This window comes from Pacificoceanicola niger (assembly GCF_048553275.1).
Lineage (GTDB): Bacteria > Pseudomonadota > Alphaproteobacteria > Rhodobacterales > Rhodobacteraceae > Pacificoceanicola.
Genome location: NZ_JBLZMW010000014.1, coordinates 1 through 56190, shown reverse-complemented (window position 1 = coordinate 56190; position 56190 = coordinate 1). Strand labels below are relative to the sequence as shown.

General features: G+C 64.1%; 48 protein-coding genes, 1 tRNA gene and 1 pseudogene (1 of these 50 only partly in view). 28 read left to right on the top strand and 22 right to left on the bottom strand.

Annotated elements, in window-relative coordinates; genetic code table 11:
* Nucleotides 1–1532, top strand: partial view of an aspartate--tRNA ligase gene (gene aspS / locus ACN2XU_RS16840; protein WP_419411619.1) — the 3' portion only. Its footprint begins 250 nt before the window's first position; only the last 1532 of its 1782 coding nucleotides appear in the window; the start codon falls outside the window, past its left edge; its stop codon occupies nt 1530–1532.
* Between the two features lie 88 nt (nt 1533–1620).
* Here aspS and ACN2XU_RS16835 read toward each other — a convergent pair whose 3' ends face one another.
* Nucleotides 1621–1854: a hypothetical protein gene (locus ACN2XU_RS16835; RefSeq protein WP_419411618.1), complete on the bottom strand. Its 234-nt coding sequence runs from the start codon at nt 1852–1854 to the stop codon at nt 1621–1623.
* Between the two features lie 245 nt (nt 1855–2099).
* Entirely contained in the window at nt 2100–2819 is a 720-nt protein-coding gene (locus ACN2XU_RS16830; protein ID WP_419411617.1) for a response regulator, read from the bottom strand.
* 148 nt (nt 2820–2967) lie between these two features.
* Between ACN2XU_RS16830 and mce the strand changes: the two genes are divergently transcribed.
* Both mce and ACN2XU_RS16820 read left to right on the top strand, forming a co-directional pair.
* Nucleotides 2968–3372 carry a methylmalonyl-CoA epimerase gene (gene mce / locus ACN2XU_RS16825; RefSeq protein WP_419411616.1) on the top strand — a complete coding sequence of 135 codons (405 nt, stop codon included), beginning with the start codon at nt 2968–2970 and terminating at the stop codon, nt 3370–3372.
* Nucleotides 3372–3665: a DUF1467 family protein gene (locus ACN2XU_RS16820; RefSeq protein WP_419411615.1), complete on the top strand. Its 294-nt coding sequence runs from the start codon at nt 3372–3374 to the stop codon at nt 3663–3665. Before mce ends, ACN2XU_RS16820 begins: the two co-directional genes overlap by 1 nt.
* Before the next feature lie 176 nt (nt 3666–3841).
* On the opposite strand, the gene ACN2XU_RS16815 is transcribed toward ACN2XU_RS16820, so the two are convergent.
* Together ACN2XU_RS16815 and ACN2XU_RS16810 are read right to left on the bottom strand one after the other, a co-directional pair.
* On the bottom strand, nt 3842–4528 hold the full coding sequence (locus tag ACN2XU_RS16815) for an EI24 domain-containing protein (RefSeq protein WP_419411614.1): 687 nt from the start codon (nt 4526–4528) through the stop codon (nt 3842–3844).
* Nucleotides 4525–5103 carry a nitroreductase family protein gene (locus ACN2XU_RS16810; RefSeq protein WP_419411613.1) on the bottom strand — a complete coding sequence of 193 codons (579 nt, stop codon included), beginning with the start codon at nt 5101–5103 and terminating at the stop codon, nt 4525–4527. The genes ACN2XU_RS16815 and ACN2XU_RS16810 overlap by 4 nt, the downstream gene beginning before the upstream one ends.
* Before the next feature lie 98 nt (nt 5104–5201).
* On the opposite strand from ACN2XU_RS16810, the gene ACN2XU_RS16805 reads away from it, so the two are divergent.
* Nucleotides 5202–5459, top strand: coding sequence for a DUF167 domain-containing protein (locus ACN2XU_RS16805; RefSeq protein ID WP_419411612.1), 258 nt, complete (start codon nt 5202–5204; stop codon nt 5457–5459).
* Here ACN2XU_RS16805 and ACN2XU_RS16800 read toward each other — a convergent pair.
* A complete protein-coding gene (locus tag ACN2XU_RS16800) occupies nt 5456–5698 on the bottom strand; it encodes a DUF8831 family protein (protein ID WP_419411611.1) in 243 nt (80 codons plus the stop codon). The two genes, ACN2XU_RS16805 and ACN2XU_RS16800, sit on opposite strands and share 4 nt — an antisense overlap.
* A 171-nt stretch (nt 5699–5869) precedes the next feature.
* On the opposite strand from ACN2XU_RS16800, the gene ACN2XU_RS16795 reads away from it, so the two are divergent.
* The 4 genes from ACN2XU_RS16795 (at nt 5870) to ACN2XU_RS16780 (ending at nt 7562) form a co-directional block, all read left to right on the top strand.
* Complete coding sequence (locus ACN2XU_RS16795; protein WP_419411610.1) at nt 5870–6610, top strand: M48 family metallopeptidase; 741 nt, start codon at nt 5870–5872, stop codon at nt 6608–6610.
* Between the two features lie 121 nt (nt 6611–6731).
* Entirely contained in the window at nt 6732–6995 is a 264-nt protein-coding gene (locus tag ACN2XU_RS16790) for a DUF6455 family protein (RefSeq protein WP_419411609.1), read from the top strand.
* Entirely contained in the window at nt 6992–7294 is a 303-nt protein-coding gene (locus tag ACN2XU_RS16785) for a DUF6455 family protein (RefSeq protein WP_419411608.1), read from the top strand. The genes ACN2XU_RS16790 and ACN2XU_RS16785 overlap by 4 nt, the downstream gene beginning before the upstream one ends.
* A gap of 10 nt (nt 7295–7304) precedes the next feature.
* Entirely contained in the window at nt 7305–7562 is a 258-nt protein-coding gene (locus ACN2XU_RS16780) for a DUF6455 family protein (RefSeq protein ID WP_419411706.1), read from the top strand.
* A 59-nt stretch (nt 7563–7621) separates the two neighbouring features.
* On the opposite strand, the gene ACN2XU_RS16775 is transcribed toward ACN2XU_RS16780, so the two are convergent.
* Complete coding sequence (locus ACN2XU_RS16775; protein WP_419411607.1) at nt 7622–8602, bottom strand: complex I NDUFA9 subunit family protein; 981 nt, start codon at nt 8600–8602, stop codon at nt 7622–7624.
* A gap of 148 nt (nt 8603–8750) precedes the next feature.
* On the opposite strand from ACN2XU_RS16775, the gene ACN2XU_RS16770 reads away from it, so the two are divergent.
* Nucleotides 8751–8837: transfer RNA gene (locus tag ACN2XU_RS16770), tRNA-Leu, on the top strand.
* A 277-nt stretch (nt 8838–9114) separates the two neighbouring features.
* Here the strand turns inward: ACN2XU_RS16770 and rtcR are convergent.
* Complete coding sequence (rtcR, locus tag ACN2XU_RS16765; RefSeq protein WP_419411606.1) at nt 9115–10677, bottom strand: RNA repair transcriptional activator RtcR; 1563 nt, start codon at nt 10675–10677, stop codon at nt 9115–9117.
* A 175-nt stretch (nt 10678–10852) separates the two neighbouring features.
* Here rtcR and ACN2XU_RS16760 point away from each other — a divergent pair, with 175 nt between their 5' ends.
* Both ACN2XU_RS16760 and ACN2XU_RS16755 read left to right on the top strand, forming a co-directional pair.
* Nucleotides 10853–12406: a vWA domain-containing protein gene (locus tag ACN2XU_RS16760; protein ID WP_419411605.1), complete on the top strand. Its 1554-nt coding sequence runs from the start codon at nt 10853–10855 to the stop codon at nt 12404–12406.
* 598 nt (nt 12407–13004) lie between these two features.
* A complete protein-coding gene (locus ACN2XU_RS16755) occupies nt 13005–14417 on the top strand; it encodes an RtcB family protein (protein ID WP_419411604.1) in 1413 nt (470 codons plus the stop codon).
* 72 nt (nt 14418–14489) lie between these two features.
* On the opposite strand, the gene ACN2XU_RS16750 is transcribed toward ACN2XU_RS16755, so the two are convergent.
* Both ACN2XU_RS16750 and ACN2XU_RS16745 read right to left on the bottom strand, forming a co-directional pair.
* Complete coding sequence (locus ACN2XU_RS16750; protein ID WP_419411603.1) at nt 14490–15575, bottom strand: FAD-binding oxidoreductase; 1086 nt, start codon at nt 15573–15575, stop codon at nt 14490–14492.
* 5 nt (nt 15576–15580) lie between these two features.
* On the bottom strand, nt 15581–16819 hold the full coding sequence (locus tag ACN2XU_RS16745) for an aromatic ring-hydroxylating oxygenase subunit alpha (RefSeq protein ID WP_419411602.1): 1239 nt from the start codon (nt 16817–16819) through the stop codon (nt 15581–15583).
* A 212-nt stretch (nt 16820–17031) separates the two neighbouring features.
* On the opposite strand from ACN2XU_RS16745, the gene ACN2XU_RS16740 reads away from it, so the two are divergent.
* The 11 genes from ACN2XU_RS16740 (at nt 17032) to ACN2XU_RS16690 (ending at nt 30022) form a co-directional block, all read left to right on the top strand.
* Nucleotides 17032–17322 carry a hypothetical protein gene (locus ACN2XU_RS16740; RefSeq protein ID WP_419411601.1) on the top strand — a complete coding sequence of 97 codons (291 nt, stop codon included), beginning with the start codon at nt 17032–17034 and terminating at the stop codon, nt 17320–17322.
* A 48-nt stretch (nt 17323–17370) separates the two neighbouring features.
* On the top strand, nt 17371–17826 hold the full coding sequence (locus ACN2XU_RS16735) for an RrF2 family transcriptional regulator (protein ID WP_419411600.1): 456 nt from the start codon (nt 17371–17373) through the stop codon (nt 17824–17826).
* A gap of 656 nt (nt 17827–18482) precedes the next feature.
* Complete coding sequence (locus tag ACN2XU_RS16730; protein ID WP_419411599.1) at nt 18483–19334, top strand: formate/nitrite transporter family protein; 852 nt, start codon at nt 18483–18485, stop codon at nt 19332–19334.
* Nucleotides 19335–19396: 62 nt separating this feature from the next.
* The gene (locus ACN2XU_RS16725; protein ID WP_419411598.1) at nt 19397–21121 is read left to right on the top strand and encodes a bifunctional protein-serine/threonine kinase/phosphatase; all 1725 of its coding nucleotides are present in this window, start codon (nt 19397–19399) and stop codon (nt 21119–21121) included.
* A 26-nt stretch (nt 21122–21147) separates the two neighbouring features.
* Nucleotides 21148–21615, top strand: a complete 468-nt coding sequence (cynS, locus tag ACN2XU_RS16720) for a cyanase (protein WP_419411597.1) — start codon at nt 21148–21150, stop codon at nt 21613–21615.
* Nucleotides 21616–21756: 141 nt separating this feature from the next.
* Nucleotides 21757–22995: a metallophosphoesterase family protein gene (locus ACN2XU_RS16715; protein WP_419411596.1), complete on the top strand. Its 1239-nt coding sequence runs from the start codon at nt 21757–21759 to the stop codon at nt 22993–22995.
* A complete protein-coding gene (locus ACN2XU_RS16710) occupies nt 22995–26438 on the top strand; it encodes an ATP-binding protein (protein ID WP_419411705.1) in 3444 nt (1147 codons plus the stop codon). Before ACN2XU_RS16715 ends, ACN2XU_RS16710 begins: the two co-directional genes overlap by 1 nt.
* An 18-nt stretch (nt 26439–26456) precedes the next feature.
* Nucleotides 26457–27188 carry a phosphatidylserine decarboxylase gene (locus tag ACN2XU_RS16705; RefSeq protein ID WP_419411704.1) on the top strand — a complete coding sequence of 244 codons (732 nt, stop codon included), beginning with the start codon at nt 26457–26459 and terminating at the stop codon, nt 27186–27188.
* A 3-nt stretch (nt 27189–27191) separates the two neighbouring features.
* Nucleotides 27192–27944 carry a CDP-diacylglycerol--serine O-phosphatidyltransferase gene (gene pssA / locus ACN2XU_RS16700; protein ID WP_419411595.1) on the top strand — a complete coding sequence of 251 codons (753 nt, stop codon included), beginning with the start codon at nt 27192–27194 and terminating at the stop codon, nt 27942–27944.
* A 100-nt stretch (nt 27945–28044) separates the two neighbouring features.
* Nucleotides 28045–29277, top strand: coding sequence for a lytic murein transglycosylase (locus ACN2XU_RS16695; protein WP_419411594.1), 1233 nt, complete (start codon nt 28045–28047; stop codon nt 29275–29277).
* A 58-nt stretch (nt 29278–29335) separates the two neighbouring features.
* Nucleotides 29336–30022: a CbiX/SirB N-terminal domain-containing protein gene (locus ACN2XU_RS16690; protein WP_419411593.1), complete on the top strand. Its 687-nt coding sequence runs from the start codon at nt 29336–29338 to the stop codon at nt 30020–30022.
* Between the two features lie 59 nt (nt 30023–30081).
* Here the strand turns inward: ACN2XU_RS16690 and ACN2XU_RS16685 are convergent, their stop codons facing one another.
* Complete coding sequence (locus tag ACN2XU_RS16685; RefSeq protein WP_419411592.1) at nt 30082–31725, bottom strand: thiamine pyrophosphate-dependent enzyme; 1644 nt, start codon at nt 31723–31725, stop codon at nt 30082–30084.
* A 160-nt stretch (nt 31726–31885) separates the two neighbouring features.
* On the opposite strand from ACN2XU_RS16685, the gene ACN2XU_RS16680 reads away from it, so the two are divergent.
* Nucleotides 31886–33934 carry an oxidoreductase gene (locus ACN2XU_RS16680; protein ID WP_419411591.1) on the top strand — a complete coding sequence of 683 codons (2049 nt, stop codon included), beginning with the start codon at nt 31886–31888 and terminating at the stop codon, nt 33932–33934.
* A gap of 355 nt (nt 33935–34289) precedes the next feature.
* Here the strand turns inward: ACN2XU_RS16680 and ACN2XU_RS16675 are convergent, their stop codons facing one another.
* The 6 genes from ACN2XU_RS16675 to ACN2XU_RS16650 form a co-directional block, all read right to left on the bottom strand.
* Nucleotides 34290–35336: an AbrB family transcriptional regulator gene (locus ACN2XU_RS16675; protein ID WP_419411590.1), complete on the bottom strand. Its 1047-nt coding sequence runs from the start codon at nt 35334–35336 to the stop codon at nt 34290–34292.
* Entirely contained in the window at nt 35329–35631 is a 303-nt protein-coding gene (locus ACN2XU_RS16670; protein WP_419411589.1) for a DUF4387 family protein, read from the bottom strand. Before ACN2XU_RS16670 ends, ACN2XU_RS16675 begins: the two co-directional genes overlap by 8 nt.
* A gap of 3 nt (nt 35632–35634) precedes the next feature.
* On the bottom strand, nt 35635–36981 hold the full coding sequence (locus tag ACN2XU_RS16665; RefSeq protein ID WP_419411588.1) for an acyclic terpene utilization AtuA family protein: 1347 nt from the start codon (nt 36979–36981) through the stop codon (nt 35635–35637).
* A 102-nt stretch (nt 36982–37083) separates the two neighbouring features.
* Entirely contained in the window at nt 37084–38589 is a 1506-nt protein-coding gene (locus ACN2XU_RS16660) for a tripartite tricarboxylate transporter permease (RefSeq protein WP_419411587.1), read from the bottom strand.
* A 4-nt stretch (nt 38590–38593) separates the two neighbouring features.
* The gene (locus ACN2XU_RS16655; protein WP_419411586.1) at nt 38594–39034 is read right to left on the bottom strand and encodes a tripartite tricarboxylate transporter TctB family protein; all 441 of its coding nucleotides are present in this window, start codon (nt 39032–39034) and stop codon (nt 38594–38596) included.
* A complete protein-coding gene (locus ACN2XU_RS16650; protein WP_419411585.1) occupies nt 39034–39996 on the bottom strand; it encodes a Bug family tripartite tricarboxylate transporter substrate binding protein in 963 nt (320 codons plus the stop codon). Before ACN2XU_RS16650 ends, ACN2XU_RS16655 begins: the two co-directional genes overlap by 1 nt.
* Nucleotides 39997–40105: 109 nt before the next feature.
* On the opposite strand from ACN2XU_RS16650, the gene ACN2XU_RS16645 reads away from it, so the two are divergent.
* The 3 genes from ACN2XU_RS16645 to ACN2XU_RS16635 are packed head-to-tail and all read left to right on the top strand — an operon-like array spanning nt 40106 to nt 43148.
* A complete protein-coding gene (locus ACN2XU_RS16645; RefSeq protein ID WP_419411584.1) occupies nt 40106–40771 on the top strand; it encodes a response regulator transcription factor in 666 nt (221 codons plus the stop codon).
* Nucleotides 40768–42150 carry a sensor histidine kinase N-terminal domain-containing protein gene (locus ACN2XU_RS16640; RefSeq protein WP_419411583.1) on the top strand — a complete coding sequence of 461 codons (1383 nt, stop codon included), beginning with the start codon at nt 40768–40770 and terminating at the stop codon, nt 42148–42150. The genes ACN2XU_RS16645 and ACN2XU_RS16640 overlap by 4 nt, the downstream gene beginning before the upstream one ends.
* On the top strand, nt 42120–43148 hold the full coding sequence (locus ACN2XU_RS16635; RefSeq protein WP_419411582.1) for an ABC transporter substrate-binding protein: 1029 nt from the start codon (nt 42120–42122) through the stop codon (nt 43146–43148). The genes ACN2XU_RS16640 and ACN2XU_RS16635 overlap by 31 nt, the downstream gene beginning before the upstream one ends.
* Nucleotides 43149–43177: 29 nt before the next feature.
* Here the strand turns inward: ACN2XU_RS16635 and comE are convergent, their stop codons facing one another.
* The 4 genes from comE to ACN2XU_RS16615 all read right to left on the bottom strand — a co-directional run bounded on the left by comE (nt 43178) and on the right by ACN2XU_RS16615 (nt 45837).
* Complete coding sequence (comE, locus tag ACN2XU_RS16630; protein ID WP_419411581.1) at nt 43178–43732, bottom strand: sulfopyruvate decarboxylase subunit beta; 555 nt, start codon at nt 43730–43732, stop codon at nt 43178–43180.
* The gene (locus ACN2XU_RS16625) at nt 43729–44232 is read right to left on the bottom strand and encodes a sulfopyruvate decarboxylase subunit alpha (RefSeq protein ID WP_419411580.1); all 504 of its coding nucleotides are present in this window, start codon (nt 44230–44232) and stop codon (nt 43729–43731) included. The genes comE and ACN2XU_RS16625 overlap by 4 nt, the downstream gene beginning before the upstream one ends.
* A 97-nt stretch (nt 44233–44329) precedes the next feature.
* Nucleotides 44330–44932, bottom strand: coding sequence for a 2-dehydro-3-deoxy-6-phosphogalactonate aldolase (locus ACN2XU_RS16620; RefSeq protein WP_419411579.1), 603 nt, complete (start codon nt 44930–44932; stop codon nt 44330–44332).
* Nucleotides 44929–45837 carry a 2-dehydro-3-deoxygalactonokinase gene (locus ACN2XU_RS16615; RefSeq protein ID WP_419411578.1) on the bottom strand — a complete coding sequence of 303 codons (909 nt, stop codon included), beginning with the start codon at nt 45835–45837 and terminating at the stop codon, nt 44929–44931. The genes ACN2XU_RS16620 and ACN2XU_RS16615 overlap by 4 nt, the downstream gene beginning before the upstream one ends.
* Before the next feature lie 177 nt (nt 45838–46014).
* Here ACN2XU_RS16615 and ACN2XU_RS16610 point away from each other — a divergent pair, with 177 nt between their 5' ends.
* On the top strand, nt 46015–48573 hold the full coding sequence (locus tag ACN2XU_RS16610; RefSeq protein ID WP_419411577.1) for a sensor domain-containing protein: 2559 nt from the start codon (nt 46015–46017) through the stop codon (nt 48571–48573).
* Nucleotides 48574–48592: 19 nt separating this feature from the next.
* Here the strand turns inward: ACN2XU_RS16610 and ACN2XU_RS16605 are convergent, their stop codons facing one another.
* Entirely contained in the window at nt 48593–52996 is a 4404-nt protein-coding gene (locus ACN2XU_RS16605) for a translocation/assembly module TamB domain-containing protein (protein WP_419411576.1), read from the bottom strand.
* Nucleotides 52996–54756: an autotransporter assembly complex protein TamA gene (locus ACN2XU_RS16600; protein WP_419411575.1), complete on the bottom strand. Its 1761-nt coding sequence runs from the start codon at nt 54754–54756 to the stop codon at nt 52996–52998. Before ACN2XU_RS16600 ends, ACN2XU_RS16605 begins: the two co-directional genes overlap by 1 nt.
* Nucleotides 54757–55144: 388 nt before the next feature.
* On the opposite strand from ACN2XU_RS16600, the pseudogene ACN2XU_RS16595 reads away from it, so the two are divergent.
* Nucleotides 55145–55371: pseudogene (locus tag ACN2XU_RS16595) on the top strand (transposase); the annotation flags it as partial.
* Between the last annotated feature and the right edge of the window lie 819 nt (nt 55372–56190).

The following is a 56190-nucleotide window of genomic DNA, read 5'->3' as shown; positions in this document are numbered from 1 at the left end:
TGGTCAATGCCAAGCTGCCGACCGGCGAGGTCGAGGTTTTCGTGCGGGATCTGGAGGTGCTGGGCAGTGCCGACGAGCTGCCGCTGATCGTGTTCGGCGATCAGGAATACCCCGAGGAGACGCGCCTGAAGTATCGCTATCTCGACCTGCGCCGCGACGTCATGCAGAAAAACATGGCGATGCGCTCGGACGTTGTGGCCTCCATGCGCAAGCGGATGTGGGACAAGGGGTTCCGCGAGTATCAGACGCCGATCATCACCGCGTCGTCCCCCGAGGGCGCGCGCGATTTCCTCGTGCCGTCGCGCCTGCACCCCGGCAAGTTCTATGCTCTGCCGCAGGCGCCGCAGCAGTTCAAGCAGCTGATCATGGTGTCGGGCTTTGACAAGTATTTCCAGATCGCGCCCTGTTTCCGCGACGAGGACCCGCGCGCCGACCGCTCGCCCACGGATTTCTATCAGCTCGACATGGAGATGTCCTTTGTCGAGCAGCAGGACGTGTTCGACACGATTTCCCCGGTGATCGCCGGTGTGTTCGAGGAGTTCGGCGGGGGCCGTTCCGTGGATGCGCCTGCCGACTGGCCGCAGATCCCCTACAAGGAAGCGGCGCTGAAGTACGGCACCGACAAGCCCGACCTGCGAAACCCGATCGAGATGCAGGATGTTTCGGAGCATTTCCGCGGCTCCGGCTTTGCGATCTTCGCCAAGCTTCTGGAGCAGGACGGCACACAGATCCGGGCGATTCCCGCGCCGACCGGCGGCTCGCGCAAGTTCTGTGACCGGATGAACGCCTTCGCGCAGAAGGAAGGGCTGCCCGGGATGGGCTATATCTTCTGGCGTGATCAGGGCGAAGGCATGGAGGCGGCCGGTCCGCTGGCCAAGAACATCGGACCGGAGCGCACCGAGGCGATCCGCCAGCAGCTTGGCCTTGGGGTCGGCGATGCGGCCTTCTTCCTTGGCGGCAAGCCGGCGGCGTTCGAGCGGGTCGCGGGCAAGGCGCGCGATGTGATCGGCGCGGAGCTTGGCCTGACGGACGAGAACCGCTTTGCTTTTGCCTGGATCGTCGATTTCCCGATCTACGAGAAGGACGAAGAGACCGGCGCGGTCGATTTCGAGCACAACCCGTTCTCGATGCCGCAGGGCGGGATGGATGCGCTGATGGGCGATCCGCTGGCCGTGAAGGGCTATCAGTATGATCTTGCGTGTAACGGGTACGAGCTGGTGTCCGGCGCGATTCGGAACCACAAGCCGGACGTGATGCTCAAGGCGTTCGAGCTTGCCGGCTATGGTGCCGAGGAGGTGAAATCGCGATTTGGCGCGCTGTTCCAGGCGTTCCACTACGGCGCCCCGCCGCACGGGGGCTGCGCTGCGGGCATCGACCGGATCGTGATGCTGCTCGCCGATCAGCAGAACATCCGCGAGGTCATCATGTTCCCGATGAACCAGCGCGCCGAAGATCTGATGATGAACGCGCCGAGCGATCCGTCGTCCGATCAGCTCATGGAGCTGGGCCTGCGGGTTATTCCGCAGGACTGAGCCCCGGTATTCGCTTGAACCAAAACGCCCCGCGCCGGATCGGTCGCGGGGCGTTCGTTTTTTGCGGGCCGGACGGTGGCCCCTGCGTTCAGGATGACAGTTCGGCTGCCACGACAACCGACCCGTAGACAAAGAAAAGACCAAGCATGGTCAACGCGGCGATCCCGAGGATCGCAAGACGCGCCAGCTCATCTCGCTGTTTGGCGACGTCTTCGCCGGCGATTTCAAGCGTCCGTTGATTGACGCTTCTCTTAACCATTACCAAGGGAAGCAGCAAAGCAAGTGTCACTGCAACCATCACCAGAGCGGCTTGCGTACCCATAGCCATTACCTCCGTTGTTGATTTCAACAATAGATTGCAGAGCGAATGTGGCATGTCTGCGTTGCAGATATGGGGATTTAAAGTTTTATTAACCATTACAGCCCCGAAATCGCCGGATTCCAGGGCCGCACTCTTAACACCGGCGCCTGCGCCGATGTTTTCCTGGTGCCGCGCTGCCGGGCCCGGCTTAGGCAGCTGTCCCTGCGCTGCCCGCCGGGTGCCTGTCCCCCGGGCGGCGCGGCGATTCAGATCGCGACGCGTTCGGACAGCCGGTCCTGGATCAAGGCAGCAACGCGGGCAGTGACCGCCTGCAGAGGTTGACCACGGGTGCGCGCCTCCGCCAGATCGCGGGCGGCGGCTTCGAGCGTATTGTCCCCGGCGCTGTTGGCCACGCCCCGCAGGAATTGCGCGACATAGTCGAGCATACGCCCGTCGCCGCGCTCGTCGAGAACATCGGCGGCATGCGCCATGTCATCGCGATAAGACAGCGGATCGGGACGCACCGGATCGTCACTGACAAGGCGCGGGCCGGTGGGCCGCCGCTCGGGCGGGAGCGCGGAGAGGATCACGCTCTGGAAGGCGACGACGGATTCGATCGGCTTGGCGAGGAACCCGTCCGCCCCGGCGGCCATCGCCGCGTCCTGTGCAAAGCTGTCGCCGCTTGTCCCCAGGATCACATCGATTCGCGGTGTCGTTGCAACCAGATCCGCAATCAGGTCCGCACCGGAGCCATCCGGCAGGCCAAGATCAATCACCGCCACAGAGGGGCGATACACCTGCAGGTGCCTGCGCGCCGATTTGATACAGTCGGCCCGGCGGATGCGCGCGCCGGAGCGCAGGCACAACAAACGCATGGCGTCACAGGCAAATCGGCTGTCTTCAACCACCAGCACGGTCAGCCCCAGCAGCGGGCGCGTCGCAGTCGGGCGGCGGTACAGTTCAAGGTCGTCAGAGTAATCGTCCATGATCCTCTCCAATGGCAGCTATTAACCCATCGTGACCCTGAGTCGGTGAATAAGCGGTTAAAGGACGCACCGGCTTGTCCGACCCCGCCACCCAAGCCATAACCTGTGGCAAACTGGACACCCAAACGCCACCAATGGAGAACTCCGCATGATCGGTCGTCTGAACCATGTCGCCATTGCCGTCCCGGATCTGGACGCCGCCGCCGAACAGTACCGCAGCGCGCTTGGCGCGACAGTCGGCGCACCGCAGGATGAACCGGACCACGGTGTGACCGTGATCTTCATCGAGCTGCCCAACACCAAGATCGAATTGCTCTACCCGCTGGGCGAGGACAGCCCGATCAAGGGTTTCCTTGAAAAAAATCCGTCCGGCGGCATCCATCATGTCTGTTACGAGGTCGATGACATTCTCGCCGCGCGCGATCACCTCAAGCAAACCGGCGCCCGTGTGCTTGGCAGCGGCGAGCCCAGGATCGGCGCCCATGGCAAGCCTGTGCTGTTCCTGCATCCCAAGGACTTCAATGGCTGCCTCGTGGAATTGGAGCAGGTCTGATGGGTATCACTTCCGGCCTCGTGCTTTATGCGGTTCTTTGGTTCCTGACCTTCCTCGTGGTGATTCCGATTCGGCTTCAGACGCAGGGCGATCTGGGCAACGTGGTGCCCGGCACCCACGCCGGCAGCCCGGAAGTTCACAACCTGAAGAAAAAGGCCTGGATCACCACCGGCATTTCCGCCGTGATCTGGGCGATCCTGGCCTGGATCATCCTGAGCGGGGCCATCACCGTGCGTGACATCGATGGTTGGATGGCCAATCGGATGGCCCCGGCTGCGCAGACGCAGGACTAGGCCCCTCCACCGGTCCCGTACGCGGACTGGGGCACCCGGCACGGCCGCCGCGCCGCGCTGGGTGTCTTTGGTCCTGAAATACCTCGGGGGAGGCTCGCAGAGCCGGGGGCGGAGCCCCATTGCGCGCCGAAGGCGCGCCGGTCGCCTCGCGCAAGCGAGGCGAAACCCCGTCACCCTCAGCGATGCAGCCGGTGATAGATATGCGTGAAGGTCGCAGCCCCCAGCACCGGAACCAGAAGATTGACCAGCGGCACGGTCAGCGGCACCGCCATCAGCGCGCCTGCGGCCCAAACGGTCGCAAGGTTGCGACGCCACAGCGCCTTGGCCTCGATGCGCCCGACGCGCCGTGACGCGGCGAGCGTGAAGTACTCCCGCCCCAGCAGGAAGCCGTTCAGCGCCCAGAAGATAAACGGCGCAAAGGGCGGCAACAGCGCATAGAGCACCAGCGCCGCGATGTTGGCCGCAATCAGGATGCCGAGGAAGGACAGCGTATCGCGCAGCCCCTCTGCGAAGCCAAGCGGCTGTGCGGGCGGCAGTTGCGGGTAGTGGCGATCCTCCACCGCGTCGGCGACTTCATCGAGGAACAGCGAGGTGATGGCGGAGGCTACCGGCACCATCAGGAACACCGAGAGCACAAGTGTCAGCGGGATCGCGGCCCAGCTGATCACATCGTCGATCCATGTCACCTCGCCGATCCAGGGAAGCGTCACGCTGTCGCCCACCATCCATCCCACGCCCCATGCAAAGGCGAGATAAAAGCCGAAGAGCAGCAGGATGGTCAGGCCGACACCGCGCAGCAGGACGCTGCGAAAGCGTCTGTCGCCGAGTTGCGCAAGCGCGCTGAGAAAGGCGGAGATGATCATTCCTCGACCCAGGTGGTGATGGCGCCGAGGTCCGGGCGCGGGCGTTCCGGCGGCGTTGCACCTTCCGTGCCGATGTGGATCAGCCCGGCGAGGCTTTCATGCTCTGCCAGTCCCAGCGCCTCTGAGAGAAAATCGCGGTCGTGGCTGGCCCAGCCTGAGAGCCAGTTCGCCCCCCATCCGCTTGCCAGCGCCGCATTGAGCAGGGCGAGGCAGGCCGCACCGGCCGAGTATGTCTGTTCGATCGGGGGGATTTTGTCGCTGGGTTTCTGCACCTCGACGACGGCCACGCAGAGCGGGCTGGTCTCATAGGCCTGTGCGGCCTTCACGATGTCTGCCTCGTCCTTGCCAAGGCGCACCCCTGCGCGGCGGATTTCCTGCGCCATGCGCTGCATCGCCGCCCCTTCGAGCACGATGAACCGCCATGGTTCCAGCTTGCCGTGGTCCGGTGTGCGGGCGGCCGCAGTGAGGATCGGCAACAGCGCAGCGCGGTCCGGTCCCGGTCCCTTGAGCGTCTTGGCCGGGCGCGAGCGGCGGGTTAGAAGAAAGTCGAGGGCGGCTTGGTTCACGTCGGGCATGGCACTTCCAGTTTGTTCCTTGCCTCTATGTCAGCGCTCGGGCCAGGGGATTCAACCGGCAAGTTGCAAGATCCCGGCGGGGGCGCTAGGCCAGAGCCATGAAAACCCCCGATTTATCCGACCTTGCGGTGCCCGGCGCACAGATTGCCGTGCGGGTCACGCCGAAGGCATCGCGCAACCGGATCGAGCGCGCGGACGACGTGCTGCGGGTCTACGTGACAACGGTGCCCGAGGGTGGCAAGGCGACGGTGGCGGTGGTCAAGCTGTTGGCCAAGGCGCTCGGCATCCCGAAGACGCGGCTGGTGCTGGTGCGGGGCGAAACCGCGCGGGACAAGCTGTTCCGAATCGACCCTTAGCCTTTTGGCCCGGCGCGGCGGGTGTAGACCCCTTCGGGCAGCCCCAGCGCGGCAATCAAGTCGTTCAGCTGGGTGATCGAGAGGGTCACCGTGACCGGCGCATCGCGGCGCGGATCGAACTGTTCGATGGTGATGCATTCCTCGAAATTCGAAATAACCACGTCTTCCTGGAGCGGCGTCTGCCCCTCGTCGACGAGTGTGATGACGGTGGCGTCAAAGTCGTGCTCGATGCTGAACATGGGATCAGCCTATGCGCCGGCGTCCGGCTCCGCAAGGGCGGCGCGCATCGGGGAGCGCCCTGCGGTGATGGCAGCGGGAACACGGTTGCGGCATCGCCTCAGATCGGGTCTGGCCCCGCGCCGGAACGCGGCCTATCGTGCTGCGGTACGCGTCCATGATCCGGATTACCCATGAATCGTCTCTTGCCGCTTTTGCTGGTCCTCCTGGCCGCCTGCACGGAAATGCCCGCGCCGCCCTCCTCCGGCCGGTCCCCGGCGGAGGAAACGCAGCGGCAGGACACGCCTGCGGAAGCGGCGGTGCGCAATCGCGCGGGCCGCGCGGCCCAGCAGTTCATCACCGTGGTCGAGACGGTAGAGCCCGTGGCCGAGCAGGTTTGCCGGCAGCAGTCCTTCGGGTTGAACTGCAATTTCCAGATCGTCGTGGACGACCGCCCCGGTCAGCCGCCGAATGCGTTTCAAACCGTCGACGACAACCGGCGGCCAATCATTGCCTTCAATCTTGCCCTGATCGCGTCGGTGAAGAATGCGGACGAGCTGGCCTTCATCATGGGCCATGAGGCGGCGCATCACGTGCTCGATCACATCGGCAAGACCCAGCAGAGCGCCACGGTCGGCGCGGTGATCTTCTCCGGCATTGCCGCGCTTGGCGGCGCGGATGAGGCGGGCATTCGCAGCGCCGAAGAGCTTGGCGCGACGGTGGGGGCGCGGACATATTCCAAGGATTACGAGCTGGAGGCGGACCGGCTTGGCACGATCATCGCCGCGCGGGCGGGATATGATCCGGTGCTGGGCGCGCTGTTCTTCAACCGTATTCCCGATCCCGGCAACCGGTTCCTCGGCTCGCATCCGCCCAACCGGGCACGGATGGACATCGTGCGCCAGACCTATGCCGCGATGCAGCCGGGCAGCTGAGACCGCCGGCGCGTCCGGCCCCTCGCCCTCAAATCGCCCTCGTTGACCTGAGTCAAAGCGCAGTTTTCTGCGTTGCGTAGTCTTGGCGGCACCCGTCCGGACGAGAGAGGGAGTCGGATCAATGCACAACCGAACGACGTTGAAACGCCACGCGTACCTTGTGGACGAGATGGCCAAGGTCCAATCCGTGGATCTCGAAGAGCAGATCCTGCGCGGCGCCCTGAGCGTTTCCGAGCTGGAAGATGCGGTGCTGCGCTGCATCGGCTGCAGCCAGCCCTGCGCCTGCGAAGGATGGCTGGCCACGCAGCAGGCACCCGCGGCGGCCCCGCCGTCCTATTGCCGCAACACGGAGCTGTTCGCGGATCTGAAGAAAGCCGCGCAATGAGACCGCTGCGCGATCAGGCCGACGCGCGCCCGGTCCGCCCACTCGGCGCCACGCGCGCGCACTACTGGATGGTGCAGCGCATGGCCAAGGCCACCGGCGTCGATCTCGTTCAGGCGGCAGAGCGGGCGGCGCTGAGCCAGGACGATTGGGCGCGCATGGTGACCCGCTGTCGCGGCTGTGAATGGGTGCAGGGCTGCAGCCATTGGCTGGAGCAAGGAACCGATGCCCTGCGCCCCTGCCCCGACGGCTGTGCCAACCAGGGCGTATTTGCGCGGCTGGCGTGCGAAGAGGAGGCATAGAACATTGGCAATGATGCTTGGCGATCCGGCCCGACATTTTTTCATGACACGCAGCGTGGCACGGGTCATGGGGCTTAGTCTATATGATGCGGTGCAGAGCGGGGCTCTCAGCGCGGAAGGCTATTCGCGCATGGTGACGCAATGCCGGGGCTGCGCACTTGTCGAATCCTGCGAGGCATGGCTGGCGCGGCAGACGGCGCTGAGCGTCGCTCCGCCGCCGGGGTGTTGCAATGGCGCGGAACTGACGCGGCTGCAAAAAGCGGGCTGAACCCCTTCCAGCGCCTGAAAGACATAAGAACGCGCCCGGATCGGGGCGCGTTGGCCGTTTCAGGCGCGCAGGTTCTTTGCCGATTCCTTGATGGCGTCGTATTGGCCCGAGGGTCGGTACGGCCAGAGATATTCGTCCAGAACCGCCTCCGTCGCCATCGGGCTGATGCCGAGATCAGCAAAGCCTTTTGCCCCGTCGGAGACAACATTGTCCGATTTCAGTGTTTTCACCTGATCGCGGGTGATCTGCGCCGGGATCAGCCCGAAGGTGATGCTGCTGACCAGATCGGAGACAGACCCGATGATCCCGCCCAGCCAGAACGGCATGTTGAGAATCAGACGGCGGCGACGGATGGCGCCAAGCATTTCGCGGATCAGACCGGAGAAGCTGACCACGTCGGGACCGCCAAGCTCGTAGATGCCGCCCTCGGCCTCGCCCAGAACGCCCTTGACCGCGGCCTGCGCCACGTCATCGACGTAGACCGGCTGAAACTTCGTATTGCCACCGACCAGCGGGATCACCGGCGAGACGCGTGTCATCTTGGCGAAGCGGTTGAAGAATTCGTCCTCCGGGCCAAAGATCACCGACGGTCGCAGGATCACGGCGTCCGGCATATGCTCCAGCACGCCAGCCTCGCCCTTGCCCTTGGACGTGGCGTAGAGACTGTCGCTTTCGGCCTCGGCGCCGATGGCGGAGAGGTGGACCATGCGGGCGACGCCCATCTCGGCTGCGATTCGGGCGATGCGCCCGGCGCCCTCATGCTGGACCGCATCGAAGTTGTTCTTGCCACCCTTGTCGAAGGTTCCGACGCAGTTGACCACCGCATCGGCGCCGTTCATCACGGCGCGGACGCTGTCATCGTCGCGGATATTGCAGAAAACCGGCTCCACCTGACCCACCGCACCGTAAGGACGAACGAAGATTGCCTCGTTCGGGCGGCGGACAGCGACTCGGACGCGCCAACCCTCTTTGGCCATGCGACGCGCGATATAGCGTCCGACAAAACCGGACCCCCCATAAATGGTGACGAGCTTGGACATCTTGCGTCTCCTGTCGGTGGTTACCGGCTTTGAAATACCCCTCCGGGGCCGCTGCTGCAAGGCGCCCGAATGCCGCGTGCGCGTCTTTTCAAAAAGATTGTTGACACCCCCCTGTATGACGCTTAAACGCCTGCCTCACCAACCCCGTGCCCAGATGGCGGAATTGGTAGACGCGCTGGTTTCAGGTACCAGTGGCCGAAAGGCCGTGGAGGTTCGAGTCCTCTTCTGGGCACCATGGAAAGCCCCTAAGGTTCTGGCCTTAGGGGCTTTTTTGATTTTGGAGGTCGACCAATCCGATTTGCATCCGCGGTCGCGGCGGATCAGAGGTTGATGCTTGCCCCCCCTGCTCAACCACGCGAGAAAAAATGTCTCTTTCGCGATCGTGCGGTGCATGACCTTGCCGGAGCGTGGATCGCTGTATTGCAGCCCTGACGGCACGAAGGGTCGCGGCGCGCTGGTTCATGGCGCATTCGTCCGCTCCGAAGCGGCGATCAGACCATGGGATCACGCGCCTAGAACGTCCCCCATTCGAGACCGTATTTTGCGAGGTATTTGCGCAGCCGGTCGGCATCGTTGCGGCTTGCCCGCTGGGCGCGGGAGACGGCAAACAGGCGGCGGCCCGCGTCGCTGAGACTGGCCGCGGTGCGGCAGATGCGGATGACTTCGGCCAGCTGCACGCGGTCGAACGGATCGAGCGGCGGCGCATCGGGACCGAGCGCCTCGGCCACAAGGCGGGCATCGGTGTTGGCCTCCGCACTGCTCCAATCGACCTGCAGAGTCTCGATCTCCGTATCGACCATGGACCGGGTGATGCGGCCACGCGGCGCGAGGGTGCACAGGCGGCGAACAGATGCGCCGAAGTCGCGGAAATTGCCGGGCCAGCGGGTGGCCGGATCACGGGCAAAGCGCAGGTAGCGGTCGCGCGCGTCGGTGTTGAAACCGGTCTGCATGCCAAGGCTGCGCTCGGCCCGGGCAAGTTCGAACGCGAGGTTCGCCTCTATATCTTCCGGGCGCTCGCGCAGTGGCGGCAGGACAAAGCGCCACATACTGAGCCGAGCCAGAAGATCGGGGCGAAAGGTGCCATCGGCGGCAAGCCGGCGCAGGTCCCTGCCCGCGCCGGCAATCACGTTAAAGCGGCTGGAAACCTCGTGATCGGAGCCGATGGGATAGAAACGCCCGGTCTCGATCGCATGGAGCAAAACGGATTGCGCATCAGCGCCCAGCGCGTCGATCTCGTCGAGGAACAGCGTGCCGCCATCCGCCTCGCGCAGCAGACCGCTGCGTTCCGTGCCGGGCAGGCCAGTGTGACTGCGCCTTTGGCCAAAGAGCGTCGCCATGGCGTCCGGCCCGTTCAGCGTGGCGCAGTTGACATGGACAAGGCGCCCTTTGACGCGGCGGCGGTCCAGTTTGAGATTGTGGATGCGGTCGGCCAGCTCGGTCTTGCCCGTGCCCGTCTCGCCCAAAAGCAGGATCGGCGCGTCCGATTGGCTTGCCACCAGTTCGATGCGGTCGATCAGGGCGTTGTAGACCGGGTTCTTCGTCGCGATACCGCCCTTGAGTTGGTCGCTGTATTCGCGGGACAGTTCGTCGAAGCGCTGTTGCAGGGCGTTGTAGCGCGACAGGTCGAGGTCAATCACGTCCATCGTGCCGATCGCTGCCTCGCCGCGGGGCGGGCCGGTCTGGATCAGGTGGGCGGGGACGTGGCGGCTTTCGGTCAGCAGGAACCAGCAGATCTGCGCGACGTGGGTGCCGGTGGTGAGATGCACGTGATAGCGCTCGCGGTCTTCATCGAAGCCGTAATCGCGGGCAAAGTCGAAGAGCTTGCCATAGACCTCCTGAAAGTCCCACGGGTTATCGAGATCGAATTGATGCAGCAGGACTTCGGTGTCAGGCGACAGGGCGCGCAACTCCTGCGCCGTGCCATGGGCGAGACGGCTGAATTTGGTGTCATAGAGCAGTTCGAGCCTGTCGACGGCGAAACCGTCTTGCTCGAGCAGGCTGCGAGTCGGCTTCCAGCGACGCTTTTTGCCCGCGTCGAGCTGTGATCCGAGGAAGCCAATGACGACGTTTCTCATACACCCTATCCAGAATGATAAATCTCGATACATTTGGATCGTATAGATTTTGACGTGGCACGGCAAACGCCAAAATACCAAACACTATCAATGCCTTGTGCGCTTCTTCGATTTGTTTCGGACCTGCCCGTTCTTCATGGCAAAACAAGCTCACCAAAGAGAAGGACGAGAGACAATGGCAAACAAATCCGTGTTTGCATCGATGAAAGGCCGGTTCGCCAAGGCAACCGCGAGGAACGCCGAAGGCGCGCCGGCCTACCGCTACACCGATGCGCATGCCTTGGCGCAGGTGGCCGTGACCGGCACCTTTGGGGGCATGTTCTACACCAACCCGGCGGACGAATTGGACTATGTTTTGGATCTGGCCGAAACGGTCGATCCGCTGTTCCTCGGGCAAACGGCGATTTATGCCCGCGAGACGGGGTACATGAAGGACATGCCGGCGGTTCTTCTGGCGGTGCTGGCCCGGCGTGATCCGCCGCTGTTCCGCGCGGTTTTCCCCCGTGTCGTGACCAACGGCAAGATGCTGCGCAATGTGGTGCAGGTCATCCGCTCCGGAACCACGGGGCGCAAGTCGCTTGGCTCGGCGCCGAAGGCGATGGTGCAAAACTGCCTGAACGGGGCGTCCGATCGGGCGCTTCTGAACGCCAACATCGGCAATGACCCGTCGTTGGCGGATGTCATCAGGATGGTGCACCCGAAGCCGGTGTCGAAAGAGCGCGAAGCGCTGTTTGCCTGGATCGTGGGCCGCCCGTGCGAGGCCCGTCTGCTGCCGCAGGCGGTTCAGGACTGGATGGCGTTTTCGAAGGCGGGCGAAGGTCCGGTGCCGGACGTGCCGTTCCAGATGCTGACGCAGCTTCCGCTGTCGCCGCAGCACTGGGCGGGGGTGGCTCGCAAGGGATCGTGGCAGATGGTGCGTCAGGGTCTGAACACCTTCCTGCGTCGCGGCGCCTTCGATGTGCCAGGAACGGTGGAGCATGTGGCCGCTTTGCTGCTCGATCCGGAGGCGATCAGAAAGGCGCGTGCCTTTCCGTACCAGTTGATGGTCGCGGCGCAGCACGTCTCCCCGGAGATGCCGGAGGCCATCGTGGACGCGCTGCATGAGGCGATGGAAATCGCGGTGCAGAACGTGCCGAAGGTCGCGGGTCAGGTTGTTGTCTGTCCGGACGTGTCCGGCTCCATGCTGTGGCCGGTGACAGGCTACCGTTTGGGCGCGACGTCCAGGGTCCGCCATGTGGATGTGGCAGCCTTGGTCGCGGCGGCGTTCCAGCGGGTGAACCGTGGCTGCACGGTGCTGCCGTTCGAGGTGAAGGTTCGGGATCTGCGTCTGCGCAAGCAGGATTCGATCCTGACCAATGCCGAGCGTCTGGCCGCGCTGGCGGGGGGCGGGACAAACTGTTCCGCGCCGCTGAAGTGGCTGAACGATCGTGGGCGCGCCCCGGACCTCGTGGTCTTCGTGTCCGACAACCAATCCTGGGTGGATGCCGGGAACGGGCGTCAGGGCACGGCGATGATGCGCGAATGGGCGCTGATCAAACGGCGCAACCCGAAGGCGCGTTTGGTCTGCATCGATATCGCCCCTTATGGGACGACGCAGGTGCAGACGCGCGACGACGTGCTGAATGTCGGCGGCTTCTCCGATGTGGTCTTTGACCAGATCGCGGCGTTTGCCGAAGGGCGCACCGGCGGCGACCACTGGGTCCGCGAGATCGAAAGGATCGCGGTTTGAGATGAGGCCCCGGATCAGGTCCGGGGCTGCGAAGAGAACGCGTCTGGCGGCGGGAGACTGCCGCCAGACATTGGAAAAATGAACACTTCGGGCGGAATGCCTGCGGGATTACAGCTTCAACCTGTCAAAGATCTCGCAAGACCCTTGTCCGCCTGACCCAAAAACGAAGGAAGAAACTCGGCGAATGCCGGTGGAACTACAGCGCTGTTAACGCCCGGGTTGCGGGTTCGAGTCCCGTCGCGGCCGCCATACCGTTATGGCCGCGTAGCTCAATTGGTAGAGCAGGTTTGTTTCACCAAACACCTTGTCGCCGAGGTTATAGAACACGAAGGACACCTCCCGGCGAATGCCGACGGAACTACATGGCTCCACTTTCCGGACAGGCCGAGCGGGTTCGACTCCCCTCCTTGCCGGCGCCCATATGGCAAACGCATTCGCCCATTTCGGATGCGGGGCGGGCCCCGGATTGTTTCGTCACAGGGCGCGCTGCGCCCGATTTGTCGCCGGGAGCAAAAACGCGGGGCATGTCCGCGGGGCGATCAGAGACGGATTCATTGGCTGTGACGGCCTTGTCCCGGTTTGGATGGAAGGAAAGAGTATGAGTGAGACGATGACATATGACCCCGTGACGGGCGAGCACCTCAAGGACTGGGGGCATCGGCCCGGCAAGCAATTTCCGGAACTGCTGGAGCGCGCCAATGCGCTGCGGGCCGAAGGCTATGGTTTGGTGAAAATCCGGATGGAACTGGAGGGGGAGATCCCGCCGGTGCCGGATACGCTGGACCTGCGCGCGCATGGCGCGGTGGCGTTTCATGAGAACATCGAGTTCGAGGGCGCGGATGAGGAGGACAATGTCCAAAAGGTCCGCGAGACGATGACCGAGTTGATGCGCACCCCGACGATCGAGGCCGGGGCGATCATGCCCGATGCCTGCCCCGCGGGGCCTGTGGGGACGATCCCCGTGGGCGGCGTGGCGGCGGCGCGCAATGCGATCCATCCGGGGATGCATTCGGCTGACATTTGCTGTTCGGTGATGATCACCGATCTGGGCGATGCGGACCCGAAGGCGGTGCTGGATGCAGCCACGAGCGTGACGCATTTCGGCCCCGGCGGGCGGGCGCAGGGCAAGCGGTTCACCACATCGCTCAAGCTGCTGGATGCGTTCCGGGAGAACGTTTTCCTGGATAACCCGAAAAGCCTGCGCATGGCGCAGGAACATATGGGCACGCAGGGCGACGGAAACCATTTCCTGTTCGTGGGGCGCTCGCGCAAGACCGGGCGGACGGCGATTGTCACCCATCACGGCTCGCGGGGGCCGGGGGCGGTTCTGTACAAAAACGGCATGGCCGTGGCCGAACGGTTCCGCAAGCTGCTCTCGCCCGGGACGCCGAAGCAAAACGCCTGGATTCCGGCGGATACGGAGGAAGGCCGGGCCTACTGGGAGGCGCTGCAACTGATCCGCAAGTGGACAAAAGCCAACCACAACGCGATCCATCAGGCAACCGTGGAGGCGGCCCGGGCCGATGTGGGAGACCGCTTCTGGAACGAGCATAACTTCGTCTTCAGGCGCGGCGATCTCTACTACCACGGCAAGGGGGCGACCCCTGCATGGGATGGCTATGCGCAGGATGCGACGGGGCTGACGCTGATCCCGCTGAACATGTCCGAGCCGGTGCTTGTCGTCAAAGGCAGGGATGCGGGGCATGGCCTTGGGTTCAGCCCGCATGGCGCGGGGCGCAACTTCTCGCGCTCCGAGCACAAGCGGCGCATGGGGTCTGTGACGCCGGATGAGATGCTGCGGACGGAGACGGCGGGGCTGGACATCCGGTTCCATGCGGGCGCTGTCGATGCCTCGGAACTGCCGTCGAGCTACAAGAGCGCAGCAAGCGTGGTTCGCCAGATCAAGCAGTATGATCTTGCCACGATCGAGGACTACATCGACCCCTACGGCTGTATCATGGCGGGGGACGTCCCGCCGTTCTGGAAAAACAGGAAAAAGGGGCGGCGCTGACAACGCGCCGTCCTTTGGGTCGCCCCCATGGGCCAGGGCTCTCGCGACAGGCGCGCGTCCAGGTCAAACCGATCAGATATCGACCGTGACCGCCCCAATGGGATTGGAGCAGCAGGCAAGGATGAATCCGGCGTCGATGTCGTCCTGGGAAATGCCGCCGTTGTGGACCATATGGACCTGCCCCGAGAGCTTCTTGACCTTGCAGGTGCCGCAAACGCCAAACGTACAGCCCGACGGAATATTCAGCCCCGCCCCCTTGGCCACGGCAAGAACCGTATCGGTTTCCGTACAATCCGCTGTCACATCGGACGCGGCGAAGGTGACACTGGCCTCTGCCGCATCATCGAGCACGACATCATCCGTCTCCGGCAATTGCGCTTCGGTCTTGACCGGCGCCTGGAAGCTCTCCTGATGGTAGCGGTCCATGTCATAGCCAAGACCGATCAGCATCTCGCGCACCGCAGCCATGAAAGGCTCTGGCCCGCAGCAATAGACATCGCGTTCCAGGTAATCGCTGGCGATCAGGCCAATCATGATCTGATTGAGGCGCCCGCGCAGACCGGTCCAGACCTGATAGGGGTCGTCTTCTTCAACAATGAAATGCAGCTTCATCTGCGGCACGCGCGAGGCCATGTGCTCCAACCGTTGGCGTCCGATGATATCGGAGGGCCGCCTGGCGCAATTCAGAAAGACCACGTCGATCCCGGTGCCGCGATCATACAGGTAGGTGGTCATCGACAGCGACGGCGTGACGCCGGAGCCTGCTGAAATGAAAAGATACTTCCTGGTATCCCGGGTCGGGAGGGTGAAGATGCCCGCCGGGCCGGTGGCCTTGATCCGCATGCCTGGCCGCAGGTGATCAAGCATCCAGCGCGTGCCGATGCTGCCTTCCTGCGCCTTGACCGTGACCGTGAGCGACAGCGGCCGCGAGGGCGACGAGGAGATCGTATAGGTCCGCCAGACCGTGCCGCCGGGCACCGGCAGCTCCAGCGTCAGGAACTGGCCCGGCAGATATTTGAACATGCTGCCGCTGGGCGCGACAAAACCGAAGGTCGCCGTGTTCGGCGCTTCGGGCACGACCGAGCAGCATTCCAGCGGCTCATCGTCGGTCCAGATGCCGCTGTCCGCGTCGGCGGTAAAGGTGTTGTCGAGGCTCATGGCTGTCACTCCGCCGCAACGGCCGCAGGGCCGGTGATCGCACGGATCAGCGTCCTTGCGTACCAATCCACGAACTGCATGTTGCCGGCTTCTTGGGTCGGCGAATAGGGGCCGGGTTCATAGGCGGGCGAGAGGATGCCGCGCTGGTTGTTTTCGACGACCTCGCGGTCCTCGTCGTTGGTGGCGATCCAGACTTCGGTCAGCCGATTGAGGTCGTAATCCCGCCCCTCGACCGCGTCCTTGTGAACCAGCCACTTGGTACAGACCTCGGTTTGCATCGCGCTGATCGGTGTGACGCGGAAGACAATCGCGTGATCGGACAGGAAGTGGTTCCACGTGCCCGGATATTTGTACTTGAGCAGGCTCCCGGCGTCCTTGAACGGCAAGGAGGAATTGGGCAGGGACACGGCAACCTTGCCATCCATGGTGTAACTCTCGCCGCCGCCGAGCAGAGGGGTGCGCACAAACCGCCAATCGCCCTGATCGGCCTCGACAAAGGCTGTCGCCGCCCCCGCAGCCGCGCAGCGTTCGGCATGGCGGGCCTGAAGCTCCGACATCTCGCCTTGCTCATCCTTGCTGATCAGGCGTGGATCTTCGGGAAAGGTGCGGCAGAGCGAGGGATGGTTGCCGGAGCAATGATAACACTCCCGGTTGTTCTCCCAGACCAGCTTCCAGTTGCCCTCCTCGATGATCGTGCTTTCGAAGGCGACCTTGGAGTTTTCCAGATCATGCGGCGACATATAGCGCGTGGCCTGTGCTTCGAGGCCGGACAGATCAGGCGCGTGCTCCGCAAGGCAGATGTAGACCATCCCGCGCACATTGCGGCAGTGGACCGGCTTCAAACCATGTTTGGCCGGGTCGAAATCCGGTCCCATGTCGCGCGCCCAGAGCAGGCGACCATCGAGTTCGTAGGTCCATTGGTGATAGGGGCAGACGAGCTTGGGGTTCGTCCCCTTCTTCGTCTTGCACAAAACCGAACCCCGATGGCGGCAGGAATTGTGGAACGCCCGGATCGCACCGTCGGTCCCGCGTACGATGACCACGGAATAGGCCCCGACCTCGTGAACCACATAGTCGCCGACCTTGGGGATCTCGCAGGCCGGAATGGAGAAGAGCCAGTCGCGGTACCAGATCTTCTCCAGATCGACCTGAAACACGCCGGGATCGCAGTAAAGGTCCTGTGGCAGGGAATGAGCGGGCTTTCGGCGCATGAGCTGGGCCAGAACATCCGGTTCACGCAGCATGAGGCATCTCCTGTGGGGCGCCGGACAGAGGGGACAGTGCCCGCACTGGCCTGAACGAGGCATTAACAAGGGTTTCACGGCAAGCGCGCGAGTCAGGGACATCCCGCGCTGTGTCATCGCAAGACTGTCACCAATTGCTCCGGCGGTATGACCGGTTTGCGACTTCCGGGAAATCTATCGCGACTTGGCTGTCAATCCGGAGGCCAGTGGCCGTGGGCGGATCTCGAAACTGCCTGAAATACTGGCAGATTTTGTACGACCACGGGCGTTTCTCCGGCCTGAACGGCGCACCCGGCGTCTTGAATTTCCCCAACCGGGGAAGGCCCGGCGGGTGGGATGGCGCGGCTGCCGCCCTCCAGGTCCTGACACGGAGCGAGGTCGAGACCCAGTCCGAGTTCAGTCCGGACCCGAGCATTTTCGACCGTACGGACGTGTTCAGCCGCACCGCCGCCGATGCGGCGCGGGCCGGGCCCGTAGTCCTACCGCTGGTACTTCTGTCCTGAATCCGGCAGGGTGCGACGCCATACGAGTAACAGACAAAGTCACATGCCATGCGCCTTTCGAAATTTACAGACTATTCCCTGCGCGTGTGTCTTTATCTCGGTGCGCATGGCGGGCGCCGCGTCTCCATTGCCGAAATCGCGCGGGCACATGGGTTGTCCCAAAGCAACCTGATGAAAGTGGTGACGCAGCTTGTGGATGGCGGCTTCGTCAAATCCACGCGCGGGCGCAGCGGCGGCATTGAACTGGCCAGCCCTCCGCGCGCCATCACGGTCGGAGCCATTGCCCGCTATATGGAAGGCGATTCCGCCATGGTCGATTGCGCGACATGCATCCTGCACGGTAAATGCGGACTGGTTCCGGCGCTGAAGCGGGCCAAGATGGCGTTTTATGGCTATCTGGAGCAAATCAGCCTAGCGGACGCCCTTGCTGCCAATCCCGCGACCCTCGGCATTTTGCAGGACGCCGCCGCAGACGGCACAGCGCCACCCCTCGACGCAACGTAACGCGACGGGGAATCGCACTGTGCGCCGGGGCGGCGGCGCGCGGGGGGGGCAGTTTCGCATTCGGCCATGTTTCAAGCCCTCAGCCGAAAATCCTGTTCAAAACTTCCGCAGTTTCGAAAGCCCGCCATGGAATTCGCGGGTTTCTGACAAGACGGCAGGGAAAACCGTTGCCAAGGCGCAATCATTCGATGTGAATGAATGATTATGGGCCGGGAGCAAAGCCTTCCCGCCCGCCGCAACGGCGCGGCATTTCAGTCAAGACAGCCCCCATGGGGCGGGCGGCAAGGATGTCGCTTTTCGATCCGGCCCTGGCCGGATTGCGGGACCGCCAGACCGGTCCCGGACAGAAATCGCCGCGGCGCCCGAGACATCGGTTCCGCGTTCAATCACGAAGCGGAGTCCCGGTTGTCCCGATCCCAAAACCCACCTCGAACGATTGGCTTTCTGACGGTTCGCCTTGCGCGATTGTGCCTCGGAATTGGCCACGCTGTTACGCGCCGCCCGCCCTCTGCTGACCTGCGGCGCGGCCCTGTTGCCAATCGAAACCGCCTTGCGGCTCTGCCTCTCCATCCCCGGGCGCGCCCGGCAGATCTTTCACATTATTCAGAAAAAGGCGCCTGACCTTCCACGCGCCCCTCACGAAAGGACCCCCTCAGATGTCATACGTCACTCCCAAGGAATTCGCGGCCAAGATGGTCGACGCCGGTGAAGCCAAGGTCTTCATGTCCACCAAGGATACGCTGATCCGTGCCTATATGGCCGGGGCGATCCTCGCGCTTGCCGCTGCCTTTGCCGTCACCATCGCGGTCAACACCGGCAATTTCCTTGTCGCCTCGCTGCTGTTCCCCGTCGGCTTCTGCATGCTCTACCTGATGGGGTTTGACCTTCTGACCGGTGTTTTCACGCTTGTTCCCCTGGCACTCTTTGCCAAGCGTCCCGGCGTCACCGTCAACGGCATGTTGCGCAATTGGGGTTTGGTTTTCGTCGGCAATTTCGCCGGGGCGATGACCACCGCGATCTTCATGGCGATCATCTTCACCATGGGTTTCAGCCAGGAACCGAATGCCGTGGGGCAGAAGATCGGGCTCATTGGAGAAAGCCGGACCGTGGGCTATGCCGCCGCGGGGGCCGCAGGCATGCTGACCGTGTTCGTGCGGGCGGTCATGTGCAACTGGATGGTCTCGACCGGCGTGGTCGCCGCGATGATGTCCACCTCCACCTCCGGCAAGATCATGGCGATGTGGATGCCGATCCTCGTGTTCTTCTACCTCGGCTTCGAACATTCGATCGTGAACATGTTCCTGTTCCCGAGCGGCATCATGCTGGGCGGCAACTTCACCTGGTTTGATTATCTCGCCTACAACGAAATCCCCGTGATCCTTGGCAACCTTGTTGGCGGCCTGACCTTCGTGGGCGGCATGATCTACATGACGCACTTCCGCGAAAGCCCCGCGCGCAGCAACGGCGTGGATCGCAACGACGATGCGACCAGCGTTCCGGCGGAATAAGTCTCTCATGTTTCGGGCCCTGCCCATCGGCGGGGCCCCTTCTTTTCCTTCCGGAGCGCCCCATGCCAAAGGACACCACAGTCAGGCAGGCCCTGACCGTCTCTCTCGGTCAGTGTTCGCGGGCGGGCCGCAAGCCGGAGAACCAGGATTTTCACGGCGCGTTGATCCCCGACGGCCAGATGCGGAGCCTCAAGGGCATCACGCTTGCCGTGGCTGACGGGATTTCGTCCTCGAAAATCAGCCGGGAGGCGGCGGAGGTCTCCATCAAAGCCCTGCTCTCCGATTACTATGCCACGCCCGACGCCTGGACCGCGCGCACGGCCGCGACCCGGGTGATTGCCGCGACAAATGCGTGGTTGCATGGTCGAAACACGGCGTTGACGGATATCAATCAGGGCCGCGTCTGCACCCTTGCCGCGCTGATCCTGAAGGGGCGCGACGGGCATATCCTGCATGTGGGTGACAGCCGGGTGAGCCTGTTCAGCGGCGCGAGCCTTGAGCCGCTGACCGAAGACCACCGGGTTCAGTTGTCGCCAGATGAAAGCTACCTTGGCCGCGCCATGGGCGCCGCGCGACAGGTGAAGGTGGACTATCGCCGTGTGCGGCTTCAGCCGGGCGATGTGTTCATCCTGACCACGGATGGCGTTCATGACTTCATCAACGGTGCGACGGTCCGGGACGCGCTGCAGGCCGACACGCTTGATCTGGCCGCCGCAAAGATCGTGGAAGCGGCCGAGAATGCCGGGAGCCGCGACAATCTGACGGTGCAGATCGTTCGCATCGACACGCTCCCGGAGACCGATGACGGGTTGCACCTCGACGCAGCGCGCCTGCCGGTTCCGCCGACGCCAAAACCGGGCGCCGAGATCGACGGCTTCCGCATCCTGCGCCAGATTCACGCCACCGCCCGCAGTCATGTCTACCTCGCCACGGCGCCGGACGGCACCCGCGTGGCCCTGAAGATCCCCGCAACGGAGATGGCAAAGGATGCGGCGTATCTTCGACGTTTCGTCCTGGAGGAATGGATCGCGCGGCGGCTCAGTTCGCCGCATGTGCTCAGCGCGGCCCAGCCGCCGGAGCGGCGCACGACGCTTTATGTCATCACCGATTTTGTCGAGGGCGTCACCCTGCGGCAATGGATGACGGACAATCCGGCGCCCGATTTGACGCAGGTGCGTGACATCATCGGCCAGATGGCGGCAGGGCTGCGGGCCTTTCATCGCCGCGAGATGATCCATCAGGATCTGCGCCCGGAGAACGTGATGATCGACCAGAGCGGCACGGTGAAGATCATCGACCTCGGCTCGACCGCCGTGGCGGGTGTCGATGAGGCTGCGCCCGGCACGCTTGGCCATATGGCCGGAACGTTCCAATACACCGCGCCGGAATACCTGTCGGGAGATGTGGTGTCGTGGCGCGGCGATCAGTTCGCGCTGGCCGTGATCGCCTACGAGATGCTCACAGGCCGCCTGCCCTTTGGCGCACAGGTCGGGCGGATCACTTCGCGGCGCGACCAGATGAGGCTGAGCTATCAAAGCGCCCGCGACGATGACAATGGCGTGCCGCTCTGGATGGACGCGGCCCTGCGCCGCGCCTGCAACCCCGATCCGATCCGCCGTTATGACGCGCTGTCCGAGTTCGTTGCCGATCTGAGCACGCCCGGCAGCACCTTCCGCGCTGGCCGTCACGTGCCGCTGGCCGATCGAAATCCCGTTCGTTTCTGGCAAGGCACCACCGCGCTTCTGGCGCTGCTTTGCCTCGTACTGGCCGTGCAACTCGCAGGCTGACCTTCACCCAACAGGAGACAAGACCCATGAAAGACCTCATCGCAGACGAATTACTGACCAAGGAAGACGTGACCGCGCTGATCATCATCGCCAGGAAGAAGGCCGGTCTCACCTGGACCGGGATTGCGGCGGAGATCGGCATGTCGCCGGTCTTCACCCACTCCGCCTGCATGGGTATGAATGCCTTTCCGCTGGAGAAGGCCGAGAAGCTCGCGGCCCTGCTGAGCCTGCCCGCCGAAGCCGCCGGGGTGCTGGCCGAAAGCCCGAACAAGGTCTTTGCCCAGACCGTGCCGACCGACCCCTGCATCTATCGCTTTTATGAGATTGTCGGCGTCTATGGCCCGACCCTCAAAGCGCTGATCCACGAGGAATTCGGCGATGGCATCATGTCCGCGATCGACTTTGACATGTCCGTCACGCGTGTTGCGCATGAAAAGGGCGACCGGGTGAAGGTCGAAATGTCCGGCAAGTATCTGCAGTACAACGCCTGGTAATCCCTGCGCCCGCCATGCGCCGCCACGCTGTGTGCGATTGCGCGGCACATGGTTTTCTTCGTGCTGAAGGGCTGTTGCAGGATGGGTGATCTGTGCCATGCAGGGGCGTAGCCTTTTGCCAGTGGCCCTGTGGACCCCGATATGATCACCCTTCTGCACACTGCGGACATTCACCTCGACTCGCCTCTGAAATCGCTTGCCCTGCGGGATGAGGCGCTGAGCCAGCAGGTCCAGACCGCCACCCGCACCGCCCTGATCCGGATCGTCGATGCGGCGCTGGATTTGCAGGTGTCGGGGGTTCTGATCGCCGGAGATCTGTTTGACGGGGCCGAGCGCAGCGCCCGCACCGCCGCGTTTCTGATCGCCCAGCTCGACCGGCTCAAGGACGCCGGGATCGCGGTGTTCTATATCAAGGGCAACCATGACGCGGAGAACCCGATCACCGGGGAGCTGACTTTGCCCGACAATGTCCATGTCTTTGACGGACGCGGCGGCAAGGTGCAGCTTGGCGCGCAGGACGTCTGGATTCACGGCGTCAGCTTCAGCAACCGCCACGCCCCGGACAGCCTTCTGGGCAAGTTTGCCGCGCCCGTCCCCGGTGCGGTGAACATCGCCATGCTGCACACATCGCTCGCCGGGGCGCCGGGGCATGACACCTATGCGCCCTGCTCTGTGGCCGAGCTTCGGGACATGGGCTTTGATTACTGGGCCTTGGGACACATCCACAAACGGCAAGTGCATTCGGACGCGCCCTGGATCGTCATGCCCGGGATTCCGCAGGGCCGCGATATCGGCGAGGCAGGGCCAAAATCCGCCACGTTGATCGAGATCGACGGCAGGACCGTTACGGTGTCGGAGGTGCCCACGGCGGCGGTGGAGTTTGCCGAGATCACGCTGCCTTGCAGCGGGATCGACAGCGAAGACGCCCTGCGCGGGGCCTTGCGCGAGGCTCTGCGCAGCGCGGCGGCGCAGATCAGTGCGGAGGCCGGGGTGCTGCGTCTGCAACTGACCGGGCAGACGCCGATGAAGTGGCAGATCCTGCGCGACAGGGATCGCTGGCAGGAGACGATTGCGGAGCTGGCGCAAACCGCCGGGGCGCTGTGGATCGACAAGGTGCAGTTTGACCTCAGCGATGGCGACGCGGTCTCCGGCGGCGGCTCGGCGGTGGATGAGCTTGATCGGCTGATGCAGCAGATCCGGGAGGAGCCGGGCTTTGGCGCGGAAATGCTGGAGACGCTGACGACCCTGCTTTCGGAGATCCCACGCGAGCGCCGCGCGCGGCTGGTCCCGGATGAGACCAGCGCCGAGACCCTCGCCCGACACCTCTGCGAACAAGGCGCGGAGGCGATGGTCGCCGCAATGAAGGGAGCGGCGGAGTGATGCGGCTGCGCGAATTCACGCTGGACCTGTTTGGCCATTTCGAGGGCAAGCGCTTTGATTTCGGCGAGAGTGCGCCGGATCGCACCGATTTTCACGTGATCTACGGCCCGAACGAGGCTGGAAAGACCACCACAATGGAGGCCTTCCTGCGGTTGCTCTACGGCTTTCCGCACCGGGAAAGCTATGATTTCAAACACGCGCGCAAGAACCTGCGTCTGTCGGGCGTTCTGGAGACGGACGAAGGGCTGATGCCGGTCACCCGCCTGCCCTTGCGCAAGGGGGATTTGCTGGATGCCGGCGGCACTGCGTTGCCGGAGGCCGCCTTGCAGGCGCATCTGGGCGGTTTGTCGGAGACGGACTACCGCCAGCTTTTGTGCCTCGACGACGAAACCATCGAGAAAGGCGGCGAAGAGATCGTCAGCAGCAAGGGCGACATTGGCCGCCTGCTGTTTTCCGCCGCCGCCGGTGTCAGCGATCTGTCGCAGGTGCTGGAAAATGCCCGCTCCCGCGCCGAGGCGCTGTACAAGAAGCAAGGATCGAAGACGGAACTGGCGGCTTTGAAACGCGCACTGACCGAGGTCACGCAGCAGATCAAGGACCATGACATCACCGCCAGCGCATGGCGCAAACTGCGCCAAACCGCCGAAACCGCCGAAGCCGAAGAACAGGACGCCCGCACCGCCCGCGCCGCGATGCTGCGTGAAAAGGCCACGCTGGAGGCGCGGCAGGCCGGGCTGCCGATGTTGGCGGAACTCGACGCGCTGGACACGCAGCTTGCGGATAAGGGACACTATCCCGAGCGGCTCGATTTCAATCCCGAAGACCTCGTGAAGCACCTGGCGCGGCAAAGCCAGCTTGAGGCGGACCGGCTCCGGCTCGAACGCGAGATTGCCGAGACGGAAACCGCCCTGGAGCAGACGCCGCGCCAGACCACGCATCTTGCGCTTGCCGGGGCGCTGGAAGAGCTTGAGGCGCTGCACACCCGCTATGCCAGCGGCGCGATGGATCTCGATCGGCGGCGGCGCAAGGCGGAGGGGCTGCAGGACGACATGGCCCGCGCCGTGCGCGATCTGCAGGCGACGGCCACGGACCCGCGGCAGTTGGTGCTGACCCCGGCGCAGCTGTCCGATCTGGAGACGCGGCGGGATGCCATGCGCGGCGCCCTGCGGGACCGGCAGCGGCAGGAGAAAGACCTCGCCGAGGCCGAAGAGCGGTTGACCCTGGCGCAGTCCGCGCTGTCGCAAACACCCAGTTCGGATGCGCCGGTGACCGCGTTGCTCAAACGCCATGCCGCCGATCACCTTGCGCCGAAAGTCGCCGCCGCGACGGAGGCGGTGCAGGCCGCAGACCGGGCGCTGGCCCGGGCTCTGGCCGGGCTGAGCCATGGCGCGCAGGTTTTCGACGCCCTCCCCGGTGCGGCGATCTCGGAGACGGAAGCGGAAACACTGGCGAGCCGATACGCCGAATGCCGTGCCAGACTCGACACGCTTGTGGCCGAGATTGCGGAACGCGAGAGCGAACTGGGCCGTCACCGCGCCCGCATCGCGCATCTCAGGCAGGATGACGGGCTGATCGACGATGCGACCGCGCGGGGCGCACGCGAAACCCGCGATCAGCTTTGGTCCGCGCACAAAGACGCCATGAGCCTGCCCAGCGCGGAGGCCTTCGAGGCCGCCATGCGGAAAGTCGACGACACCGCCGACGTCCGGCTCGCCCGGTCCAGTACGCTTGGGCAGCTCCGGCACGAAGAAGAGGCGCTCATTGATCTTGAGGCACGGCAGGCCCATGCCCTCAGGCAGCAGTCAGATGCGCAGGACAGGCTTGCGGCGCTGAGTGCGGAGTGCACCGGTCTGGCCAAACGCGCGGGTCTGACGGACGCGATCTCGCCGGAGAGTTTCGCGATCTGGTCCAAACGGCTGGCAGAGGCCCGCGAGGCTTTTGCGGCGCGCGAGGATCTGAACGCCCGCCATAGCGAAACCCTCGGCAGCGCGGCGGCGCTGGCCACGGCCCTTCGCGCGGCGCTCGATTTGCAGGCCCGGGACTTTGACACGCTTGTCGCGGAAGCGCGGCGCGCGGCGCAGGCCGAGCAGGACGCGGCCCAGACGGCCCGATCCGCTGAGCAGACACGCAACGCCCTGCAATCCGAGGTCACGCGCCTGCAAGCCAGCCGGGACACGCTGATACGCGCCGCCGATTCGCAGACAGAGGCATGGCGGTTGGCGGTGCGGGAGACGCTGGGTGAAACGGTCGATCCAGGCACGCTGGAGGCCAGCTTCGAGCCGCTGCGGCGTCTGCGGGAACTCGACATCGCCCTGAGGCAGGTCGAGCGGCAGGTGGCGTCCATGGACGCCGACAAGACCGATTTCAATGCCCGGATCGCCGCGCTGGCCGAAGCGCAGAACGAAGCCGTGGCAGACGATCCGATCGAGACGTACAAGGCGTTGCAAACTCTGGCGAGCGACGCGCAAAAGGCCGAGGACCGACATGCGGCCCTCACCGTCACGCTGTCCGGCCAGAAAAGCGCTTTGGACGAAGCGCTGCGCGGCCTTGCGGATATTGATCGCCATGTCGCCACCCTGGCCGCGCAGTTTCCGCCGTCGGTTCCCACGAACACGCTCAACGCGTTGCGCACTGCCGTGGGGGCGGCGCAGCAGGTGATTGATGCGCGGAAGGCGCGCGCCAAGCTCGTGGCGGCGCTGTGCAACCGGTTGGATTTGCCCGACCTTGCGTCTGTTCGGGCGGCTCTCTCGCCACTGTCTTCCGCGACCGTGGCGGCAGAGCTGGCCGCGCTTGAGCAGGATTTGGCAGCACAGGAAGCCCGGTTGGAACAGGCCATCGAGTCCCGCACCGTCGCCCGGACCGAATTGCGCAGGGTAAGCGGCGCGGCGGATATTGCCCGCCTGACAGAGCAGAAGGCTACGCTGGAGGCCCGGATCGAAGACACCGTGCTGCGCTATCTCGAAACCCGGTTTGGCGTTCGGCTGGCCGAGGAAGCCATCCGACGCTACCGCGACAGTCATCGCAGCGGCATGATCGAAGCAACGGAAGCGGCCTTTGTCGAGCTGACCAACGGAGCCTATACCCGCCTGTTGACGCAGCCCGACGGGCAGGCGGAGATTCTTGTCGCGCTGGATGCGGCGGGGCTGTCGAAGCAGGCGCAGGACATGTCGAAGGGTACGCGCTTTCAGCTGTATCTCGCGCTCCGCGCCGCCGCCTACGCGCAGTTGACGCAACAGGGCACCTGCCTGCCGTTCTTCTGTGACGATGTTTTCGAAACCTTCGACGAAGAGCGCACGCGCTCTGCCTGTCGGGTCATGGCGCGGATTGGCCGGCAAGGGCAAGCGATCTATCTCACACATCACAGGCATGTCGTGGACATCGCGGAGGGGGTCTGTCCGGGTGCCGTGACGGTGCATGATATACGCGACGTGCTTGCGCGTTGATGCGGCGTCCGCAAGACGATAAGAGTCCCGAGATCCAAGGCAAAAGGCAAGCTGACCATGCGTATGCGCGACACGTTCATCAAACCCATGCACCCGGAGGGGCGCCGGTTTGTGGCGATCTTTGCGGTGATCACGCTCGTACTCTTTCTGATCGCCGATTTTCTCGGCTGGATCGGAGTCGGCCTGACTGTGTGGTGCTATTATTTCTTCCGCGATCCCAAACGGGCCACGCCGGAGGGGGATACCCTTGTCATCAGCCCCGCTGACGGCGTTGTGTCGCTGATCGAACCGGCGGTCCCCCCGACCGAGCTTGGCATGGACGACAAGCCGCTGACCCGCGTCAGCGTGTTCATGAGCGTATTCAACTGCCACGTGAACCGCGCGCCGGTGGGCGGCACGATCAAGTCGATCGCCTATCGGCCCGGCAAGTTCCTGAATGCTTCTCTCGACAAGGCCAGCGCCGACAACGAGCGCAACAGCCTGTGCATCGAACGGCCCGACGGGACGCAGATCGCGGTTGTGCAGATTGCCGGCCTGGTGGCGCGGCGCATCGTCTGCTTCTCCAACACCGGCGCGCAGATCGAAACCGGCGAGCGCTTTGGCCTGATCCGATTTGGCTCGCGGCTGGATGTGTACCTGCCGGAGGGGGTGCAGCCGATGGTCAGCATCGGGCAGACCATGGTCGCGGGCGAGACGGTGCTTGCCGATCTGTCCTCGACGGCTCCGGCCCGCCAGGCCCGGACACGCTGAGCGATGGACGCCCCCGACGACACCCAACCGACACAGGAACGCGGCAAGCTGCCAATCCTGCACCTGTTGCCCAATCTGCTGACCATTGCGGCCATCTGCGCCGGGCTGACCGCGATCCGCTTCGGCCTGAATGGCGAGTATGAAAGCGCTGTGAAACTTGTCCTTCTGGCGGGTATTCTCGACGGCCTTGACGGGCGTTTGGCGCGGTTGCTTCGGTGTCAGAGCTCGGTCGGGGCAGAGCTCGACTCGCTGGCGGATTTTCTCAATTTCGGCGTGGCGCCGGGGCTGATCCTGCATGCCTGGGCGCTGCATGAATTTCGCGGCATGGGTTGGATCGCGGTGCTGGTCTATACGATCTGCTGCGTGCTGCGTCTTGCGCGGTTCAACGTCAACAGCCGCCTTGAGGTCAAACCCGCCTCCGATCACTTTGTCGGCGTGCCATCCCCGGCCGGAGCCGGGCTGGCCATGCTGCCGATGTACATCGCCTTTCTGTATCCGGAGGAAGATCATCTTCCGGCGGAACTGATCGCGCTTTACCTGCTGATTGTCGGCTTCATGATGATCGGCCGCCTTCCGACCCCGTCCTTCAAGAATTTCACGATCCGGCGCGAATACGCGCGGTTCCTGATCGTTGGCGCGGTGCTCATGGCCTCTGCGCTCTTCACCTATCTTTGGGCGACACTGGTGATCGCATGCCTGGTGTACCTCGCAGGGCTGGTTTTCGCTTTCATCACCTCCCGCCGCTCGAAGGACTGAGACGACCGGCAAGGATATGCCTCTGGCTGAAACCACCTGAGACAAGCGCGACGCGGCGCGTTAGCATGATCTGTGTAACTGTCTGAACCGGGGGCCTGCCATGCTGCGCGTCGTATTGCTGACCATCCTGATGATCCTGCCGGGGTTGGCCAGCGCCCAGAACCGCGCCGCTGTGGAGCGGCAGTTCCAGTCCTGGCTGCAATCCGAAATCTGGCCCCGCGCGCGGGCCAAGGGCGTCAGCCGGGCGATTTTCGACGGGGCGTTTCGCGGCGTTTCGCTGAACTGGGAGCTGCCGGATCTGGTGCCGCCGGGCAGCAAACCTTCTGGCCCGCGCAAACAGCGGCAGGCGGAGTTCGGCTCTCCGGGCAAGTACTTCAACAGGGGGTCCGTTGACGGAGCCACTCGGGTTGGACGACAGATGATGAAGCGGCATGCCTCGGCGCTCGCCGCGACGGAAAAACGGACCGGTGTGCCGGGGCGGATCATTCTCGGCATCTGGGGGCGCGAGAGCGGCTATGGGCAGGTTCCGATCCGCAACAACGTCTTTGAAGTGCTTGGAACCAAGGGTTTCATGAGCACGCGGGCCGACTATTTCGCCGATGAGCTGGTCGCCGCGCTGCAGATTGCACAGGCGGGCCACGCCCCGGAAAGCGCGATGAAAAGCAGCTGGGCCGGGGCGCTTGGACAGCCACAGTTCATGCCGTCCAACTTCCTGAAATACGCTGCCGACGGCAATGGCGACGGGCATGCGGACATCTGGCGATCCGAGGCGGACACGATCGCGTCGATCGGCAATTATCTGGCCAGACACGGATGGGTTTCAGGGCGCGACTGGGGCTTCGAGGTTGAGGTGCCACGCTCCGTATCGTGCACGCTGGAAGGCCCGGATCAGGGCAAGCCCATCAGCCAGTGGGAGGCCATGGGGATCAGGCGTATCGGCGGAAAATCCTTTCCTGCGCATGAGTTGCGCGGCCAAGGCTTCCTGCTGATGCCCGCCGGGCGCAATGGTCCGGCCTTTGTCGTCACACCGAATTTCTATGTCCTGAAGGACTACAACATGAGCGATCTCTACGCGCTCTTCGTGGGCCATGTGGGGGACCGCATCCAGTACGGCATGGGAGATTTTTCAGGGAAATGGGGGCAGGTCGGCGGGCTTTTGCGCTCTGACGTGGCGGTCATGCAGCGCGCACTGGAGGCGATGGGGCATGACGTTGGCGGCGCCGATGGCCTGCCGGGGTTCAAGACACGCCGCTCGATTGGTCGCTGGCAGGAGGCAACCGGCAAGGCGGCGACCTGTTTTCCAGAGGCTTCGATGAAAGCGGCCCTGCGCTGACTTGGCCTTTTCGCCTGCGGGATTATATGGCTCGGGAGTGCTTTGAAAGGACCGGACAATGCCCCGACATGCGGTGATCGTCAGCCATGGACAACCCTCCGAACCCGATGTCGGAGAGGCGGAGATCAGGGCGCTTTCAGACGCCGTACAGGCCGTTTTGCCTGAGATGCGCGTGACAGGTGCGACACTGGCCAAGGAGGGCGCGCTGGAAGCGGCGGTGGACAGCCGTGCGGGGGCTTTGGTCTATCCGTTCTTCATGGCGGATGGGTGGTTCACGCAAAAGGCCCTGCCGAAGCGGCTGGAGGGGTTCGAGGTGACGCAACTGGCGCCATTCGGCCTAGATCCGGCCCTGCCCGACTGGACCGCCGATTGGTTGCGCCGGGTGCTGTCGGAGAGGGGGTGGCCAGCGCAGGACACCGCGCTGTTCCTCGCCGCGCATGGCTCGGGGCGGAGCGACAAACCGGCCAGTGTGACACGCGGTTTTGGCAAGGCGCTGGCAGAGCGGATGCCCTTTCGCGAGATCCGATGTGGCTTTGTCGAAGAGGCACCCTATCTCGCGGACATGGCGGAGGGCCTCGGAGAGCGGTCCATCTGCCTGCCCTTCTTCAACATGAAACGCGGGCATGTGCTGGACGACCTGCCCGAAGCGCTCGACGCGGTTGGTTTTGCCGGTGTCCGGCTCGACCCGTTCGGATGCCAGCCAGAGCTTCCCCGGTTCATCGCCACCGCCCTATCAAGCGCATGAGCCTCTGAGCGGTCCGGCTCCTTTGAAAGGAACCGGTCCGATCTCTTCGGGAAACACCGTCATCCCAACCGTTTGCCCGGCGCCAGCAGATCGCGGTCCTGGACGATCTCGATCAGGTTCACACCGCCACGCGCCCGCGCTGCGTCCAACGCCTGCGCAAAGCTGGCCAGATCCGTCGCGCGCGCGGCCCCTGCCCCGAAGGACTGCGCAAAGGCGACAAAATCCGGGTTGATCATCTCCGTACCCGACACACGGCCCGGAAACTCGCGTTCCTGATGCACCCGGATCGTACCGTAGCGGGCATTGTTGACCACGATCACCGTCAGCCGCAGATCATGATGCACCGCCGTGGCGAGTTCCTGACAGGTCATCATGAAACACCCGTCCCCGGCCAAAGCATAGACTTCGCGCTCCGGCGCAGCGACTGCGGCACCAATGGCGGCGGGCAGGCCGTAGCCCATCGAACCAGAGGTCGGAGCCAGCTGGCTGCGCGGGGTCCGGTAGCGGTGGAACCGGTGCAGCCACGCCGCGTAATTGCCCGCGCCGTTGGTCATGATCGCGTCATGCGGCACCGTGTCCGACAGATGTTTGTAGAGCGGGGCGAGCATATCGTCGTTGACCGAACTGGTGGCGTTGAAGGCTTCATACGCGCTACGCAACGCCTTGCGGCGTTCAGCGAACCTGTCCGGGGCGATCGGTGCCCAATCGGCCACGGCATTGCAGAAACTCTCGGTGTCGGAAATCAGCGTGATTTCAGGTTCATAGACCCGGCCCGGCTCTTCGGGTTCAGGAAAGACATGGGCGAGGGTCTGCGACGGGACGGGCGGTTTGGGATTGGTGTAGCCGTTGGTGGTCATCTCGCCGAGGCGCGGGCCGATGGCGATCAGAAGGTCCGTATCCTCCAGCGCGTCGGAGAGATACGGCACCTTGCCGACAGCAAAGTGCCCAGCGTAACTGGGATGATCGTTGTTCATCAATGCCTGCGAGCGCAAGCTGACCGTGACCGGGATCCCCTGAACCTCTGCAAAACGTTCAAGCGCGGCGATGCCGGCCTCCGTCCAGTTGCCCCCGCCTGCCATGATCAAAGGCCGCTCTGCCCCGGCGATTGCGGTTTTCAGAGCTTCCAGAGCCTCTGGCGCGGGTTGATAGCGCGGTGCCTCGACGAAGCGCGGCGCAGGCGGCACCTGGACCTCGTCATAGAGCATGTCTTCCGGCAGGGCGATCACCACGGGGCCGGGGCGGCCGGACTGGGCAACGCGAAAGGCGCGACTGATGTATTCCTGCATCCGGCTCGCGTCGTCGATCTGTGTGACCCATTTCGCCATCTGGCCGAACATGCGGCGGTAGTCGATCTCCTGGAATGCTTCGCGCTCCACCATGTCGCGCGCCACTTGGCCGATAAACAGGATCATCGGGATGCTGTCCTGAAACGCCACATGCACGCCCGCGCTGGCGTTGGTCGCGCCGGGGCCACGGGTGACCATGCAAACGCCGGGGCGTCCGGTCATCCGGCCATGGGCATCCGCCGCCATCGCTGCACCGCCTTCCTGACGGCAGGTGATAAAGTCGATACCGTCGCGCTGGTGCAGAGCATCGAGCACGGCGAGATAGCTTTCCCCTGGAACGCCAAAGACCTGGCGCGTGCCCTGCGCCACCAGCAGGTCAACAAGATGATCGGCGGCGCGGCGGGTGGTGACGGTCATGGCGGTCCTCGTTTGGCTTGTCGGATTTGTCTGAAACCATGCCTAAGTGCAAAGCAGGGGGGCGTCCAGCGTCGCGCACTGGCCTGCGCATGCCGTCTTTTGGATTGCGAGCCGGAGGCCGTCCGACGCAGGCTGTGATCAAACGAACCGGAGTTTACACATGAGCCGCGATCCGCTGCTGCAGCCTTACACGCTCAAACACCTGACTTTGAAAAACCGGATCATGACCACCAGTCACGAACCCGCCTACCCCGAAGAGGGCATGCCCAAGGATCGCTATCGTGCCTATCACGTGGAGCGGGCGAAGGGCGGGATTGCCCTGACCATGACGGCGGGATCCGCGCTGGTCTCTCGGGATAGCCCGCCCGCCTTCAACAACATCTTGGCCTACAAGGATGAGGTCGTACCGTATATGGCGCAGCTGGCCGCTGACTGTCACGCTGAGGGCTGCGCCGTGATGATCCAGTTGACGCATCTGGGCTGGCGCTCGCGCTGGGATTGGGGCGATTGGCTGCCGACGGTGGCCCCCGGCGGACGACGTGAACCGGCGCACCGGGCCTTTCCGAAGATAATGGAGGAATGGGACATTGCGCGGATCATCACGGATTACGCGGATGCGGCCGAGCGGATGCAGCAAGCGGGTCTCGATGGCATCGAACTGGAGGCTTACGGGCATTTGATGGATGCCTTCTGGTCCGGATATCTGAACGGTCAGGATGGGCCCTACGGGTCGCAAAGCTTTGACTCCAAAATGAAATTCTCTCTCGACGTGCTGCAGGCCATTCGCGCGCGAGTGGGGCCGGAGTTCATTGTGGGCGTGCGCTACACCGCCGACGATGGCCAGCCGGGCGGGATCAGCGCGGCCGACGGCATCGCCATCGGTCATGCGCTGAAGGACAGTGGCATGGTCGATTTTCTGAACGTGATCCGAGGCCGTATAGACACCGATGCCACGCTGACCGACGTGATCCCGGTGCAGGGCATGAAAAGTGCACCGCACCTTGATTTTGCTGGGAAAATCCGGGCAGAGGTTGGGCTGCCGACCTTCCATGCTGCGCGCATCCCGGATGTCGCAACCGCGCGGCACGCAGTGGCGGAGGGGCGGCTTGATATGGTCGGCATGACGCGGGCGCATATGGCCGATCCGCATATCGTGCAAAAGATCCGTGAGGGGCGCGAGGATGACATCCGGCCCTGCGTCGGGGCAACCTATTGCCTTGACCGGATCTATGCCGGGGGCGAAGCATTGTGCATCCACAACCCCTCCACGGGGCGCGAATTGACCCTGCCGCACCACATAGAAAAATCCAAGGATTCCAAGCGCGTGGTCGTGGTTGGCGCCGGTCCCGGCGGATTGGAGGCGGCGCGGGTCGCGGCCGAGCGCGGGCATCGTGTGACGGTGCTGGAGGCGGCGCCGGAGGCGGGGGGCCAGTTGCGGCTTGCGGCGCAGAGTGCGCGGCGGCGGGAGATGATCGGGATCGTGGATTGGCGTCTGGCACAATGCGCCGCGCGGGATGTGGAATTCCGTTTCAACACCTTTGCCGATGCGGCGGATGTGATGGCGCTGCAGCCCGATCTGGTGGTTGTGGCGACCGGCGGGATGCCGGAAGTCAACATATTGGAAACAGGGAATAGTTTGGCTGTGAGTGGTTGGGATATCCTGTCCGGCGACGTGCGGCCCGAAGGCGCTTTGCTGATCTATGACGAAGTCGGCGATCACGTCGCCATGCAGGCCGCAGAGATGGCGGCGGCGGCGGGCTGTGAGGTCGAAGTGATGACGCGGGATCGGAATTTATCGCCTGAAATCATGGGGATGAACTTTGTTCCCTACATGCGGAGCCTGCAGCCTGCCGGGGTACGCCTGACCGTGGCGGAGCGATTGGTCGGGCTGGAGAAAGACGGAAACCGGCTCAGGGCGCGGATCGGCTCGGACTATGTGCCGGACGTGCGCGAGGCGGTTTACGACATGGTCGTGGTCAATCAGGGCATCACGCCTCTGGATGAAATTTACTTTGATCTCAAAGGTTTGTCCAGGAACCTTGGTCAGGTTGACCACGACGCGCTGCTGGATGGAACCGGGACGGTTCTGCCGGTGCGGTCGCCGGATGCGGCCTTTGATCTCTACCGGATCGGTGATGCGGTGGCGGGGCGGAACGTGCACGCGGCCATCTATGAGGCCAACCGGATCGGGCGTCTCTGGGCGCATTAACCTGCGCGTCCGGCCCGCCTGGTTAACCATGCGCGCGCCGGGGTTAAACCGCCGCGCGGTGCGGGCGCAACGCCCAGATCTTGTGGCGCCGGCCTGGCGCGACACAAGGCTGCGACAGAGGTTACCCTGTTGGGCGGAGCCGTTAACCCGCGTTTGGTACGATTCGGCGCGTGTTTGGTACAAAACGCAAAGCGCGCTGTCTGAATTCGGGGGGCTTTGCCGGATTTCCGCAGATTCCTGGTTAACGGGCGACGTTTTCGTGGATCCGCGGTCTTCCCGCCCCGTCCGGGGCCCGCGCCCGTGACCCATCTCTGTGCGCCGCGCGGACGCTGGCGCGACGGCCCGTAGGCCGGGGCTATGCCCCGGTCCCCCGGTCGCGGCGGGCCATCCATTTGGCGACAATCGGCGCCAGCGTGATCACAAGGATCAGCCGGAACAGGTGATGCGTGACGACAAAGGACAGGTCCGCGCCGACAACGATGGCGATCACCACCATCTCGCCCTGACCGCCCGGCAGAAAGGACAGAAAGCTGTCGAGGTGGTCGGCATGGGCCACGAAGTGGATCGCCTCGATAAAGCCGAGGCTGATGACCGAGAGCAGCAGCGCAAACGCCAACCCCGCGCCGACGTAGAGCCGCAGTTCGCGCGCGGTGATGCCGACATATTTCACCCCCACACCGATGCCGATGAAGAATTGCGAGGCCCAGATGATCTCGGCCGGAGGCCGGTGCGAGATCACCCCGGTCAGCGACAACACGGCGGTGAGGATCATCGGCCCCAGCAGGGACGCGCCGAACAGGCCGATACGCTCCGCAGCTTTCCAGCCGATCAGCGCGGCGGCGACCATGATCGCGATTTCCACCGGATCGCTGTCGCGGGCGAAGGCGCCGGGCGGTGCGGTCAGGTCCACCTGCCAGAGCCATTGCATCAGAACGGGCGCAAGGGTGACGATCACAAGGACGCGGGTGGCGTGGATCAGGGACATGGCGCGCACGTCGCCGCCGGCCTCCTCTCCGAAGATCAGCATGTCCTGCAGCCCGCCCGGCATGGCCGAGTAGAAGGCCGTGGCATGATCCATACCGAAGAAGCGGCGCAGCAGCGGATAGCCGGTCAGCCCGATGATGATCACGAAGATCGGCACAAAGACCAGCGTGTTCAGGTAGGAGGGGATCTGTGCCACGACCTCCGGATTGATCGAACTGCCAACCGCAACGCCGAGGAAGGTGCGCATGAAGGTGCCAAACGTGCCTGTCCCGCGCAGCGGCAGCCCCGCCATGCCCGCGCAGAGGCAGGCCAGCATCGGCCCGAGCAGCAGCGGCAGCGGCAGGCCGATCTGGACGAAGAAGGCGGCGCCGAGGACGGCGATGGCCAGTGTGAGCCCGAGGCCCGGCAGTTTAGGCAAGGCTCAGCTCTTCGAGAAGCACCGCATATTGCGCCCCGTGCTGATCGCGGTCGAGCGGCGCGCCCTGCGGCACCGGCCGGGGGAAGCTGAACTTGATGACGTTCAGCTGTGCGATATCGAAGCGTTTCAGCGTCTGCACATCCACGCGATAAAGCGCGGCCACCTGTGCGGTGTCGAGCCGCTGGCGGATGCTGTCGAAGGCGGCGGGGGTTCCGCAGAAGAGGTCCACGGTGACCCAGAAGGGCCCGGCGTTCTTGGAGCGGATCTTGACGGTTTCGTCGGCGAGGGTCGGCATGGGTCAGATCTCCTCCGTCTTGAGCCGGAAGGCTTGCATCGGCTCATCGAGGTGCAGGACGTGGTTCATGGCGAATTCGTGCAGCGCGCCGCGTTCGGAATGCGCCGGGCTGTAGGGGAAGGCAAAGGTCGGCAGCTCTTCGTCGCGGGTCAGCGGGTAGTGCAGCAGGAAGGGGTTGATCAGCTTGGCGATCTCCGTGGCGTCCTGCTGGGTCGGTGCGGTGACGATGACAAAGGCGCCGACCTCGGTGGGATCGCCCTTGCGCGCTTCGAGGTGGCCCAGCGCGGAGTCGATGCCGATCAGGCGGATGTCGATGGTGTAGGCGTCGCGCGGCAGATCGAGGCTGGCGGCGAGCTTGGTATCGAGGAATGCCAGGAGTTTGTCGGCCCAGTCCCGCGCGTATTCGACATAGCGGCGGTTGCGCAGAGTCGCGAGGAGCGTGGTCTGATAGCCCGCGGTGCGGGCCGCTTCGAGTTTGACGGTGTAGGGGCCGGGGTGCCATTCCGCGCCGGTGACGCGCACGGCGGTGTCGCTGGCGGCGGTGTATTTCGCCTGTGTCACGTCGAGGTGGCCGCCGGGCTCATACAGGATGAACGGGTCGGAGTTTTCGTAGAGCATGTGGGCGCAGACGCTGTGCGGGGTGCATTTGGCGTCCGTGGCCAGCGGCGTGACGGTGAAGCCCTCGGCGTCGAAGTCGATCTGGATCACGCCGGAGGTCGGATCGCTGGAGCACAGCGCCCCGCATTCACCGATCTTCGCCCCGTGCCATGCGGCGCCGGGATGCTCGCCCCGGGCCAGAGGCAGGGCGGCGATGATGGCGGTGTCGGTGGTGCGTCCGGCGAGCACGATATCGGCGCCGGTGTTCAGCGCTTGCTGGATCTGTTCCGCCCCCGCGAGGGCGACGATATGCGCCATATCGGCGAGGTCCTCGGACGCCAGCGCCGGGGCCGGATCGAGCGGCGTGATCTGATCGAAACGGGTTTGCAGGGACTGCGGGGATTGCTCGGAGTAGAGCCGGGCGATCTTCAGCGATTGGCCGAGTTCGGCGGCAAGCTCGCGGGTGATGTCATACATCCAGTCAACGTGGGCGTCGGCCCCGGCGGTGCCGCAGGTGCCGATGACGAGCGGCACGCCGGCCTCTGCGCGGGCCTTCATCAGGACGCGCCATTCGGCCTTGATCGCGGCGCGGGCGTATTTCGAGGTGCCGGTGCCAAGCGAGGCGGGGCCGCTGTCGGTGCTGCCGCCGTCGATGGCGAGCAGGTCGGGCTTCATGGCCACGCCGCGCCAGAGCGCGTCTTCGTCGAAGCCGAGGCCGAGAACACCGGAGGGAATGAGGATGCGAGTTGGCATGGGGTCTCCGAGTGGTTTGGAGGGTTTGCGCGGCGCACGGCGTCGGGCAAGAGCGTCGTAGGACGGAACGGGCGGAGGTTAAAGCCCCCGCCCGGTCAAATATCAGTCGCTGATCGCCTGCGGTTTCTTCAAGATGCGGCGCAGGAAGAGCGGCGCGACGAAACCCGCGATGGCGAAGATCCAGAAGCCGATGGCGATGGGCGAGGAGAAGAGATAGGTCCACTCCCCGTCCGAAAGCACCATGGCGCGGCGCAGGCTGTCTTCCATGTTGTTGCCCAGCAGGATGCCGAGGATGATCGGAACCGTGGGCACGTCGAGCTTGCGGAAGAACCAGCCGAGCAAGCCGAAACCGATCATCAGCAGCAGGTCGAAGTAGCTGCCCGAGAGCGAGTAGATGCCCACGAAGGAGACCATCATCACGCCCGGCAACAGCACCCATGCGGGCACGCTGAGGATGCGCACGAAGATCTTGACCATCGGCACGTTGAGCGCCAGCAGCACGAAGTTGGCGATCAGCAGCGAGGCGATGAGGCCCCAGACCACATCCGGGCGATCGGTGAACAGCGTCGGGCCGGGGGTGATGTTGAGCGTCATCAGCAGCGCCAGCAGAACGGCGGTGGTGCCGGAGCCGGGCACGCCGAGCGTCAGCATCGGGACAAGCGCGCCCCCGGCAGCGGCGTTGTTGCCCGCCTCGGGCGCCATGACACCCTTCGGATTGCCGGTGCCAAAGCCCGCCTTGTCGCCCTGAACGGCCTTTTCCGACATGTAGGCCAGGAACGAGCCGAGCGAGGCCCCTGCCCCGGGCAACACGCCCGCGACAAAGCCGATGGCCGAGGAGCGCAGCATGGTCATGGAGCCGCCAAGGAGGTCCTTGACCGGGATCGTCACCTTTTCGAGCTTGACGCCGATCGAGGAGCCCTTGCCGTGGCTTTCGATAAAGATGAAGACCTCTGCCACGGCGAACAGGCCGACGATGGCGACGAGGAAGTCAACGCCGTCCATCAGGTGCATGTTGCCCCCGGTAAAGCGCGGCATGGAGGTGGTGTTGTCGATGCCGATCATCGCGATGCCGAGGCCGATACAGGAGGCGAGCGCCGCCTTGGCCTGATTGTTGGAGGCAATGCCGCCAAGGGTCGAGAAAGCGAGCAGGTAGAGCGCGAAATACTCCGCCGGGCCGAACTGATAGGCGATACGCGACAGCAGCGGCGCCAGAAGCATCAGGCCGATGGTGGCAAAGAGCGCCCCGAAGAAGGAGGCAAAGCCCGACAGCACCAGCGCGTCCCCGGCCCGGCCCGCCTTGGCCATGGGATAGCCGTCGAGCGTGGTCATCAGCGCCGGTTCATCGCCGGGAATGTTGAGCAGGATCGAGCTGATCCGGCCGCCGTACATGGCCCCGTAATAGACCGAGGTCATCAGCACGAGCGCGGCGGTGGCATCAAGGCCCAGCGAAAAGGCCAGCGGGATCAGGATCGCGACGCCATTCGACGGCCCGAGGCCCGGCAAGGCCCCGATGATGGTGCCGAGGAAACAGCCGATGACCGCCAGCATCAGGGTAAACGGAGACAAGGCCACGCCAAAGCCCAGCGCGAGATTAGACAAGAGATCCATGTGCTTATCCCATCAGCGCCTTGGGCAGGGGCGACAGCCCGAGACCGAGGACATATTTGAAGATGATAAAGAGACCGATCGAAAGGCCGACGCCGGTCAGCGCCGCCGGCACAGCGCGCGGCGTGATCTGAAAGCTGAGAATCCCGGCGCAGATCGCGGTGGGAAGCAAAAAGCCCATCGGTTTCAGGGTGTAGGCGTAGCCGATCATCACGATGACGGCGACGGCGATGTTCACAAGGGTCCGCAGATCGGGCCAGTCCGGCTCCGCATCCGGTCTGACCAGCATCACGAGGCCGCAGACAATCGCGGTGACGCCGAGGATGATCGGAAAGGTCTTGGAGCCTACGGGGTCGGAGAGGAAGCTGGTCTGTATCTGGAAGGCGCTCGCGATATACGCGAGCGCCCCGAGGATCACGACCAGCCCGAAGACGCGGTCGCTTTTCATCACTGGATCACACCGATTTCCTTGGAGAGCTCCACGGTGTCCGCGATGACGCCATCAACCCAGGACTGGAAGTCGCCGCCGACCTTGGTGAAGGGTGCGAGACCGTTGGCCTCCATCGCGGCTTTCCATTCGTCGGATGCCGCCACAGCGGCGAGCTTCTCGCCCCAGGCTTCGAAATCCGCGTCGGAGATGTCTTTCGGGACATAAAGACCACGCCAGTTGACGGCGACAACGTCGATGCCCTGCTCCATGGCGGTCGGGATGTCCTCGAAGCCGGGAACGCGCTCTTCGGTCAGCACGGCGAGGGCGCGGACTTCACCGGATTTGATGAAGCCGACAACCTCGGACATGTCGCCGGTCATGCCTTGGGTAAAGCCGCCGACGGTCTGGGTGATTGCATCGGCGCCGCCGTCGACACCGATGTACTTGATCTTGCGGATATCATCGAAGCCGGCTTCCTTCAGGACCTGAAGCACCTTGAGGTGGTCAAAGCCGCCTGCCGCGGACCCACCGGCGAAGGCGACGGAGCCGGGATCGGCCTTGATCGCGTCGACCATGTCATTGAGGGACTGGAAGGGGCTGTCGTTGGCCACGACGATGACGCCCGGATCGGCACCGATGGCGCCGACAAAGCGGACCTGATCGGCGGTCATCCCGGCAAAGGCGTTCTGGGCGAGGCGGGTGGTGGTGGCGGAGGACGCGGCGATGATCAGATCGTTGTCGTCGGTGCGCTCGTTCACGACGTGGCTGTAGGCCAGACCACCGCCGCCACCGGCCATGTTGGTGACCTGCACCGGCGCGTCGACCTGCCCGATGTCAAAGAGGATCTTGCCGATCTGGCGGCAGGTGAAGTCCCAGCCGCCGCCGGGGTTCGCGGGTGCGATGCACTCCGTCGCGAAAGAGGCGGTGCCGACAAGGGTAAAGGCGACGCTCGCGGCGAGCGCCCGGATGGACATTTTCATGGTATTCCTCCCAAAAGGTCCGGCGCCCCCTCCCGGGACGCCTTGCATCGCGCAAAATTGAGACACAACCTGACAGGAACCTGTCATCTGGCGGGCAAGGGGAGGAAAAATGCGATTTCTGCTGGTGGAGGACAGCGCCGACCTTGCGGAAACGGTGCAGACGCGGCTGTCGCTGGACGGTCACGCGGTGGATTGGGCCGGAACCCTGGCGGCGGCGGAAGATCATCTTGCGGTGGCGCAATATGATCTGATCCTGCTCGATATCATGCTACCGGACGGCGATGGGCGGGATTTCCTCGCCCGCCATCGCGCGGCACGCGGGGCGACGCCGGTGATCGTCATGACCGCGCGGTCCGCGGTGTCGGACCGGGTGGCGATGCTGGACAGTGGCGCGGATGACTACATCACGAAACCGTTTGATTTTCTTGAGCTTTCCGCGCGGGTTCGGGCGGTGCTGCGGCGTCAGAGCGGACAGGCGGAGAACGTCCAGAGCTTTGCCGGGCTGACCTTTCATCCGATGAAGGCGGCGATTTCCTTCAACGGGGAGCGGCGGGAGCTTCGCAACCGGGAGTTGCGACTGTTCGAGATACTGATGAGCGCGCCGGAGCGGATCTTTTCCAAGGCCCACCTGTATGACCGGCTGTTTTCGGTCAGTGAGGTGGTCAGCGACAACGCCATCGAGGTCTATGTGGGACGGCTGCGCAAGAAGCTGGACGGGAGCCGGGCCAAGATCGAGACGGTGCGCGGCGTGGGCTACCGGCTGACCTCCGGATGAGTCGCACGCACCACAGTTTTTCCATCCGGAGGCGCCTGACCGCGCAGCTTCTGGTGGTGGCGGCGGCGCTGGCGGGGCTTTTGTTCTATTCGATTCGCACGGTGGCGGATGCTGCCGTGGAGCAGACACAGGACCGGATCCTGGGCGCGGCGACACTTTCCATCGCCGAAGAGTTGCGCGGCGGGACGGATGGGATCGACATCGACATTCCCTATTCGGCGTTTTCGATGCTGGGCGCTCTAGGCAACGATCGGATTTTCTATCGGATCGAGGTGAACGGCACACTGGCCACGGGATACGCCGATCTGCCGCTGCCCGCTGTTGCGCCGACGGGTCTGGACCCGGAATTCTATGATGCGTCGCACCTTGGCTATGCAGTGCGCGTGGCGGCGGTAGGACGCTCGGTTCTGGTGGCGGGGAAGACGGTGCCGGTGGTGATCGCCGTGGCCCAGACCCGCTCCGTTCAGGAGAGTATCGTGGCGGGGTTGACCAACAGGGCGTTGTTGCTGGGGGCCGGGTTCTTTGCGCTCGCCGCGTTGCTGGCGGTGGCCATGGCGCGTTCCGTGCTGCAGCCGGTGAATGAGCTGGCGGGGGCGGTCACCCGGCGCGGCCCACAGGATCTGCGCCCGGTGCGGCGGCAGGTGCCGGAGGAACTGGGGCCACTGGTCAATGCGCTGAACGGCTTTATCGGGCGGCTGTCCGGGGCGCTGTCGCGGACGGAAACGTTCATCGCCGAGGCGGCGCATTACATTCGTACGCCGCTGGCCACGCTGCGGGCACAATCCGAGATTGCCCTGCGCCAGTCCGAGGACGAGGAAACCCGCAGGCAGCTGCGCAAGATCATCCGCCTTGCGGACAACACCGCCCGGTCGGCCAGCCAGTTGCTTGATCATGCGGCGGTGATCTATCGCACCGATCAGCGCAGCGACGAAGAGATGGCGCTCGACCGGCTGATCGCGGATATTGTCGAGGGGTTCCGCCCCTCGGCGGAGTTGCGGGATGTGGATCTGCACTATGCGGCCCCGCCCGAAGCGGTGATGATCGCCGCCGACCGGCTGCTGATCGAGACAGTGATCCGCAACCTGATCGACAATGCCATCAAGTATTCCGACGAGCTCGGCGAGGTGTGTGTCTCGCTGGCGACGGAAGAGAGCATGGCTCTCATCACGGTCTGCGACCGGGGGCGCGGGCTTGGCGGACTGGAGCTTGATGCGCTGGGGCAGCGGTTCGAGCGCGGCGGCAATGTCGCCGATGTCGTCGGCTCGGGGCTCGGCCTTGCGATCGTCACAGAGGTGGCAGAGGCCTATGGCGGCACATTGGATCTGACGGATCGGATAGGAGGCGGCGCATGCGCACGGTTTTCATTGCCCTTGGCCTGATGCTCTGGGGTCTGGCCACGCAGGCCTTTGAGATCGAGGAGCACCGCTGGTTCAGAGCCGATCCGGAGCGTGCGACACTGCATATCCTGTCCTCTACGGACACCCGGATCTTTGCCCCGATGATCGAGGCCTATCAGTCGCGCAACCCCGGCGTGTCGGTCCACTACGTGGTGAGCAACACGCAGGCGGTCTATGCCGCCATCGCCGACGAAGACGCGGCCTTCGATCTGGCCATTTCCTCGGCCATGGACCTGCAGATGAAACTGGCCAATGACGGGCTTGCGCTGGCGCACAGCTCGGAAGCGACCGCCCGTCTGCCGGCCTGGGCGCATTGGCGCGATCAGCTTTTCGGCTTTACACAAGAGCCGGTGGTCATGGCTGTCTCGCGCCGGGCGCTGGGTCCCGGTCCGCTGCCGCAAACCCGGCAGGATCTGATCCGGCTGATGCGCGACAACCCGGAGGTTTTCGCCGGACGCATCGGCACCTATGATCCGGCGGCCTCCGGCGCGGGCTATCTGTTTGCCTCGCAGGATGCGCGACAGTCGGACACCTTCTGGCGTATGTCGGAGGTGATGGGCGGGCTGTCCCCCCGGCTCTATGCCTCCACGGGGGCGATGCTGGACGATCTGCAGGCGGGCAAGCTGATCCTGGCCTACAACGTGCTGGGCTCCTACCTCGCGGACCGGCTCGAAGGCTGGCCGGACGGGGCGATGATCGAATTGCGGGACTATACGCAGGTGCTGCTGCGCACGGCCTTTGTGCCGACCCGCGCGCAAAGCCCGGACCTCGGGCGCGGTTTCATCGACTTCCTGATCTCGGACGCAGGGCAAACCCTGATCGCGGAGCGCACCGGCTTTGCCCGCATCGACGAGGCCGCGCTGGCTGGCGGACCCCATCTGCGCCCGATCCGGCTCGATCCCGGGCTGCTGATCTATGTCGATCCGCTGAAGAAGTCCCGATTTCTGGAAGAATGGCGCGCGGCGGTCGAACGGCGGTGACTATTCGGGCGGATGACGATCTTCCCGCTTCAGGATTGTACGGACGCCATGAAACGGTCCCGGATGGTAACCGGGTCCATGGTGATCACCGGCATCGCCTCGTTGCCGCTGTCGCATTTGCAGATGATGACCGTGGTTCCGGTGGTGTTCAGCGCGTCTTTCAGCGCGGCTTGGGTGTCCTTGCCTTCGATCTCGATGACCCGCGAACAGCCCGCCGCCCGTGCCATGCCCGCAAGCGAGGTGCGTTTGCCGGTGTAGGTCGGCTGATCCCCGGTGGAGCCGTAGCTGCCATTGTCGATGATCAGCAGGATCAGGTGGCCGTCGCTGTTGTTTCCGATGGTCGGAAGCGTACCGAGATTGGTCAGGACCGAGCCGTCCCCGTCGATGGCGATCACGGGTTTGTCCTGCGACAGGGCAAGGCCGAGCCCGATGGAGGACGCCAGCCCCATGGTGCCGAGCATGTAGAAATTCGTCGGCTGGTCGTCGATGGCGTGCAGTTCCTGGCTCGGGATGCCGATATTGCAGACCACGAGGTGGTCGCGGATCAGCGGAGCGATGTCGCGGAGGATGTCGGCGCGGATCATGCCAGGTCTCCTTTCCAGAAGGTCGCGTCGGTGAGGATGGCCACCGGCTTTGACGCCATGAAGCAATGCTTCAGGATACCGTCCAGTTCTTCGACGTCGGAGCGGCGGTGGAAATGGTAGGTGGGGATGTGCAGCTGCGCCAGAAGCGCCTTTGTGTGGATGGCCATCTCCACCTGACAGGCCACCGGCTCTCCGATTTCGCCGCGATAGGAGATCAGCATGGGCAGCGGCAGGCGGTAGAACTGGATCAGTGTCGCGAGCGTGTTGATCGTGACGCCGAGGGCCGTATTCTGCATGATGATCGCGCTGCGCTGTCCGCCAAGGAAGGCCCCGGCGCACAGGCCCATGCCTTCGTCTTCCTTGTTGGCGGGAACGTGACGGATTTCTGCGCGGGTTTCGATTTCCGCGATCACCCCGGCCAGCTGCTTGCATGGAACGGTGGTCATGAAGCGGATGTCGTTGGCGACGAGGTCGTCGACGATCCGTTTGTGAATGCTCAAGCTGCGCGCTCCCTTTGCCCTGTTGCGGGCATGGGGGCAGAGCACGGCGCTTTGCGCAAGCCCTTTCGGGAAAGGCAAAGCCGTTCTTTCGATGCGCTTAAAGCGCGGCGTCGTAGGCCGCCGCCATCTCCCGGGCGCGGGCCGCCACATCCGTGACGCTGCGCCCCGGTTTGAACAGGTTGGAGCCGATACCGAAGCCGGTGATACCGATGTTCAGCCAGTCCGCGAAGTTCTCCGGGCCGACGCCGCCCACGGCGTAGGTCTTGGTCTCCGCAGGCAGGACCGCCTTAAGCGCGGCGATGCCGTCGGTGCCCAGTTTGAAGGCAGGAAAGAATTTCAGCCCGTCCGCGCCATTGCGCAGGGCGGTGAAGGCCTCCGTCGCGGTAAAGACGCCCGGGTAAGAGAGCATTCCGGCCTGTTTGGTCGCCACGATCACACGCGGGTTGCAATCGGGCGAAACCACCAGATGCGCGCCGAGATCCGCCAGACGATTGACATCCGCCGGGTCGAGCACGGTGCCCGCGCCGATCTGCGCCCTGCCCTGCGCCACATCGAGCATGGCCTTGATGCTGTCGAAGGGGTCAGGGGAGTTCAGCGGCACTTCGATCCGGGTGATGCCCGCGTCGATCAGGGCCTCGGCCATGGGGATGGCCTCATCCGGGGTGATGCCGCGCAGGATGGCGATGAGCTCTCGGGTCATTGGGATGCTTTCAACTGGGCAAAGGCCGCCTTGAGCCCCTGCAGGGTTGCGTCGTCTGCCGGGACGCGGCGACAGGTGGCGGATTGGCTGTTCAGGCCGGCCTCGTAGGCCTTGGCCAGCGCGTCTTCGCCGAGGATCACAACCTCCTGGCCGAGCCAGTAAGGCCGCGCGGCCGCGAGTTCTAGGCCGATCAGCAGCCCCGAGAGGCGCGCGCGGGCGATGTCCGGCGACTGGTCATGCAGGAGCTGCGCGGCGCGGAGCGAGAACAGCTCGGCCCCGATCCCGGCGGGGCGGGACAGCGTGTCCGAGACCGCCTCGGTAAAGGCCGCCTCGTCCCAGCCTTCGCCGATGGAGTGGCGCAGGACGGAGTGCCGCCCGAGCAGAGAAAACAATTCCCCGGTCATGAAGGTGCGGAAGGAGACAACCTCCCTGGCAGAAATATGCGCCCATTTGCAATGGGTTCCGGGCAGGCAGAGCACACCGTCAAAGCCCGGCTCGGCGGCGAGAAAACCACCGATCTGCGTCTCCTCCCCGCGCATGACATCAGCGGGCTGTGCCTGGCTCAGCCCGGGCAGGATGGATACGGAAAGCCGAGGATCGCGGGTCGGGGCGCGGGTCGCGCGGTCGATGCCGGGAACGGTGCAGGGCACGGCGGCGTAGGGGGCCTCGATCCAGCCCTGCCGCGCGCCGGCCATGCCGCAGATCACCACCGGCGTCTCGCCCTCGGGCAGCGCGTCCCCAAGGAGGTCCAGCAGCACGGGTTCGTATTGGTCGGGCGTCAGGCTTCCCATGCCCTTGGGAGAGGTGCGGCGCTCCAGAATGGCGCCGTCCGCAGCCATGAGCCAAACCCGCAGATGTGTGGTGCCCCAATCGGCGGCAACCCAGCAAAGCCCGTTCTGCGACATGGTATATTGACTCCGTCCCTCGCCCTGCGGCGGTATCCGCAGTTTGTGGCGACTTCATCGCATCAAGCTTTTGCGGGGTCAATCGTGAGGCCTGACCAAAGGGCAGCCCGGTGCGATTTTAGCATGTCTTTCAGACTTTGCAGGTAGAGCCTGTAGCGGAATTACGAGAGACCAGTGATGATCGATGACGGCGTCCTTTCGGCGTTCACACAGTTGTTCGAGAGTGCGGGCAGTCCAGCGTGGATCGCCAGCGCCGATGGCGAGACGCTTGTCGCCAATGCTGCGTTTGCCCGGCGTCATGGGCTCGACTCTGCCCCATGCCGCAGCTTCGATGCCCGACTGCTGCTGAGCGTGTCCGAACAGGACGCGTTGAAGCGCATCGCCGCCGCGCTTCAGGGGGCGGCGTCGGACCGCGCGGCACCCCATGTCGCGCTCGGGGGATGCGCGCAGCGCTACAGCGTGACGACCATCAGATCGAACGAACAAGGCACCGTTTTCCTGCTTGGTCAGGTTTCGGCGCGGGTGCCGGTGCGCGAGAGCCCCACCGGCGAAGAGGCCATCGTGCAGGAGCGCCGCAGCCATGCCCGCCTGCGCATGCTGGTCGATAGCGCGCCCGGCGCACTCTTCGAGTTCCGCGAAAACGCGGATGGAACCAAGTCGCTCCCGTATTTCAGTGACAAATTCCCGCGCATCATTGGCGTTGATGCCGCAAAACTTCGGGAAGACAGCGACCTATCGCTGGAAACGCTCCAGCCCGAGGATGCGGAACAGGTGCAGTGGCTGTTCGCGGAATCGAGACGCACCATGCAGGATCTGCACGGGCAGTTCCGGATCGACCATCCGCAACATGGCGAACGGTGGCTGATGTGTTCGGCCATTCCCGTTCCCGAACGGGACGGATCAATCACATGGTTCGGAAATATTCTCGACGTAACCGAACGTGTGCTGACGCGGGCGGCGGCGGATGCAACGGGGGTTGCGCTGGAGGAGGCGCACAAGCGTCTGACCACGATCGCAGACAATGCACCCGCGGGGATTTTCGAATTGTATCGCGACGCGGCGGGCAATGCCTCCTTGCGGTATTGCAGCGCCCGGATGCGTGCCCTCTTCGGCTTTGACGGCGCCGTTCCGGATACGTTTTTCCTCAAGATGCGAGCACAAATGCGGCCGCGGGATTTTACGAAACTGCACAGTTCCATGGAGCGCTCCCGCGCCGGAATGACCCAGTGGAATCATCGCTTTCGCTTTGAACACCCGACACGCGGGGCGCTTTGGCTGTCCGGTTCGGCGACGCCCAATGCCGGTGAGGACGGGTCTGTCACGTGGATCGGAACGATTCATGACGTGACCCTTGATGTAAAACGCGAAGAGGACCTGCGCCGGGCCAAGCGGCTGGCCGAATCGATGCGGGCGCGTAGCGAATGGCAGGTTTTCCACGATCCGCTGACCAATCTCGCCAACCGGCGCTATTTCGACAAGATCCTGGCGCAGAGACGCGCGGCGGCAAAGGCCGCAGACAGCCCGCAAAGCTGTACGCTTGTCCGCGTGGATGGGGACCGGTTCAAATACGTCAACGATACGCTTGGCCACGAGGCCGGGGACGCGGTGTTGCATCATATCGGGCGCATCCTTCTGCGCGCGCTGAACCGGGATGACCTTGCCGCGCGGATCGGCGGCGATGAATTTGCGCTGTTGCTGGCCCCCGGCAGCGGCGAAGCCGAGGCCGAGGCGCTGACGCAACAGATCAAGAGCGCCCTTGAGCAACCGTTTATCTACCAGGGCCGCCGCTGTCAGGTGGAGGCCAGTTTCGGCATCGCGCATATCGCGGATCTGGCACAAGATGGCGAAGATCTTCTCTATTTTGCCGATGCCGCGCTGTTCCGGGCCAAAGAAAAAGGCCGCAACCGCTCCGAGCTCTTTACCCCGGCGCTGAAGGCAGGGATCCTTGAGGATCGCAAGATCGCAGCCGATCTGCAGGGCGCGCTGGATCGGGATGAGTTCGTGCCGTTTTTCCAGCCGCAGATCTGCGCGATCAGCGGAAAACTGCATGGGATCGAGACGCTGCTGCGGTGGCAACACCCGAAACATGGCCTGCTTGCGCCGGACCGGTTCCTGCGCGTCGCGGATCAGCTGCGCATCGTTCCCGATCTTGACGGGATCATGCTGCGCAAGGCCGGGGCACTCCTGAAGGATTGGCGCGCGCAAGGCCTGATCATTCCCAAGATCGCGTTCAATGTCAGTTCCGGTCGAATGCGCGACCCGGAGATCCTCGACGCTGCCGAGGCGATCCTGTCCTGTGGGACCAAGGTGGCTTTCGAGCTTCTTGAATCAATTCTCGTGGAGGAAGAGGGGGACATCTTCCGCTTCCACCTCGATCAGCTGCGCGAAGCGGGGATCGAAATCGAGATCGACGATTTTGGATCGGGTCATGCATCGGTAATCGCACTGATGGCGATTTCACCAAACGCGCTCAAGATTGACAGGCGGCTGATCCAGCCGGTGGATGTCGGCGACCGCCATCACAGGCTGGTTCACGCCATCGTCGAAATCGCGGAAAGCTTTGGAATCTATACCATCGCGGAGGGGGTCGAGACCGAGGATCAGGCGACGCTCCTGCGAGATCTGGGATGCGATGTGCTGCAGGGCTATCACTTTTCCCGGCCGGTGAGCGCCGATAATCTTGTCTGTTACATCAACGGGCTGACCAAAAAGGCGGCGAGAGACGGCACGGGATGACCCCCCGTGCCGTGGGTGATCAGTAGTCGCGCTCGAAGAACACGCCGATGCCGGTTGTGCCATCCGACCCCACCTGCCCGCGCAGCGTCGTGCTGTCGGTCAGGTCGAGATTGAGATTGATCGAAGTCTGGCCGCTGCTGTCGATTTCGACATTGGTATAGGCGTTTTCACTAATGTACTTGCCTGCGCGCACGGTCGCGCCACCGTCGCCATCGGTCGAGACGTCAAGATCGTCGAAGCCGGTATTCTGGCGCAGCTTCTCGATAATGCCGACGCCCCCCTTGCCCGCCAGGGTCGCGACGGCAGAGGCCAGTTGCACCGCCTGCAACGCGGAAATCGAGCTGATCCCCTTGCCAAACAGCAGCCGCGCCAGCACTTCGTCTTCGGGCAGGGACGGATCGGACGTGAACTTGATATCCGGCGAGTCCGCCGGGCCTTCGATGGTGACGAAAACCGTTGTATCTTCGGCGGTTGTCTTGGCCACGAGGCGCAGGGTCGGCAACAGATCGCCCTGCAGACGGGCCGAGCCCTCTTCGAGCGTCAGGCGTTTTCCAAGGATATCGAGACGACCACGGATCAGGTCAAAGCGCCCCTGCGGGATCACGTCGGCGGTGGTGCCGGTGACGCGCAGCGTGCCGCCGAGTTCGGCATCGAGTCCGCGCCCGCGCACGAAGATCTGGTTGAGGGCGTTGATTGTCACGTCGAGCGTGATGGCAGAGCTGCCGCCGCCACCGCCCGACCCGGCGCCCGTGACGTCCAGAAGCCCGGCATAGCTGCGGGTCTGGCGCACTGCGGCGGGTTCGTTGACATGACGGATATCCGGCACATCGCCGTAGGAGCCGATGCCGGTGTTCGGAACGCGCAACTCCGTTTCGCCAAGATCAAGCCGTCCGGTGAGGGCGAGACCGGACGGGGCGGTGCCGCTGAGGCGAAGCTGACCATTGGCGCGCGTTTCGTAGAGCTGCGGATCGGTGACACGCAGGTCGTTAAGCTCGATCACCGCTTCGGTCACCATCGGAGCAGCAAGACGCACGCGCCCCTGCAGACCAACTCCGCCGCCGGTGTCGAGATTACCGGAGGCGTCGAACTGGGCGGAGCCGCCCGAGAGCGACACCGTGGCGTCGATCCCGGTGAGCGCATTGCGCAGGCTCGGGATCGCAAAGCGAGTGCCGGATGTGGTGATCTGACCGCTGAGCGAAGACAACGCCAGAGGGCCGTTCAGCCGCAGATCGAACCTTGCGAGTCCCTGAACCGAATTCGGGCTGAGGCGGTTGTTCGCCAAGGCGAGTGGCAGGGTGCCGGTGGCCTCGATATTCGCCGTGCTGACATCCTGAGCGACCGTTCCGGAAATCGTGGCGGTAACACCGCCGGCGCCGCTGGCGTTTGTGTCGATCACCCATTGGCTGCCGTTTTGCCGCGCGGTGCCGCGCACACTCGCCGGGCCAGCAAGTTCAGGGGCAATCCAGGCCAAGGAGCCGATGGACGAGTCAAAGCGCACGCTCGGCTCGCCGCCCTTTGGCAGAGTGATGTCGGCGTTCACGGCAATTGCACGAGGCGCGGCGCCGTCGATGGTGACAGTCAGCCCACTGGCGCTTTGCACGGCACGGCCGGAGACCGTGGCGGGGCCCGAAAGATCAGGAACGAAACGGCCGAGATTGGCCAGACGGGCGTTGAAATCGAGCGTGCCGTCGCTGTCCCGCAGTTCGCCCGAGCCGCTGGCCGTGATGCCGGTGGCCGTCAGGTTGCCTTGACGCAGGGTAATCACGCCGTCCTCGCGTTTGGCCGAGACGTCAAGCCGCGACGGCCCCATGAAGAGCGCATCCGCATCCGGGATACCCACGCGCAGATCCTCCCCCTCACCGACCACTGTCAGATCGAAGGTGGAGGCGTCAAAGCGGGCGTTGCCGTTCACAGAAGCGTCGAGGCTGCCGCCGAGGTCGCGCCCGGCCAGCGCCGAGAGGGCGCCAAGATTGTCGATCCGCGCCCGCACCGCCCCGTCGAACCCGGCATTATCGCCGGTCGGGATGATGGTGCCGGATGCGTTGAGGCTGGCGCCTGTTGCCGTCAGCTCGGCCTGATCGAGCGTGATCACATCGCCATCGCGCGCGGCAGAGACCGCAAGGCGGGAGGCCCCGGTGAGCAGCCTGTCCGCGTCCGGCATGCCGGTCCGCAGATTTTGGCCGTTGGCGAGCAGGTCGAGATCGAATTGCGAGGCATCAAGCAGAGCGAAGCCGTTGACGCGGGCGTCCAGGCTGCCGCCCAGATCGCGCCCGGCAAGCGCGGAGAGCACGCCAAGATCGTCAAGCTGTGCCTCGACGATGCCATCGAAGCCGGGGCTGTCGGCGTAGGGCGTGATCAGGCCGGTGATCGTGGCCTTTGCGCCCTTGCCGTCGATTTCGGCGCGGCGGATGCGGATGCCCTCATCATCGCGCAAGGCAGAGATATCGAGCGCGGTTGCCTCAGACAGAATGTCATCGACGCCGTCGATGCCCACGGCGAGGCCCTGCCCCGTGGCCGTCAGTTCGGCATCGAAGCGGGTGCCGTCTATCCGGGCCATGCCATCAAGATTGGCATTCAGATCGCCGGCAAGGCGGCGCCCGGCCAGTTCGGAAAGCCGCGAGAGGTCCTGAAAGGACAGCGCCGCGAGGCCGTCGAAACGCTGCGTTTCCTCGACGGATTTCAGCGTTCCATTGGCTTGCAGCGACACGCCGTTCGCGCGCACGTCGGCCTGCCGGATGGTCAGGCCGTCTTGATCACGCAAAGCGGAGAGGAGGATGCTGCTCTGGCCGCGCAGGATGTCGTCCACGCCGGTCATGCCCGCCGAGAGATTATTGCCATCCACGGTGATTTCGATGTCGAAGCCGCCGCTGAGCGGCGCGGCCTGCCCATCGAGCTCTGCCGTGATCGCGCCGCCAAGTTCCTGTCCGGCGAGTTGCGACAGACGGCCGAGGGAGTCGAGCGTTGCGCTCAACGCGCCGCTGACGACCGGTTCGGTGCCCGAGGTGTCCAGCGCGCCCGAGCCGCTGAGCGATAGACCCTCTGCGCGCAGGGATAGATCGTCGAACGAAACCGGCGCGCCGCTTTGCCATGCAATGTCCGCGCCGAAATCGGCGGTGCGGCCCAAAGCTTGCTGCAAGGCGGGATCGGACAGAGCAATTCCATCCGCCTCGGCATCGATGCGCGCGGTGACGCGGGGGCTTGCCCCCTCCGCGATCACGCCGCCCGCCCTTAGCGTCATGGTATCGAGTTTCAGATCATCGCGCATAAGCCCGCTAAGATCGCCTTCGAGCGTCCAGGATTGGCCCTGGCTTGCATCGAAGCTGGCGTTGAGAAGCGCCATTTGCAGCCTTGTCTCGGGGCCCGACATGGGCAGCAGGACCGGCGCGCCCGAGCCATCGCGCAGCACGGCGTCGAGGCGGAACCGCTCTGGCAGGCCATCGGCGCCGATTGCGAAACTGCCGTTAAGATTGAGCGCGGCCGCGGTGGCGGACAGCTCGTCCATTTCGATGCGGCCATCGGGATAAAGGTTGATGCGGCTTTTTACACCCACGTCCGGGCCAAAAAACGCCTGATATTGCGGGACGAACAACGGCGCGAGATCGCCCGTCAGGTCCACGCGGATCACACGCGGATCGCCGTCCGCGCCGGTTGCAGCGGCGGTGCCGATCTGACCGGAGAGCCGCTCTTCGCCATCGCTGAGCAGGACGACATCCGCGGCGAAATCGTCGATCGCCCCCTCGCCCTTGGCGGTCAGTTCCAGCGCGGGCGCACCGGGCAGGCCGATCTGCGTGGCGATGATGCCGCCCTCGGCCTCGGCGACCGTGACGTCGACGGCCAGCACCTCGGAACTGTTTGAATAGCTGACCGCAATGTCGAATTCGCCTGTCGGCCCGTCGAGACGCGTAACGTCGAGATTTGCTGCACCTTCGCCGTCGGCCAACCGCATGTCGCCTGCGATCGACGCCGTAAGGGCAACGCCCGCGACAGGTGCGCCAAGCTCCACCCGTGCGGCGTCAACCTTTTCGATGTTGATGCTGACCGGCAGGTCGGGCAGCGCGAAGGGCGTCGCCTCCGGGCTCGCCGCTGTGCCTTCGGACACGGGCAGGCGAGGCAGGCGGATGACCTCTGCCGAGAGTTCGTTGATCTCGATCCGGCCGAGCAGCACCGCAGAGCGGTTCCAATCCAGAACCGCACCGGTCAGTTCGAGCCACACGCCCTGATCATCGGAAATGGCCAGCCGCTCCATGGTCGCGCGGCTGCTGAGCGCGCCGCTGAACCCTTCGACAGTGACCTGGCGGCCCGCGCCCGAGAGGGTCTCTTCGATGAAGCGGGTCAGCCGGTCTTTGTCTTCTTCGGGCGCACTCTGCGCAATGGCGGTAACAGTTTGAAAGAGAATGAAAAATGCGGCAACATACCAGCGCATCAGAAGGCCTGTCCAATTCCGAGATAGAGTTGTACGCCGTTTCCGTCTCCGGTCAGCGGCGTGGCGACATCGAGCCGAATGGGCCCAAGACCGGTCTGGTAGCGCAGACCGAGACCGGCCCCGCTGTGCCAGCCACCGGTGTCGTCGATGAAACTGTTGGCACCGATGTAGCCCGCATCGTAGAAGGCGACCCCGCCAAGACTGTCGGTAAAGCGTGCGCGGAGTTCACCGGACACGCCGATGAACGACCGTCCGCCGGTTTCATCGTTGCCCGAGGTGATGCCAAGCGATTGGTAGCCGTGCCCGCGTACCGTTCCACTGCCGCCCGAATAAAACAGCAGGTCCGGGGGCGTGTCTGCGATCGAAGAGCCCATCACGGATCCCAGTTGCAGACGCCCGGCCAAAACGACGCCTTGCTGTTCGCCAAAGGCCCGATAGGCCCGGCCATCGGCATAGATGCGCCCGCCTGATGCGCTGCCGCCGAACCCGGCATAAGGCATGGCTTCAAACCGCAGGTAGGTGCCGGTTTTCGGATCAAGCGTGCTGTCGCGGCGGTCCCAGGTCAGGGACATCGGAAGGACGAGATGCGAAAAGGTCCGTTTGCCCAGATCATCCTCGACGTCGGAATAGCGATAGCCAACCGCCACTTCTGTTGTCAGCTGACGCGACACCTGGCGGGTAAAGCCGACCGTGACGCTGGCCTGCTGGGAGAAATACGTCGGCTCGGAGAGCTGTTCGAGTTCAGCGCGAATGAACAGATCCGTTTCCGGCGTGATGGTTGCCGGGCGGGCGAGGCTGACTGCGAGTTTGTAATCAAGCGAGTCCGTGTTGCCGCTGATCCCGGATACCTCGCCCTCGACACGGAAACGCTCTGCCCCGCCAAGAAAATTGCGATGCAGCCAGAAGGTCGACAAGGTCAGCCCTTCGGAGGATTCAAGCTCGGCGCCAAAACCGAAGCGGCGCGGTTTGGCATCGGTGACCGCGAGGGCGATATCCATTGAATTGTTTGCATCCAGGGTGTCGCCTTCCCGCAGCGTTACGGAGCTGAAGGTCCCGGTGCGGCGCAGCCGCGTGGCGGCATCTTCGAGGATCTCGGCGTCAAACACCTCGCCCTTCGGAATTCCGGCGATTTCACGGATACGCTTTTCCCGAACCACGCTCTCGCCGCTGACCACTGTCCGCCCAAAGCGCACAAGTGGCCCCGGCGTAATCCGGAGCAGCACGTCCAATTTGGCGGTCTCGTGGTTTGCGGTGATCTGCTGATCGGTCACATTCGCCTTGGCGTGCCCCACCGCGCGCCAGCCCTCCACGCCCGCAGAGGCTGCCTCGCGAATGGTCGCGGTTCCGGCAGCCTTGCCCTTGGTAAATTGCTCCGGGATCTCAGTACCGGGCGCCAGCGGTTTGACCTCTGCCCGCCCGAATTCGAAACGCTGTCCGGGGTCAACATCAATCCGGACGCGCTGCACCGGCGGCAGTTTTGTCAGGGGGGGCAAATTTGCGGCCTCGCGCCCATCAATGGAAATCCGGACGACCGGCCCGAAGTATCCGGCGTCATACAAAGCGCCGAGCAGTCGGCCATAATCCGCCTGCGCCGCGGCGAGTATGTCCTGCGGATTGCTCGTTCCATCGTCGGCCGCCGTCAGAACCAAGGAGGCCTGCTGCATCAGCCCTTCGATCCGATCGTCTCCGCCAACAACGCGAAGCTTGCCCTCAAAAGCGATAGCCGCACTCGCCGTGAGGGAAAAGACAAGCGTTGTCAAAATTTTAGAAAATAGTCCTGCGCGTTTCCGTCGTATCATAGGCTCAGCTCGAAGGGATCCACCCCGGTTGTTCCGGTCTTGGGACCCGTGTGTACGTTACCTGTCATACTGGCGCATGACGAGAAAAGGACAAGGGCGGCAACGCAAGTTAATGGGGCATCCTGTCTCTGGTGCGCCCTGGTCGGGAAATAATGCGCTTTTGAATCACTTTATCAAACAAATGTAATCCGGGCGAGAGGATGTCACCGCGGCTCCAGGACGGATGGATCGCGTTGACCTGCTCTCCTGAAAGGTCTTGTGTGTGAGAATTCGCCACGGCGTTTGACGTGAGAGCCGTTTCCTGTTCCCGATCGAGGTAGAGCCCGTCCCAACGAAGGAGACGGACGGCATGAAGAGATCCCGCTTTACGGAGGAGCAGAACATTGCAATCCTGAAAAAGCCGAAGAGCGGTGAGGTGGCAGCGGATGTATGTCCCAAGCAAGGGATCAGTTCGGCGACGTTCTACAATTGGAAGGCCAAGTTCGGGGGCTGGAGATGTCGGACGCCCGACGGCTCAAGGCGCTCGAAGATGAGAACGCGAAGCTGAAGAAGCTGCTGGCCGAGCAGATGCTGGAATGAGCCATGTCATTTCCCTGGCCCATCGCGCCGGTTGTCGCCGGTCTTTCGGAGATGGGTGGCCTTCGGTTCCTGATGTGGAACGTTGCCGGGGTACGGCCTACGCGATCGCCGTGGTCAGCGTCGGCTACTTGTTCTGCGCGACCTTCACAGTCATCGGGCCGACGACCACGCGCATCGGCCTCTTCCCGGGCGCTGTCGTCGTCGTACTTGCGCCTCTTTGGTTCCTGATCTCGCGGCTCCGGCGGGGATAGCCGCGGTCTGCGTTCTGCGTTTGGTCGGGACGGCGATCCGGGACAATGCAGAAAGCCGCGCCGTTGTCGCGCGCCACCCAAAGCTGTTTCGATTTCTTGCCTCCCGAGTGTCGCTGACAACGTTCCGGTCTCTGCCGTAGCCCTTTGCCTTGTCATCGTTGACGCCACCCAGGCATTCTGTCGAACGCCCTCTGTTTCAGGCCGCGCCAGCAAAGATCTTCGAGGGTGGATCAAGACGGTGGTGGTGAACTGGGACGCAGAGGCGAAGGTTCACCAGCTTGAGCTGCGCGGCAAGTTGTTGGAGAGTAAGCGTCCGGCGTCGCTGCACTGCCTCGCGTAGCGGGTGATCGATAGTGTCCACCATGGGATAGTGGACACCATGGGGCCTTTATGGCGCGTCGGACGAAGCGGCTTTGGACGGACGAGGAGAAGCGGTCGATCTGTTTGCAGACGACGGCACTTGGCGTGTCGGTTGCGCGGGTGGCGCAGGGTAATCCCCCCCGATTTTAAGGGGCTGCAAACGTAGAATTTTCTCGGCAAGATGAACGAGGAGATTTCGAATGAA

What these genes read in the sequence shown, in the direction of transcription:
- ACN2XU_RS16715 (WP_419411596.1), top strand. Translation starts at nt 21,757, where the DNA reads ATGATCACCCTTCTGCACACTGCGGACATTCACCTCGACTCGCCTCTG.
- ACN2XU_RS16785 (WP_419411608.1), top strand. Translation starts at nt 6,992, where the DNA reads ATGAGACCGCTGCGCGATCAGGCCGACGCGCGCCCGGTCCGCCCACTC.
- ACN2XU_RS16730 (WP_419411599.1), top strand. Translation starts at nt 18,483, where the DNA reads ATGTCATACGTCACTCCCAAGGAATTCGCGGCCAAGATGGTCGACGCC.
- ACN2XU_RS16815 (WP_419411614.1), bottom strand. Translation starts at nt 4,528, where the DNA reads ATGATCATCTCCGCCTTTCTCAGCGCGCTTGCGCAACTCGGCGACAGA.
- ACN2XU_RS16790 (WP_419411609.1), top strand. Translation starts at nt 6,732, where the DNA reads ATGCACAACCGAACGACGTTGAAACGCCACGCGTACCTTGTGGACGAG.
- ACN2XU_RS16660 (WP_419411587.1), bottom strand. Translation starts at nt 38,589, where the DNA reads ATGGATCTCTTGTCTAATCTCGCGCTGGGCTTTGGCGTGGCCTTGTCT.
- ACN2XU_RS16695 (WP_419411594.1), top strand. Translation starts at nt 28,045, where the DNA reads ATGCTGCGCGTCGTATTGCTGACCATCCTGATGATCCTGCCGGGGTTG.
- ACN2XU_RS16605 (WP_419411576.1), bottom strand. Translation starts at nt 52,996, where the DNA reads ATGCGCTGGTATGTTGCCGCATTTTTCATTCTCTTTCAAACTGTTACC.
- ACN2XU_RS16640 (WP_419411583.1), top strand. Translation starts at nt 40,768, where the DNA reads ATGAGTCGCACGCACCACAGTTTTTCCATCCGGAGGCGCCTGACCGCG.
- ACN2XU_RS16795 (WP_419411610.1), top strand. Translation starts at nt 5,870, where the DNA reads ATGAATCGTCTCTTGCCGCTTTTGCTGGTCCTCCTGGCCGCCTGCACG.
- ACN2XU_RS16800 (WP_419411611.1), bottom strand. Translation starts at nt 5,698, where the DNA reads ATGTTCAGCATCGAGCACGACTTTGACGCCACCGTCATCACACTCGTC.
- pssA (WP_419411595.1), top strand. Translation starts at nt 27,192, where the DNA reads ATGGACGCCCCCGACGACACCCAACCGACACAGGAACGCGGCAAGCTG.
- ACN2XU_RS16780 (WP_419411706.1), top strand. Translation starts at nt 7,305, where the DNA reads ATGATGCTTGGCGATCCGGCCCGACATTTTTTCATGACACGCAGCGTG.
- ACN2XU_RS16645 (WP_419411584.1), top strand. Translation starts at nt 40,106, where the DNA reads ATGCGATTTCTGCTGGTGGAGGACAGCGCCGACCTTGCGGAAACGGTG.
- ACN2XU_RS16835 (WP_419411618.1), bottom strand. Translation starts at nt 1,854, where the DNA reads ATGGGTACGCAAGCCGCTCTGGTGATGGTTGCAGTGACACTTGCTTTG.
- ACN2XU_RS16775 (WP_419411607.1), bottom strand. Translation starts at nt 8,602, where the DNA reads ATGTCCAAGCTCGTCACCATTTATGGGGGGTCCGGTTTTGTCGGACGC.
- ACN2XU_RS16670 (WP_419411589.1), bottom strand. Translation starts at nt 35,631, where the DNA reads ATGCCGACCCTCGCCGACGAAACCGTCAAGATCCGCTCCAAGAACGCC.
- ACN2XU_RS16725 (WP_419411598.1), top strand. Translation starts at nt 19,397, where the DNA reads ATGCCAAAGGACACCACAGTCAGGCAGGCCCTGACCGTCTCTCTCGGT.
- mce (WP_419411616.1), top strand. Translation starts at nt 2,968, where the DNA reads ATGATCGGTCGTCTGAACCATGTCGCCATTGCCGTCCCGGATCTGGAC.
- ACN2XU_RS16810 (WP_419411613.1), bottom strand. Translation starts at nt 5,103, where the DNA reads ATGCCCGACGTGAACCAAGCCGCCCTCGACTTTCTTCTAACCCGCCGC.
- ACN2XU_RS16755 (WP_419411604.1), top strand. Translation starts at nt 13,005, where the DNA reads ATGAGTGAGACGATGACATATGACCCCGTGACGGGCGAGCACCTCAAG.
- ACN2XU_RS16745 (WP_419411602.1), bottom strand. Translation starts at nt 16,819, where the DNA reads ATGCTGCGTGAACCGGATGTTCTGGCCCAGCTCATGCGCCGAAAGCCC.
- cynS (WP_419411597.1), top strand. Translation starts at nt 21,148, where the DNA reads ATGAAAGACCTCATCGCAGACGAATTACTGACCAAGGAAGACGTGACC.
- rtcR (WP_419411606.1), bottom strand. Translation starts at nt 10,677, where the DNA reads ATGAGAAACGTCGTCATTGGCTTCCTCGGATCACAGCTCGACGCGGGC.
- ACN2XU_RS16710 (WP_419411705.1), top strand. Translation starts at nt 22,995, where the DNA reads ATGCGGCTGCGCGAATTCACGCTGGACCTGTTTGGCCATTTCGAGGGC.
- ACN2XU_RS16735 (WP_419411600.1), top strand. Translation starts at nt 17,371, where the DNA reads ATGCGCCTTTCGAAATTTACAGACTATTCCCTGCGCGTGTGTCTTTAT.
- ACN2XU_RS16690 (WP_419411593.1), top strand. Translation starts at nt 29,336, where the DNA reads ATGCCCCGACATGCGGTGATCGTCAGCCATGGACAACCCTCCGAACCC.
- ACN2XU_RS16615 (WP_419411578.1), bottom strand. Translation starts at nt 45,837, where the DNA reads ATGTCGCAGAACGGGCTTTGCTGGGTTGCCGCCGATTGGGGCACCACA.
- ACN2XU_RS16820 (WP_419411615.1), top strand. Translation starts at nt 3,372, where the DNA reads ATGGGTATCACTTCCGGCCTCGTGCTTTATGCGGTTCTTTGGTTCCTG.
- ACN2XU_RS16750 (WP_419411603.1), bottom strand. Translation starts at nt 15,575, where the DNA reads ATGAGCCTCGACAACACCTTTACCGCCGACGCGGACAGCGGCATCTGG.
- ACN2XU_RS16665 (WP_419411588.1), bottom strand. Translation starts at nt 36,981, where the DNA reads ATGCCAACTCGCATCCTCATTCCCTCCGGTGTTCTCGGCCTCGGCTTC.
- ACN2XU_RS16760 (WP_419411605.1), top strand. Translation starts at nt 10,853, where the DNA reads ATGGCAAACAAATCCGTGTTTGCATCGATGAAAGGCCGGTTCGCCAAG.
- ACN2XU_RS16805 (WP_419411612.1), top strand. Translation starts at nt 5,202, where the DNA reads ATGAAAACCCCCGATTTATCCGACCTTGCGGTGCCCGGCGCACAGATT.
- ACN2XU_RS16685 (WP_419411592.1), bottom strand. Translation starts at nt 31,725, where the DNA reads ATGACCGTCACCACCCGCCGCGCCGCCGATCATCTTGTTGACCTGCTG.
- ACN2XU_RS16680 (WP_419411591.1), top strand. Translation starts at nt 31,886, where the DNA reads ATGAGCCGCGATCCGCTGCTGCAGCCTTACACGCTCAAACACCTGACT.
- ACN2XU_RS16655 (WP_419411586.1), bottom strand. Translation starts at nt 39,034, where the DNA reads ATGAAAAGCGACCGCGTCTTCGGGCTGGTCGTGATCCTCGGGGCGCTC.
- comE (WP_419411581.1), bottom strand. Translation starts at nt 43,732, where the DNA reads ATGATCCGCGCCGACATCCTCCGCGACATCGCTCCGCTGATCCGCGAC.
- ACN2XU_RS16620 (WP_419411579.1), bottom strand. Translation starts at nt 44,932, where the DNA reads ATGACCCGAGAGCTCATCGCCATCCTGCGCGGCATCACCCCGGATGAG.
- ACN2XU_RS16635 (WP_419411582.1), top strand. Translation starts at nt 42,120, where the DNA reads ATGCGCACGGTTTTCATTGCCCTTGGCCTGATGCTCTGGGGTCTGGCC.
- ACN2XU_RS16650 (WP_419411585.1), bottom strand. Translation starts at nt 39,996, where the DNA reads ATGAAAATGTCCATCCGGGCGCTCGCCGCGAGCGTCGCCTTTACCCTT.
- ACN2XU_RS16610 (WP_419411577.1), top strand. Translation starts at nt 46,015, where the DNA reads ATGATCGATGACGGCGTCCTTTCGGCGTTCACACAGTTGTTCGAGAGT.
- ACN2XU_RS16830 (WP_419411617.1), bottom strand. Translation starts at nt 2,819, where the DNA reads ATGGACGATTACTCTGACGACCTTGAACTGTACCGCCGCCCGACTGCG.